Source organism: Psychromonas arctica, from assembly GCF_036697365.1.
Classification (GTDB): Bacteria; Pseudomonadota; Gammaproteobacteria; order Enterobacterales; family Psychromonadaceae; genus Psychromonas; species Psychromonas arctica_A.
Genome location: NZ_JBAHZA010000016.1, coordinates 1 through 57,671, shown reverse-complemented (window position 1 = coordinate 57,671; position 57,671 = coordinate 1). Strand labels below are relative to the sequence as shown.

The following is a 57,671-nucleotide window of genomic DNA, read 5'->3' as shown; positions in this document are numbered from 1 at the left end:
AAACGCGATAAGGCTAACTGGGTCAATGCCTTGAACATCACGAACGTCAACTTTGTATAAGTTACGCGCTGCTAAGAATAGATTTTCATCTAATTCTTCAGTGATGATTAACACATCTTTAAGATCCAGGTCTTTTAATTTAGCTGCAAGCTCTTTAGTTTTAGGAGCCTCAACAGTAAATTTCTCGACAACGATTAGACGATCCTGACGAACTAACTCAGAAAGAATACTTCTTACTGCACCACGGTACATTTTTTTGTTAACTTTCTGGCTATGGTCCTGTGGACGAGCTGCGAAAGTTACACCACCACCAACCCAAATTGGGCTGCGGATTGTACCTGCACGTGCGCGGCCAGTACCCTTTTGACGCCATGGCTTCTTACCACCACCGCGAACTTCACTACGGGTTTTCTGAGCGCGAGTACCTTGACGAGCACCAGCTGCATATGCAACGACTACCTGATGTACAAGGGCTTCGTTGTATTCACGTCCAAAGGTAGTGTCAGAAACTTCAAGAGCACTTTGTGCATCTTTCAATACCAATTCCATTACTAACTCCTCGGCTATGCTTTAACAGCAGGTTTGATGAATACGTTGCCATTTTTCGCACCAGCTACTGCACCTTTAACGAGCAGTAAGTTGCGTTCAATGTCTACGCGTACAACTTCAAGGTTTTGAGTCGTAACACGCTCAGCACCCATGTGACCAGCCATTTTCTTGCCTTTAAATACGCGTCCAGGTGTTTGACATTGGCCAATTGAACCTGGAGCACGGTGGCTTATAGAGTTACCGTGAGTCGCATCTTGCATAGAGAAGTTCCAACGCTTAACGCCGCCTTGGAAGCCTTTACCTTTAGATTGACCAGTAACATCTACTTTATTAATTTCGTTGAATAGCTCAACGCTTAGCTCAGCACCGACTTTGATATCTGCACCTTCGTTGTCATCAAGAGTAAACTCCCAAAGACCACGGCCAGCTTCAACACCTGCTTTCGCAAAGTGACCAGCTTCTGGCTTGTTTACACGGCTTGCTTTTTTAGAGCCAGCTGTTACTTGAATAGCTTGGTAGCCATCAGTATCAAGTGTTTTCACTTGAGTAACACGATTTGGTGAACATTCAAGAACTGTAACTGGGATAGAAACACCATCTTCAGTAAAGATGCGAGTCATACCAACTTTACGACCTACTAGACCGATTGTCATTACGATAACTCCTTTCTAACCCAAGCTGATTTGAACATCAACGCCAGCAGCTAAATCTAGCTTCATTAGTGCGTCAACAGTCTTTTCAGTTGGTTCTACGATATCAATCAAGCGCTTGTGAGTACGAATCTCATACTGATCACGTGCATCTTTGTTTACATGCGGTGATGTTAGTACTGTGAAACGCTCTTTACGAGTAGGTAGTGGAATAGGACCACGTACCTGAGCACCTGTGCGCTTTGCAGTTTCAACGATCTCCGCCGTTGATTGATCGATCAACTTGTGATCAAAAGCTTTAAGGCGGATACGGATTCTTTGGTTCTGCATGGACCAAAACTCCTAGTTAAAAATACAACATACAAATATACACCTGACAACCTATCCTAGATAGATCTCAAGTGTATATTCAAACTAGTAGCTCCCCAATCGGGAGACATTTTTCGATAACCAATATTATAATCTGGCTATGGGCTTAAAAAAACCCACCTGCCTTATTGGCAAGTGGGCGTATATTACACTATCTACACACTATGGCAAGTACTTCTTGTTGTTTTGTGTAAAAAACATGCAAAAGGATCCGCTTGTTACTTTTCTGTAATAGATCCCCTTGTAACTAGACTGAGAGCCTGTTTTTTATGTTACATTTTACAATTAACTATCATTTTTTAATCGATTAGGATCTCTTGTGTCAGTTCACCTACATTTATTTCAACACCTTAAGCAATTAGCTGAACACACATATCATAGACAATTATTTAGCTTACAAGGCAGCCAAGCTTGGTGTTTCGCCCAAATAATGCAAATCCTTCAGCAGCAACCAAATCAATATAGTTGGTGCGGTGAAGCCCCCTCTTCTATCACTGCAACTCCCTATGCTCAGTTATTAGGCCAGGATATCAATTTACTAGTCCTTAATATGCACACAGGTTTTGATGCAAATATGTTCTCAGCGGCAGAAGGATCAGTTCGAGGTGGTGGCGTCATTATTCTACTTATACCGGATAATTCAGTAAACCAAGATAACTTCTTAATCTATATAAAAGCGGCACTCAAAGTCCATTCATTCCCTTGCATAAAAGAAAATGATGATAATGCCTTTTCAATGAGCACCTCTGCACTAACTAGTACTGTTAGCCGAAATCAATTACTTTTAAATGAGCAACAACAAGCAATTGACAGTATCATCAAGACTCAAACCGGGCATAGGCGCAGACCTTTAGTGCTAACTGCGAATAGAGGACGTGGTAAATCAGCTGCACTTGGTATCGCAGCAGCGACACTTATCAATCAAGGTATTAAACAGATTATTGTGAGTGCACCTAGTAAACAAGCTGTCGTTACCTTATATAAACATGCAAATGCAACACTTCTACTAGCCACTGATATTAGCCGGTTACAATTCGTTGCTCCCGATACGTTACACAAAGAACAACCCAAATGCGATTTACTGATTATTGATGAAGCAGCAGCAATACCACTTAAGTTATTACTCTCATTTGCACAGTGTTACTCAAGAGTCGTTTTCTCTAGTACGCAATTTGGCTATGAAGGCTCTGGACGAGGTTTTGCTTTGCGCTTCCAACAACAGCTTAAAAGCATCGCGCCAGAGTATCGTAAGCAGCATTTGCAACAGGCAATCAGATGGGCAAATAATGATCCTGTCGAAGCCTTTACATTATCAACCTTATGTTTAGCAGAGCAACAAAATAACATAGTACAGCCTGCAAACGATAAACCTGAAATCAGCTTAATCAGTCAAACACAGTTATTACAGTCTCCAACATTGATTAAACAGATATTCTCATTATTGGTGAGCGCACATTATCAAACTAAACCCTCTGATTTAACTGCGCTATTAAATGATCAAGATCTATCAATAATTCTTATGCAGCAAGAACAACAAGTATTAGCTGTTGCCCTGGTCAATCACGAAGGTGGATTTACTGAAAGTATCAGTGAACTGATATACCAAGGTCAACGTCGCCCTAAAGGTAACCTTGTTGCACAATCGCTCACATTCCATAGCGGTTTCCCAGAAGCTGCAACGCATCGTTATGCAAGAATACAACGCATTGCTGTACAACCCCATCTACAAGGTCAAACCCTAGGAAGTCAATTAATCGACTGGGTGGTTGATTGGGCAAAACAGCAACAATTTGATCACCTTTGTGCCAGTTTTGCAGCTAACGAAAGACTTTTACCATTTTGGTTACAACAAAACCTACAAGTATTACGCATTGGTAGTAAACGCGATAAAAGCAGTGGACAACACTCTTTCATGGTCAATTTACCGCTTAGTGAATTAGGTAAGACATTGCACCAAGCGATCCAAACCGCCTTTATGCAACAACTAAAAGTCCAATTCAGTAGGCAGTTACAGGTGCTAGAGCCAACACTCATCCAAATATTGTGGCCGCAACTTATTATAGATAATCCGGCACATACCCTGTTCGATGCATTATCTGCTTATATATATGCCAATCGAAGCTATGAAAATGTAGAATACCTACTTATTGAACTGCTCTATCATTGTTCATTAACAAAATTAACCCAACAACAACAAAATGTTGCAATTGCAAAAATCATTCAAAACCATAGTTGGAAAACAATAGTTGAAGAATATGGGTTCACTGGACAAAAACAAGCACAAGCATTTATAAAAGAGTGTATCTGCGATTTACTTACTCACAACCAAGAGACAACACATACTAATGAGACTTGATAAATTTATCTGTGAATCAACAGAACTAACACGTAGCGAAGCTAAAAATGTTATCCGTAAAGGCATGATCAATAATCAAGCAGGTACACTACGCAGCGGCGCTTACAAAGTGACAGCCGATGATATCATCGAAATGAAAGGACAAGTGCTCAAGGTTCGTGGCTTTCGTTACCTAATGTTGAACAAACCACCAGGCTATATTAGCTCAAATGTTGATGAGCAGATGCCTAGCTTACTAAACTTAATTGAAATTGAGAAAAAGCAAAACGTATTTATTGCCGGCAGATTGGATGCGGATACTACAGGGTTAGTCTTAATCACTGATGATGGCCAATGGTCACACCAAGTGACTAGCCCACGTAAAAAATGTGAAAAGCGTTACCGTGTTCACTTACAAGAGTCTGTTGATCAAAGTACAGTTAAGCAATTTGCTGAAGGTATACAGCTAAAAAGCGAGCCGCAACCTTGCTTACCAGCTAAACTTGAATTAATCACTGAAACAGAAGTTTTATTAACGATTAGTGAAGGTAAATACCATCAAGTAAAACGTATGTTCGCAGCAGTAGGTAATCTAGTGACAAAATTGCATCGAGAGCAGATTGGTAATGTACAACTAGATGCAGACTTGGCACTTGGAGAATCACGCTTTTTAACGGAGCAAGAGATCAATGGATTCAAATAAGTCATTTAATGAAAAGTGTTACTCTTTATTAATGCAAATACCGCGTGGTAAAGTGGTGACCTACGCGGACATTGCACACCAGCTTGGTGGCAAAGCTTATCAAGCAGTTGGTAATGCAATGGCGAGCAATCCAACACCGATTGTTGTACCTTGCCATCGAGTTGTTAATAGTAATGGAGCAATAGGAAAATTTGCACTGGGCACAGCAAAGAAAATAGCGCTGCTTAAAGAGGAAGGTATCTTAATAAATGAAGATAAAGACCATGCAAAAATCGTTAACCTAAATAAACAACGACATACTTTCTAACAGCATTTAAAGTACCAATCAGACAAGGCGGATTTAATGGCCGCCCTTCGCAGCCCTACAAAGGTGAATATTGCTAAACAGCACTTTCTTCCAGCAAAGTTTCTAAACAATGGTCAGTGATACCGTAATAATTTTTAATATCTGAAATCTGCTTTAATAATTTCTGTTGTTCTTTCTCATTATGTTGCGATTTCTTCACCGCCAAAATCATCTTATTCTTATTGGTATGCTCTAAACTAATAAATTCAAAAACCTTAGTGGTATATCCATTCGCTTCTAATAATAAAGCACGCAATGAATCCGTTACCATTTCCGCTTGTTGACCTAAATGAACGCCATATTGCAACATTGGTTGAAATAATTCCGGGCTATGTATCTGTGGACGAATCTGTTTATGACAACAAGGAGAACACATAATAATGCTGGCATTAGCTCTAATGCCATAGTGAATCGCATAGTCCGTAGCCACGTCACAGGCATGAAGAGCAATCATCACATCAGTCTGTTTAGGTGCATGGGTTTTAACATCACCACATACAAAATCTAAACCTTGATGATCTAAATTCTGTGCTGCTTCATTACATAAGTCAGCTAATGCTTGTCGTAACTCGACACCAGTGACTTGTGCATCATTGTTTAGGGTATGGCGAAGGTAATCGTGAATTGCAAAAGTTAAGTAACCTTTACCAGAACCAAAATCAACCACATTCAAAGGTGTACTTTTATCATGAGGCGACACCTCTAACGCTTGACTGAATATTTCAATAAATTTATTAATCTGCTTCCACTTATTCGACATAGCAGGAATTAGCTTGCTCTGTTTATCAGTTACTTTAAGTGCAGTTAAAAAAGGACGCTGAATATCTACAAAGCGATTCTTTTGTCTATTATGTGTTGCAGCTACAGCTTGACCTTGTTTTGCTTTATGCTGCGATATTTTAAGCTTACCTTTTTTACTAAACTCAATTTGTACTTCTAGATTTGATAATGTCAGATAAGCGCTTTTAAAGTCTTCGCCGATTAATTGCTTAATCTCAGTCAAAGCAGCCGAGTACGAGTGGTTTTTAGTAATGTGATTAGTTTGATGCTCATACACAAAACTTAATACTGATTCATTCTGCAATGTAATTGGTCGAATATTAATACGGTTTAAGCTTTTGTCTGCCCCTCTATATTTACTTAATAGCAACTTCACCATCTGATTATCATTGAGGCTTTGTGATAGTAAATGGTAAAAATCTTCAAGGGTATTAAGTAAAACAGATGACATAGTAATTTCCAAACAATCTAAAAGGCATAATTGCTGTAGTTTAACAGTTAACTTTATCCAGTAACTAGCAATGTTTACTGCAATGTAAAAACAATACTTCAGAAGTAAATCAACATCCGATCACTTAACTACAACTGAACTTTTTGTGAATGATAATTGATATCAAAATTATTTTAGTTGATAATACGTATCGTTACGCTAATAATTTATTCTTGGAGTGTTTTTTTATGTATCGTTATCTCTGTGCAGCACTGTTATCAGTAGCGATCCATTTCCTTATTTTCGCACCTTTACTCGATCAACCAGCAATGGCAATCCCACTTTCTCAACAAACACAAAGTGTCAGTATTAGCTTTACTAAACCAGCCAAAGTTGAACCTAAGAAAGTTGAGCCGCCAACACCTGTTGTTGAAGCAAAAGAAGTCGTTCAACCAACACCTAAACCTGTAGCAGCGAAGCCAGTTAAACCGACTGAGAAAAAACGCATCGTTAAACAAAGAACTAAGCCTAAAGAGATCAAGAAAGAAACTCCTAAGCCAGTACAAAAAGTAGTTAAAAAGAAAGCAACACCTAAAAAAGAGCCGAAAAAAATCGTAGAGCCACCAAAGGAAGTCGTTAAATCAACACCTGCTCCTCCGGCTCCAGTAATCAAAGATAAAATTGAGATCACCAAAGAAAAATCAGCTCAAAAAAGTAATGAGTTACAAAGCAAACCGCAATTAGTGCAAAAAAGTCGCTTTTTAAGTACACCTAGACCACCTAAATACCCACGCATGGCAAAACGTAGAGGGATAGAAGGTACTGTTACCTACGAAGTTTGGTTAGATGAAAAGGGTAAACAGACTAAATTGTTATTAAAGGACTCATCGGGTGCAAAGGTACTTGATGTTGCCGCTTTAAAAGCCATCAAAAATTGGGAGTTTTCTCCTCATATTGTTAACGGTAAGCGTATTGCGCACCGTATTTATATTCCTATTAGCTTCCAACTGGATTAATCATGACCTTATTTACTCTATTACAAGAACAACTAGGCTTAATGACTTGGCCTCTTATCATTTGCTCAGTACTTACTTTAATGATCATTAGTGAACGACTGTTAAAGTTAATTAGCTCAGGCTCTCTAAGTAAAAAAGAGATTATTAAAATATTAGAGCACCATGATCCTAAACAAACAGAAAAACTGCAATCGTTAAGCATTCGCCTAAAAACAGAAAAAAACCTAGCAAAACGCGGTATGTCGATGTTGTTTGCTCACCAACACTTTAGTCAGCAGTTACGTGAAGACACTGCAAGCATCTGGGTACAAGATAAACGTCAAGAGTTGCGTAGTGGTTTAAAAATGTTGGCGCTAATCGGAATGATTAGCCCTCTTCTAGGTTTACTTGGTACAGTACTGGGTTTAATCGAAATGTTTAAAGCAATTGCCCTCACAACAGGTTCAGTAACTCCTAACGATCTAGCTGATGGTTTAGGTATTGCAATGCGTACCACTGCTGCTGGTTTACTAGTTGCACTACCTGCAATTTGTGGTGCACAACTATTAGGTTTATGGGCAGATAAAGTAACTTATCGCTTAGAGTTTACACTTAATTTTTGTAATTTATGGTTACAGGGTGTGGACTTTCCGGATCAAAAGCGTGCACCAAAAGTTAAAGCGACTGCTCAGGAAGTACAATCGTGATACGCAGCCAACCAAAAAATGAATCTGAATCTGTACAGGTAGATTTAACACCATTATTAGATATTATTTTCATCGTAATGGTGTTTTTAATGCTCTCTGCGAATATCAAATTACAATCGCTAGAAGTTGACTTACCAACCACAGATACAAGTGCGATGCAGGTTGTAGATAACAAAGCGGTTACTATTAACATCTTAGCTGCTGAGCCTCGATGGGCAATCGATGGGGAAACTTTACCGGATTGGACTGCTTTTCAAGAGCAGCTAATAAAAATGGTACAGGAAAAACCTGACACCGAGTGGATCATCGCCGCAGATAAAACATCCGATGTTCAATACATGGTTAAATTGCTAGGCTTTTTACAACAACATAATATCCAAGCAACACAACTCTTAATTGAAGAAGAAAAGTAACAAACCAAAGCCTATTAATTAACTTAATTAATAGGCTTTCTTATCCTATCTACCTTATCTCTTATTCAGATAAATCTGCGCTTCCTAACAAACTTTTTAAAAAGTCATACAAATACTAACCTTTTCATTACATTGTCGTTATCATGTGTCCAACAACTCACTTTCAATAACCTGATTAAAGAGACTGAATATGACTAAAACATTAAGCAAAGAAGCTTGTATTGCAGCTGCACAAGAATTATTAGCAAGACGTAAAACCAACATAAAAGGCGATCTACTTGCAGAGGCGATTCGTCCAACCAACTTAGATGATGCATTAGCGGTTCAATTCGCTACTGTCAAAGAAAGCGGGAAAGAAATTGGTGGGTGGAAGTGTTTAGTACCTCTTAATCCAGAACAGATGGTCGTTGCCCCAGTATTAGAAGGTACCGTACAACAAGGTGGAACTTGCCTCGTTGAATCAACTGAACCAGGTAAAACGCTGATCGAACCAGAAATTGCATTTGTATTGGGTCAAGACTTACCAGCTCGAGATATCGCTTACTCAGAAAGTGAAATTGATGATGCGATAGCATCGTGTCATATGGCTTTAGAGTTGATGCAACGTCGCTACCTGCCTGATGATAACCGTGTTTTCTTTGATAATTTAGCCGATTGTTTATTCAACCAAGGCATTTTTGTTGGTCCAGAAATCACCAAAGAGCAAGCGTACCAAGCAGGTACTATTGATATCACTTTTGAAACAACTGACGAAAATGGTGAAACTACAACCACTGAATATGAAGGTAAGCACCCTAACCTTTCTGCACACAAACCAGTTTACTGGTTAATCAATTTTATGCGCGAACGTGGCGTTAGCTTTAAGAAAGGTCAAGCAATTATTACTGGCTCTTACGCTGGTGCCATTGAAGTACCAATCAACACAATGGACATTAATTACAAAGGCTTAGGAGAATATAAAGTCACCTTTAAGCCTGTGTAACAGAGTCGCTTTGAGCATAACGTTATCAATAACGTTATGCTTTAATTGGCGTTTTAACTGCTTTCTTAAAAGAAAACCCAGTTACTAACACCGTCCCAGCAACGACTAATAACGCACCTAATAATGTATTGAGACCAATCTGCTCACCTAGAAATAACGACCCCCACAAAATACCAAACAAAGGCACTAAAAAGGTAACTGATAAAGCAGAAGCAGGCCCATCGTCTTTAACTAATCTAAAATATAATAAATAAGCTAAACCTGTACACACCACACCTAGAGTTAATACAGATAAACTAATCGGTAGAGTAATTGGTTCACGTATTGGGATTAAAGGTAAAAGAGGCAATACTACAATGACCGCAGCCCACATGCTGCCATGCGCATTTTCAAAAGGTGCAACAACTGGTGCAACCTTAGTATAATTAGCCGAAAACCCATACATCATTGCTGCAGCCAAACAGGCTAAAATAGCCCATACCCCTTGCCCTCCCAATGTTAGCGCCTGATGCCCAACCAATACTGTAACGCCTGATACTCCTAATAATAACCCCATACCCGCTTTTAATTTAATCCTTTCTTTCTGCCAAATGCTTGCAATCACAGCCCCGAATAAAGGCGCAGTAGAATTAAGAATTGCTAATGTCGACGCGTTTAATGTTTGTGCCGCATAAGCGAACATTAAAAAAGGAAAGGCCGTATTAAACGCCCCAATAATAAAGAAGTGTTTAATATTAGACATAAAAGCGAGTGTTCTACGCAGATAACAGCTGATCAATAGCAAACATAATGCAGCCGCTAATACCCTACCTTCAATTAAATATGCAGCACCTAAACTATTTGCTGTTAAACGCATAAATATAAATGAACCGCCCCAAATTGAAGCTAACAGAACTAACCGTAAAACACTTGCCAATGACATGTTTGATCCTTGAATTATATTGAAATCTAAGAGAGTATGAGTAATATAAAAAACAAAGGGGAAACTAATGCTAATTTTTTACATTATTTGTAGTGTCGTTGTTTTTGGACTCTCTAGCTTTTTATTTCACCGTAATCGTTTAGCAATTTATCGTCGTCGAATTATTCGAGATCTTAGTGATAGCTCAAAGCAAAAGCCCTACGTTTTAACCACTCCGCAAGAGCAGAAAATTAAACAATGCTTTTTAAATGGGGTTACTCGTGAAGAATGCGTTAGCTTATTAATAAATGAACATTAGCCAAAATAGTTAAACACTGCCTTCACTTTCTACCACTAAAATTCTTGCTTCACCAATAGGGCAAGCAACATGCTCAGTGCCGATACTTGCATAAAATATATCACCACTTTCTAATAACACCGACTGCTCGATACCTTGTTGTTTATAATGCATCTCAACAACCCCATCAAGCACAGCAAAAACCTCCTGTCCGTCATTAATATGCCACTTATAAGCTTGATCAGTCCAGTGAAGGCGTGTAGTAATACCATTCATATTAGCAATATCTTTTGCGCCCCAAGCGCGATCTGCGGTGAACTGTTTACTTCTGATAATATCCATTTATCAACCTTTTTAAGAGTCGTTAATCCTGATCTCGTTTATCTTCTAACTTACCTGGTATCACATGTTTATCATCTTCATCGGTTTTCACCCACTCAGCTTCAACATCGATAATATCTTTATCACGATTTGTACGTTTAATCGTAGCTAAACCAACCAATAAAAAGCCGTTAGCAAACGTACCAATAAATAAGGTTGGGAAAATCAATATTCGCGGTGCAAAAAATAACAGCAAAAGGCCAATAATGATCGTACCAAAACAGAAACCAATCCAAGTAATTCCTACTGAGATTGCGGCAGCCCAAAGCATCACGCCAATAATAATTTGTATCCAACCTTTTATCATAAAATAACCTTATTATAGCGATTAAAGTCGCACTTCAGACTAGAGTACACTTCATATATAAGTTAATAAAGCTCCTTAGAAGTAAGCTAGGTCCGATATATGAAAATCATAAATATTCATCAATAAAACAGGATGAAATTGATTTTACACATCATTATCTTTCAAGATACAGTTTATTATTATCACTCGTCCACTCTCTTCATATGAGGTTGCTTTGTATTTAGAACAATTCACTATGTTATTAGCCGTTTTTGAACGCGCAGCTCTCATGTTAATGGCCCTTTTTCTACTTACCAGAACAAGTTTATTTCAGAAAATTGTTATTAAGCATCAACGCAGTGCAAAAGAAACCGCTATTATGTTATTTCTCTTCGTTTCTTTCGCCGTATTTAGCACTTATACCGGTATTGATGTTTATGGTTCGGTCGTTAATGTACGTATTATTGCAGTTATCTGTGGCGGTATTTTATTTGGTCCGTGGGTTGGCATTTCAGCGGGGCTTATTTCTGGAATACATCGTTATTGGATTGATATTGACGGCCCAACATCACTTGCCTGTCTGATCACCAGCATACTTGCAGGCCTATTAGCGACGATTATCCACCAGCGTTGTGATAAAAAAGATTATGCAAAATATGGTATTGCTGCAGGCATCATATGTGAAACCTTAACCATGATATTAATTCTATTAATAAATAAAAATTCAAGCTTAGCGATTTCAATTGTGGAGCAGATATCACTCCCCATGATCACAGGTACTTTATGTATTGGTTTAATCATTACCCTAGTACAAAGTATTGATGATGAAAAAGATAAGATTGCAGCCTTACAAGCTAAACAAGCGCTTAATATTGCAAATAAAACCCTACCTCATTTTCGTAAAAATGATCGTAATTCGCTCTTCAAAGTATGTGAAATTATCAAATTAGAAACAGGTGCGGATGCAGTTGCAATTACCGATACTAAAGATGTAAAAGCTTATGTGGGCTTAGGAGAAGAAAATTTCAGTGACTCATATCGTCAAATAAGTGATATGACCAAACAAGCTGTTAATTTAGGCAAACAGATTATTAACAATAATCTGAATGTGCACCAATTTCATTCACTCTTGATCATTCCATTATGGGAAAATGGCCAAGTCACGGGCACCTTAAAGATATTCTATTGCGAACCACACCAAATTCGTCATGCCTTGCGGGAAATGGCTATCGGCTTATCGCATTTAATTTCGACACAAATTGAAGTATCCAATATAGAACAACTTAAAACGATGGCTAGTAAAGCTGAGTTTTCAGCGCTGCAGAATAAAATAAATCCGCATTTTTTGTTTAATGCATTAAACGCAATTTCAACTTTAGTCCGTATTAAGCCCGATCAAGCTCGACAGCTGATTGCTAACCTAGCCAGCTTTCTCCGATTCAACTTAGAAAAAGGAGATGAATTGATTGATATACAAGAAGAAATTCAGCAAGTACAAGACTATGTCGCCATTGAAACCGCGCGCTTTGGAAATAAACTAACGGTTAAGTTTGATATTGACCCGGTACATATCAAAGTCCCCTCTCTACTCATTCAACCTTTAGTGGAAAATGCGATTCAACACGGGATTGTGCCATCAAGATCGCCAGGCACAGTAACAATATCAGTTAAGCAACAAGACGAAAAAATAAAGATAACTGTCGAAGATACGGGTGTAGGTATTGCACCTGACGTAATAGAGCGGATCTACCAAGGCTCACTAGGTAGCCAGCATATTGGTATGGCTAACGTACATCAGCGAGTTGAATTACTGTATGGGACAGGAATAAGTATACAACGCCAAAAAATAGGAACAGCTGTCTCATTTTATGCAATCGGTACACAGGAGAAAGCATGTTAAAAGCAATCATAGTAGAAGATGAGTACCTGGCTCGTGAAGAGCTCAGTTATCTTATTAAAACCTATAGCAGTATTGAAATAGTAGAGTCTTTTGATGATGGTTTAGCGGCCTTTACTTATTTACAAAGCAATACCGTAGATATCGTCTTTCTTGATATTAATATCCCTTCTATTAATGGCATGTTATTAGCTCGCAACATCCACCAATTTGCAAAACGACCGCATATCGTATTTACAACCGCTTATAAGGAACATGCATTAGAAGCATTCGATCTAGAAGCCTTTGACTACCTATTAAAACCTATTGATGAAAAACGTGTTCAACGCTTATTAATGAAACTAGAAACTCATGCAGAAGCGCTTGAGCCAATAGAACAAACTCAACCTCAAGTAACCACAATTAACCTGTATCATGAGAACCGCATACGCGTAATGCCGATCGATGACATTATTTATGCTGAAGCCAATGAAAAAGTCACTGAAGTCTATACGGCTGAAGGTGTTTATATAGCACCTTACAATATTACTGAATTAGTCAATAAACTGCCGTCACAACAGTTTTTCCGTTGTCATCGTTCATACTGCGTTAACCTAAAAAGCATTGAAGAAATCATTCCATGGGTTAATAGCACTTACCTACTAAAACTTCATGCGCTTTCTAACAAGATATCCGTCAGTAGAGGCCACATAAAAGAATTTCGAAAAATGATGCAGTTGTAATTCATGCCTAAATAATGCAATTCATGCCCCATGAATTGCATCTGATTTTTTACTTCCCCGCACATATTGTAATGTTTTTTATTAGTTGTATTTTGAACTTATATGAAGCGATTAGATCGCATTCAACCCAATTTATTTTATTAAATTTTTGGAGTTCATCATGAAGACTATTACATCAAATCAGAAAAAGTGGCTCACTTTAATTGGGACGGTTATGGCGCAATTTGCCCTTGGTTCCGTTTATACATGGAGCCTATTTAACTCACCGCTTGCCAATAAAATTAATGAGCCGATCAGCCAGGTTGCATTCTCTTTTGGTATTTTAAGTTTAGCCCTTGCTTTTGCTTCTTCTATCTCAGGTAAACTACAAGAACGCTTTGGTGTCAGAAATGTCACCATTGCTGCCGGTGTGTTATTAGGTGCGAGTCTATTCTTAGTGTCACACTCCTCTAACTTACTAATGCTTTATATCTGTGCAGGTCTATTGGTAGGTTTTGCAGATGGTACAGGTTATCTTATGACATTATCAAACTGTGTAAAATTCTTCCCAAAAAATAAAGGTCTTGCATCTGCTTGTGCGATTGGTGCTTACGGCCTAGGTAGCCTCGGCTTCAAATATATCAATATGTATTTATTAACTCACTTTAGTTTAGAACAAGCATTTGCAGCGTGGGGCATCATTGCAATGATGATGGTTATTTGTGGAGGTCTACTAATGACTGATGCACCTAAACAAACTGTTGTTAATAACCCATCTAACAATAACCGACCAAGAAAAGTCAAATCAGGCGAATTCACGTTATCGCAAACGATCAGAACCTCTCAATTTTGGATGTTAGCAACAGTCTTTCTATCAATATGTATGAGTGGCTTATATGTTATTGGTGTGGCCAAAGATATTGGTGAAAACTACATTCACCTTTCAGTTGCTTCAGCTGCTACCTCAGTCGCTGTAATTGCAGTTGCCAACCTAAGTGGTCGATTAGTTTTGGGCGTATTATCAGACAAAATAGAACGTATGAAAGTGATCTCTTTTGCAGTCTTGGTGAGCTTTATAGGTGTTGCGGCTATAGTGTTTGCTGTGCCTACGAGTAATATCTTTTATTTTGCTGTTGCTTGTATCGCATTTAGCTTTGGCGGCACTATTACTGTATTCCCATCATTAATTAGTGACTTCTTTGGCTTAAATAATCTAACTAAAAATTATGGTGTTATTTATCTGGGGTTTGGTATCGGTAGTATTATGGGGTCAATTGTAGCATCTGTATTTGGTGGCTTTACCCCGACATTCTATATGATCATGGGCTTTTTAATCGTGTCATTAATTTTAACATTAATCATTAAACACCCAAGCTACAAACCATCATCAATCACTAATCAACGACTAGCAATACAGTAGCTAATAGAGATAAATCACTTATAAAAACACGGATTGTTATTATAAAGAACAAGCCGTGTTTTCATTTTATATAAGCAGTTAATTAAAAAGCAGCTTCGATAGTGCCTTTGTAAGTTTTCTCTAAGAATTGACGTGTTGCTTCGGATTGAAAGATTTCAACAAACTTTTTATAAGTTTCGTTATCTTTATCTTGTACACGTGCAGCAATATTCATTACTGCAAACTCAGCATCTTTAGCTTCTAAGTAAATACCTTGTTCTTTTGGGCTTAACCCTGCAGACATTACGTAATTCATAGTAATAACTGATGCGTCAACATCATCTAGCGTACGTGGTAATTGTGCCGCTTCTACTTCTACAAACTCAACGTTTTTAGGGTTATCAACAACATCATAAACCGTTGTTTTTGCATCAGCGCCTTCTTTTAAGGTGATAACTCCGGCATCGGCTAATAACAATAATGCGCGACCACCGTTTGTTGGATCATTAGGTATAGAGATACGAGCATTATCTGGTAAATCAGTCACTGATTTATATTTATTAGAGTAAATCCCCATTCGCATCAAAATAGAATGACCGATAGAAGTGATTTTCTGTTCACTGTTACTATTAAAGTTATTTAAAAATGGTAAATGCTGATAACTATTTAAGTCTAGGCTACCATCGGCTAATGCAGCATTAGGAGTGATATAATCAGAAAAAATAACCACTTCTACTTGCAAACCTTGCTTTGCAGCTTCTTCAGCAACGGCTTCTACTACTTCCGCATGCGGCCCTACTGTTGCCCCCACTTTAATGACTTCGCTTTTTTCTGTTTCACCGCACGCTGTTAATCCAAAGATTAACGGTAAGACATAAAGTAACTTTACTAATTTGTTGTTAAACATATTTCACTCCCTTAAAATCAAATAGCCGTATAGACATCTAAACAGAATAATACAGAGAAGCATTAAATCTACAAGTAGAATTTTAAGAATAAATTATCAGTTGCTAATGACATAAATGCATAACCGAAACGGTAATACATAAACTAGTTTGATAGATGATAATAACAAGAAAAACAAAGAAGGTTTAATCAGGGAGTAACATTGGCAGATAACTAGATCATAGTTATCTGCCTTATAAGTCCTAGCAAGCGGCTAGAACTAGTCACTTGCGTTATAAGCATTAGCAAGTAACCAAAGTAGATACTTGCTTTATAAACCGTAGCAAGCAGCTAGAACTAGTCACTTGCGTTATAAGCATTAGCAAGTAACCAAAATAGATACTTGCTTTATAAACCGTAGCAAGCGCCTAAAACTAGTCACTTGCTTTATAAATTTAGCAAGTCGCTAACACTAGCCACTTGCTTTATAAATTTAGCAAGCCGCTAACACTAGCCACTTGCTTTATAAACGTTAGTAGGTACCCGATAGTCACCTGCTATGTAAATTCTAACTATGGGTTGCTCTTTCGCCCCAAATCTCTTGTAAACGTTGATCTCTGCCGCAATTCCAACGGTAAGCTTTATAACGAATTGGATTATTTTTATAAAAATCTTGATGGTAACTTTCATTGCCTTTAATAGGGTAAAAAGTACTTGCATCAAGAACTGGAGTAACCACCTGTTGATCGGTAAATTCATCCACAACAACTTGCTTAGACTTTTCCGCTAACTGCCGCTCTTGTTCATTGGCAACGAAAATAGCGCTTAAATAGCTATGGCCTTTATCGCAAAACTGCCCTCTTGCGTCGAACGGATCAATATTCACCCAATAATGGTCCAAAATTTGTTGATAACTCACTTGCTCTGGGTCATAAGTGATCTCTACCGCTTCATAATGACCTTGATGATTTCCATTATAAGTAGGATTTTCTATTGTCCCGCCAGTGAAACCAGATACAACATCAGTAACACCCGGTAGTTTTTCGAAATCAGATTCCATACACCAAAAACAACCACCAGCTAATACGGCTTTGTCAGCATTGGCTAGAGGAGTAAAACCAAGTATCGATGTTGACACTATCAACCCAATTAGTTTTTTCATAAATATCTCACGTTATAATCATCATTCTCATAACAAGACCCATCAACTCCAAAAAAAATTTCAGGCATCATTAAATTAATTATAAAAAATATTACGTAATAAGGTTATTTAAAGATCAACGACAAAATATATTAATTATCAAAAAGATAGTAATAAATAGTGCATTGAAACTTGAATGGGAGGAGGAACGGTTTATACTCAAAGAGATATATATTGATGAATGATTAATGATCACCTTAAACCGTCAATAACGTACCCTAAATAAAACCAATGATAACAATCAATTAGAATTACAATACGCATGGATAAAGAAGCAAATAATGACAATAAATAAACAACTCACTATTTTAATGCTTCTTATTACTCTTTTTTCTACTATTGTAGCTCTTAGTACTTTAAAGGTCTCAGAAGTATCACGATTTCACCAACTCAATAGTCTGCACTTTAACTATGTTTTAGAACTTAATGAACTGATTAGTAAAAGTAAAAGTGGTATTCCAGATACAACGATACTCAAAGAAGTTGTTCACAATATCAAAGCTCAACCAACAACTTGTGTGGCAATACCAGGAAAGTTAGACCTTTTGCTAATGGAATTAACCAACACCCAAAGCATTGTAACAATATGTAAAAATGACATAGATGTAGCCGATGAACTATTAAAAAACATCGTGTTATTCGAAGAGCGTATAATCAACAAAAATACTATCAAAAAACACCTAAGTGACAGTTACACTCAATTTAGAATTAACTCTGTTGAGTTTATAAAGCCCGTTGATAAACTTACTTCGTTTATTACAACAACCTCGCAAACAGCAGTTATCACACTCTCCATCGCTTTTTTCTTAGTTGCATTCGCCATTGCAAAAGCAATTTTAAAAATAGTAAAAAGAATGCAAAAAACCAGTAATGAACTAATGGTTAGTGAAGAGCGAAACCGTTTACAAGCAAATAGAGATGCACTCACTAAACTACCGAATCGAAATGCATTAGATCTAAAAATAAATCAATACATTGCTTTAGCTGGTCAAAAAAGATTAGCTGTTTTCTTTATTGACCTTGATCGTTTCAAAGATATCAATGATACCCGTGGTCATGCTCAGGGTGACAAGTTACTCATCACAATCAGCGACCGTTTATCAGAAGCAATGCAAGTTCATGACTCTGTGTTCCGGTTTGGAGGCGATGAGTTTGTTGCTCTCAGTCACTTCACCAATGCTGAAGACATAAAGCGCGTAGCAGAATCCTTAGTACAAGCTATCTCAAAGCCCGTCTTTTTGGGAAATACAGAATTATACGTCACTGGAAGTGTAGGTATTTCAATCTACCCAACAAATGCGAACACCGCAGAGAACTTAATAAAGTATGCAGATACTGCGATGTATGAAGCCAAAAAAGAAGGAAAGAACCAATACCTCTTTTATAAAAATAGCTTTAGCCAAAAACACACTCGTCGACTATCCCATGAATCAAAATTACGCTACGCACTAGATAAAGGCCAGTTACAAGTCATGTATCAACCTGTTGTTGACTTAAATACTTTTGCCACAGAGGGAACAGAAGCACTATTACGCTGGCAACTAGACCAAGAAACAGTGGTTTCACCAGAAGTTTTTGTACCTATAGCAGAATATTCAGGACAAATGGTAGAAATAGGTGAATGGGTATTAAGAATTGCCTGTAAGCAAAATAAAGCTTGGCGTGATAGTGGCGCTAAAAACCTACATGTAGCAGTTAATGTCTCGCCTTATCAGTTATTTGACCCTAACTTTTCTAAGCTTGTACAAAATGTAATCACTGAATTTGAAATCCCACATCATTGCCTGGATCTTGAAATAACAGAAAGTATGATCATCACTGAAAATGAAAACTTCTTAAAAACACTAAATGAGCTGTCTGAAATGGGCGTAAGGTTATTAATGGATGACTTTGGTACAGGTTATTCATGCCTTAGTAACTTAAGAAACCTACCCTTTGATATCCTAAAAATAGATAAGAGCTTCGTTACCAACTATGACACCATTGCCTCTACTATTATTGCCATGGGCAAACAACTGGATATGAAAATTGTCGCTGAAGGTGTAGAAACCTCTGAGTCACTAGAGATCCTACGTCGTCAACAATGTGATTTTGCACAAGGCTACTTATTTCAGGCGCCTTCAATTGCCAAAGATATTGATATTTTTAAAAAATATAGTCAGTAAAAGTACTGTAGCCCATCACATAAAATTAACGACAGTATTTACCTGATATACCAAAGTTAACAAGATTCAAAACTGACCAATTGACAATAATCAACAAAACAAAATAAAGTCAAAATAACATAATGACAGCAATACATTATGTAGGTAGGCTACGCTTATTCAAAATAAAGGTAGCTTAAAATATGATTAAAAAATTATTGTTTATAATATTAATTGGGCTAGCAGCAAAACAAATTTATCAACAATACAATGTGCCAGTTATCACTAATGCGGATATTGAAGCGCTAAATAGCACTGAAAAATTAAGTGACTTTAAAAACTATCAACAATATTCATGTGACGGGCGTCAGTATTGTAGTGAAATGCATTCATGTGAAGAAGCAACGTACTTTATTAAGCACTGCCCAAATACTAAAATGGACGGTAACCATGATGGAGTTCCCTGTGAGCGCCAATGGTGTAATTGAGTATTAACCATTATTTTTTAGGATGAAAAATACAAAGTAGCGAGTAAACATATGAAAGATGTTAAAGGATTTTTAAGCTCAATACTTGATTCAATAACAGACCATATAACAGTTATTGATAACACAGGAGCCATTCAATATGTCAATAAAAGTTGGACTGCATTTGCTACACGCAATGGCTGCTTAATTACAGAAAACTGGAAAAACATCAATTATATTGAAGCCTGTGATAACGCAAGTGATATTGATGGTGATTTTGGCCCAAAAGTGGCACAAGGTATTAGGAGCGTGATTGATAAAAGTCATGACAGCTTTTATTTCGAATACCCCTGCCATAGCCCGCAACAAAACCGATGGTTTATGATGCGTGTAACTCCCCTTTCATTCGAACAAGATAATTACTTTGTTATTTCCCATCACAACATTACAGAACGCAAACTTGCTGAAGAAAAAGTAAGGAATTTAGCCAGAATTGACGGCCTTACTAATATTGCCAATCGTCGCTATTTTGATGAGTTCTTAAATGCAGAGTGGCGAAGATGCCTCAGACTAGAGTTGCCAATTAGCCTGGCTATTATCGACTTAGATCATTTTAAGTTACTCAACGATACATATGGCCATCAACACGGTGACCAATGCTTAATACAGATAGCTCAACTGTTGAAGCAATTTGTTAATCGTTCTAGCGATATCTGTGCCCGTTATGGAGGCGAAGAGTTTGCCATTGTATTAGGTAATACTTCACTTACTGATGCACAAACACTGCTAGGCAGCTTACTAGAAGAGATAGCTCATCTGGATATCACAAATCCAAACTCCCCTATTCAATCATACTTAACCGCTAGTATTGGATTAGCCACCATACAGCCTAACTTTGAAGAGCAAGAGAAATTATTGATCTATCAAGCAGATAAGATGCTCTATAAAGCTAAAGCAAATGGTCGGGATCGATTAGAAAGTTAGACTTTTAAGTCTAATCACTTATATAGATATTGAGTATGACCAACCTCACTCAAGAAAAGTCTTCCTTTTAAATAGTAATCTGTTTACTCACTAATCGTAAAAGATGTTTAACCGCCTTAGATAACACTTGGTTTTTGCGCACAACATAACCCAGACTAGTACAAGGGAAATCGAGAAGAGTCACCACCTCCGCTTTTAAATGCTCTCTATTATAAATAGAAAAGTCAGGCACAATAGCCGTACCAAAGCCTGCTTCAGCCCAATCTATTTGTGCATCTACACTACCCACTTCCATTACCCGAAAACCAGGTAAGTTTAAAGTAGGTAAGGCAAGATCAATCAAATCACGAGTTCTTGTATCATGGCCAAGTAAGATTAAAGTAGGCAGCTCCTTGCTGTCTTTTTGTACCACCTCACCTTGTACTAAAGACAGTTGATGACCGACCGCACACCAATGTACGGCTTTTAACTCACTAAAATGTAAGGGTAAACTCTCTTTTTGAGCAATCACAAAGCCTAACTCAGCATCTGCACTTTTCACTAATGATGAAGCTTGTGAAGAAGTAGTATTAAATAAAGCAAGATCGATATTTGGATACTCTTGTTTAAATAATTGAAAAGGTTCAATCAGCAAAGCTCTAGAAATAATGTCACTAGCAGCAATGGTCAATGTTCCTTGGTGAAGCTCATTCAAAGCATTAATATCTGCTTGGCAAACCTTCAATTCCTGCAAGGTTTTTTGACTGCTTTTCAATAAACGCTGTCCAGCTTGTGTTAACCGAAATGGGCTGCGTTCTATCAACTTAGTGCGAGTCACTTTCTCTAACTGTTTTAAATGCAAACTAACATTAGGTTGTGTCATATGTAGCGCGATAGCCGATTTACCAAAGTGTTGTAACTCCGCTAAAGTTACAAAGGTTTTTAACCAATTAATATCAAGCATAAGATCACGTCCTCATTCAACTTAACACACAACAAATCATATGAATTACTTATTAAAGTAATAACTATTATTAATTTATCATATTAACATTGATTATGTAGCATACCCTTTTCATCATTCAAGGGGTAAAGCATGACATCAATAGTGGTTGTAGGCGCAAACTGGGGCGACGAAGGTAAAGGTCGTATCGTTGACTTTTTAGCAGAAGATGCAAGCGCAAGTATTCGTTTCCAAGGCGGCAATAACGCTGGCCATACAGTAGTAAATGACTTCGGCACCTTCAAATTACACCAATTACCAAGTGGTATCTTTAACCCTGACTGCTTAGCGGTACTTGGCCCAGGAATGGTGATCAGCCCTTCTGCATTAACTGAAGAAATCAATGAAGTTAAACAAGCAAATATTGATGTAAAGCTATCTATCTCAGACCGTGCAACGCTATGTTTACCGTTACACGCTTTAGAAGACACGCTAGAAGAGCAACGTCTTGGTGATGCAGCCTACGGTTCAACAAGACAAGGTATCGCACCAGCTTACGGTGACCGCGTGATGAAAAAAGGCATTCTAGTGGGTTGGTTAAAACAACCTGAAGTACTACAACAACGTATTCAATTCCTACTAGACTGGAAACTACCTCAATTAAAAGCGCTGTACCCTGATCATGAGTTTAATCAAACAGCAGAAGAGATGACTAACTGGCTATTAGAAGTGACTGCGCCTTGGCGTCAATTCATTTGCAACGTCACAGAGCCACTAAAAGCGTTACAAAAAGAAAAGGCTAACCTAGTATTTGAAGCGCAACTAGGTGCGGGCAGAGACTTAGTCTACGGTGAATACCCTTGGACAACATCATCGAATGTGACGGCCGCTTATGCGGGTATCGGTAGCGGTTTACCTGCCCTATACCCTGAACGTGTTGTTGCTGTCGCAAAATCATTCAGCTCATCAGTAGGTACAGGCACATTAGTAACAGCCATGGAGCATCAAGATAACTTCCGTGAAAGTGCTAATGAATACGGTGCAGTAACAGGTCGCCCACGTGATATGGGATTCTTTGATGCAGTAGCAACACGTAACGGTGTTGAGTTACAAGCAGCCACTGAAATTGCTTTAACTAAAATCGACTGTTTATCAGGGATGGCAGACTTAAAAATCTGTGTTGCCTACGAAGGACAGCATCCAGAAAACCCAATTTGGCCACAAACAGCATCATTAACGCCTGTTTATGAACAAATGCAAAGCTGGAGTGAAGATATCAGCGGTTGCCGCACCTTTGAAAGCTTACCGACCGCAGCACAAAACTACGTAACTCGCATTGAAGAACTAATGGGCGTACCGGTAAGCATGGTCTCTGTCGGCCCAGAGCGCGAGCAAATGATCATTCGATAATCGTTTTGTTATCGTTCCCACGGCCCTCCGTGGGAATACATATGCTTTATCTCTGCGACCTATTCTGGCCAATCGACATTCCCACGCGTAGCATGAAGACAGGTTAATGGCTTTCAATAAAATAACCAACTTTCAGCGGTTTTTTAATGCTTGAATACTATTAAACATATAAACACTGAAAATGCTCAATTTGCTTACATTTCACCAAAATGTATTATTAAATGTATAATATACAATGCTAAAAAATATTAATTAGCTTTGGATTTTGTTTATTAGTACGCATATAAAGATTCATTTAAACTGAACTAAAACAGCGAATTAGGTTTCGTTTCGCCACATATTACAATCCGCAATGTTAGTCCGTTTAACACGGTGTTATATTTTTTCAATGAAAGGATGCGTTTGTGCGTTTAAATTGGGTAATACTTGTTTGCTGTATTCAGTTTATTCTTGGAGGGCTATTTTCCGGAATAACTGCTTTTATGTTGTGGATGCTAGGAGGGGATGAACCGAGAAGTGCTGACTTACCAGTTTTAGACTGGGCGGTTTATAGTGCCCTATCTGTTCCTTTATTATCATTGTTAGGAATATTGATCACGATTGTAATTTATAACAAACATCCTAATAACTACATTTATTGGTTTGCTTTATTTCCATTAATACCATTTTTTATTTTTAGTGCTATCTTCTGGTTATATTTCCCATGAACCGATAGTTAGATATTATATGTGAGGACGTTTAACAGAAAGATATCAGAAGAGAATTTTTTGGCATTATTACAAACCTAGGTGATCACCCATGTGGCTTGCACTAGATAAGATGTATATAACAATTTTGATGAAGTTAATAGTGACGACAACTGATCACATAAAAAGTAGTTTAACTCGACAATGATATTAGGTTTAAGGAGTATTTTGGTGGAGAATGTAAGTAATCAAAGCTTTTTATGTCGTGCATGGAATGGTGATATTAAGCTTTGGCAAGCTGTTTGTTTAAGTTTTATCGGAATAATCTGTGTGTTTATTTTATCTTTTATTCTCGTGGCTGCGGTACTCTCATTAAAAGCTAATGGTTATATTAATTTCAATATTATTCCATTAAACAACTTAATTACTATTTCACTTATAATCCTATTTAATGTTTTCACTATTCGCTCTGTGTGGTTGTGTGCCTCATCTCCTAAACTTAAAATTAAACATGCAATAGCTCGTCTTTGGGCTATGTTATTAGGCGTTTATGTTATCGTAGCCTTATATAATCTTGGTATAAATTAAAGAGAACCAAAAAAAGTCTATAAAAAACAAATTAAAAATCATTTAACGTTAACTTAATGAACTCTACGATTCGCTATATGAACTAAAAAATGAAACTATGAATTATAAAAAAATCAGTGCTTTTTTGTTAATGATTGTTATTTTATTAACCACTATATCTTTAATGCTAGCCTACAAATCTATTAGTTTTGCATTCCAAACTCCTGTGAGTTATCAACTAGAGAATATTATATCAATCAGCAGAAGCCCTAAATGGAAGTATGGGAAAGGGTTTTATGTGGCAGTTATTACGTTAAAAAAAGAAGGTACTATTTTTAAAGTGAACTGCAAAGTACATATAGGGAATGAAAATCACTTTGAATCAATTGCACTAGGGAACGTAAGCTCTAAAGAAGAAGCATACTCTCTCTGGGGAAAAATTAGGTGGACAGATACATCTTTAATTATTGGCTCTGACAAGCAATCCCAAGTAACAGTAGAACGAAGTGAAATTGAGAGTCATCGATAAAACCTTAAAGAGACCCTGTAAATAATTCTGGGTAACTGCGGTTTTTAAATATAGTCTTTAAGATAGTCTTCGAACATTATCATAGAACGATTCAATCTTGTTTTATTCATCTATTTTAGCACTACTTTTAACAGCCAATAAAAAATAATAAAAATCAATTCTTTTGCTAAATGATTTCAATGGAAATGACATCATTATTGGTTATTTTGGCTACTAGCACTTTCGGTGCATTGATTAACGACTCATCACTAACTAATTATCAAATAAGACTTAAATATTTAATGATTTAATCCAAAAACATAATTCTGTCATTACTTGGGAAACAAAAAGTAAGGTGATTCAAAATGTGGCGAGAATTTTTTCACTCCCACATATAATTTACATATAAAAATAGTCAAAACAAAATTGTTTTAGTGATATCCCAATGCTAGTATGTACATTTTTTAAATGAGCGTAGGAATACCTCACTTTATCTATTTCAAATAGAGATGTTATGAAATTTAAAACTATTATTTCTTTTTTTATATCCACTTTTTTATTAGCAAGCTGTTCGCATATTGGAGATCCTAAAGCTGTTACATTAACCCTTGCGGATGTTCAATTTGATAAAGAAACGGGTACGATTCTTGATTACACTCCCAAGTATAAAGACATCATTATACCGGATAATTTTGAAGGAGCTCCTGTAACAACTATTGCTCCCAAAGCTTTTTATAAAAATGGCTTAACGAGTGTTGTCATTCCTAATACTGTCACGTTAATTGATAAGAGTGCTTTTGACTCAAATTTTTTAACAAATCTCGTTATCCCTTCATCTGTGATTACTATCGGGTTTTCTTCATTTTCCAACAACCCATTAGAGTCAGTTGAACTTTCAGATTCAATTACTACGATAGGGGTTGCTGCATTTAGTGGTAATCATTTCACTAGTGTTATTATTCCAAATTCAGTGAAAGAAATTAAAAGATATGCATTTGCTTCAGGTACTATAACAAATGTTATTATCCCTGATTCGGTAACTGTTATTGGTGAAGGTGCTTTTTCTGGGGCATCTATGCATAGTGTTTTCCTACCCGATCCCACAGTTGATAAATGGGCATTTGATCACTCCGTGATTACTTATGGTCCTGGTGTGGAATTATCGTTGAAGGATGTCGAGTTCAATAAAAAACAAGGGAAGATTTTAAGTTATAAAGCAGAGTATACCGATATTGTTATACCGGATAATTTTGAAGGGACTCCTATTACATCGATCGGTGAGTCTGCATTTCGTGGGAAAAATCTAACTACAGTTGTTATTCCTAATTCAGTGACGACTATTAATGAGTACGCTTTTGCTGAAAATACATTAGTAAAGGCAACTATCCCTAATTCTGTCAGTATTATTGGTAACTCAGCATTTAAGAATAATGCTTTAACCAGTATTCTTCTTCCTAACACGTTAACTAATCTTGAAAGTTACGTGTTTGCTAACAATGCTTTAACAAGCATTACTATCCCAGCTTCTGTAACTAGAGTTGGGGAATCAGCATTTTTTAAGAATCCATTAACGGATTTAACAATACCGTCCGGTTCTGCGATTGTTATTGGTAAATCTGCATTTGAAATAAATGCCTTAACAAATCTAACCATTCCTGACTCTGTCATTTCTATCGGTGAAGATGCATTTAGGGGTAATAAATTAACTCGTGTTGTTATTCCTGAATCAGTCTTATTGTTCGGGAAATATACATTTCAAAACCTTTCTCATGAACCTATAGAAATAATAAGAGATTAATTATTTTTATACTTTAACCTTCTTCAATTCCTCTTTCTTTATTTTTGGTCACCTATGACTTAAACATTGTAGGTGACTAAATGAATAGCGAAGAATTGGGTAATAAATTTTTCACTATTCATTTAATTAACAGGTCTGTTATGAACTTAAAAAGTATTGCTTTATCTTTATTAATTATGTTTATGTTGTTTGGTTGTGTCAGTTTTCAATCAGATAACACTGAAGGTGTTATGTTGACATTGGATGATGTTTATTTTGATAAAGAGACAGGCACGATCGTCGAATATAATGATGTTTACGAGAATATTATTATTCCGAATAGTTTAGATGGTGTTGCTGTGACAGCAATTGGAGATCGTGTATTTAATCGCGCGGGTTTGGCGAGTGTTATTTTGCCCAACACCATTAAAACTATTGGATATGAAGCTTTTTCTGACAATCTGTTAACAACAATTATTATACCTGATTCGGTAGAGTCGATAGGATATAAAGCTTTTTTCAGTAATGCGCTAACACATGCTGTGATTCCTGATTCAATAACCAAAATTGAACGTGGTGTATTTTCTGAAAACACCTTAAAAAATATAACTATACCTGATTCTGTTATCAGTATAGGAGATGAAGCATTTGCTTCTAATGCATTAATGAAGCTTAATATTCCAGATTCAGTTAAAACAATTGGGAGATTAGCTTTTTTCAAAAATGCATTAGTCAATGTTGAAATTCCAGATTCAGTTTCGGAAATCAAAGCGGGAGCATTTTCTCATAATGCACTAGCGAGTGTTCTTATTTCTGATTCAGTGACTAAAATAGGAGAACAAGCTTTTTATCAGAATCATTTAGAGAGCTTAAAAATTCCTAATTCTGTGACTATGATAGGGGCAAATGCATTCACGAATAATAATTTAACTAAAGTTACTCTTTCAAATTCATTAACTACAATTGAAAATGCAGTATTTTCTGGAAATGCGATAACAAGCGTTATCATTCCCAATTCAGTAATTAAGATTGGAGATCAAGCATTTTTAGAGAACGAATTAACAAGCCTAATCATTCCCAATTCTGTTATTAGTATTGGAGACGCTGCATTCGCTAAAAATGCATTAAAAAAAGTTATCATTCCTGAATCAGTAACGACTATTGGACCTCAAGCTTTTTTCGAAAATGCATTAACAAGTGTTGTTATTCCAAACTCAATTAGCAATATTGAATCTGATTTATTTTATAGCAACTCATTAACTAGCATCACCATTCCTGACTCAGTAACAACGATAAGTGATGGCGCATTTGCATTTAATGCAATAACTAAAGCTAATATTCCTAATTCAGTCAAAACTATAGGCGATAGCGCATTTGCATATAATCAGTTAACCCAGGTAACTATTCCAAACTCAATTACAAAAATTCCAGATGGTTTATTTTATAAAAATAACTTAACTCAAGTTACCCTTCCTAATAACATTACTAAGATCGGCGAAAATGCATTTAGTTATAACACATTAGCAAAAATTACTATTCCAAATTCAGTTACTTCTATTGGAATACAAGCATTCGCTTACAACAACTTAACAACAGTTGTTATTCCATATTTAGTGAGTGATATTGCTGATTCTACCTTTCGAAATAATAATTTAGTTACTGTGAGTATTCCTGATGCAGTAAAAAATATAGGTCAAGCAGCATTTTTTTCTAATAACCTGATAAGTGTAAATATACCTGATTCAGTTGAAAAAATTGGTAATAATGCATTTTCTAATAATGAATTAACTAGTGTTATCATTCCAAATTCAGTTACTTCGCTTGGTTATGGGGCCTTTTCTTACAATACATTAAGTAATATTGTTATTTCTAGTTCGTTAAAAGCAATAGAAGACAGTGTATTTAAAAAGAATATGTTATCGCAGGTTTCAATCCCTAATTCTGTTATTAAAATTGAAGGAAATGCTTTTTCTAATAATTTATTAACGAGTATTAATATCCCCTCATCAGTAACTGAAATTGGTTATTATGCATTTTCTGAAAATGCATTAACGAGTATTAATATTCCCACTTCTGTAACCTATATTGGAGCTTCAGCATTTGCTAAAAATGCATTAACAAGCGTAATCATTCCTAAATCATTGTCTGAAGTTAATTGGTCAGTTTTTTCCGATAATCAGTTAACCAACGTAATAATTCCAAGCTCTATAACAAGTATTGGTAAAAACGCATTTTCTGATAATGCGTTAACGACTGTTGATATTCCAGATTCTGTTATTAGCATTGGGGAACTCGCTTTTTCAAATAATAAATTAACAAGTATTAATATCCCGAATTCAGTTACTAGCATTGGTGTACAAGCATTTAAGAATAATGCTTTAAGTAAACTTATTATTCCTAACTCGGTGGTAGAGATTAAGAAGGAGGCATTTTTTAATAATTCTTTACGTAGTATTAATATTCCGAGTTCTGTAAGTGTCATAGGAAAAAATGCATTTGATGCTGACGTAAAAAATACGAACTTAGATGGCAGTAAGGTTGTAACATTAACGCTTGATGATGTTGATTTTAATAAAGATACTGGCACCATTACAAATTATACTTCTCATTATAAAAAAATTATTATCCCTGATAACTTTGATGGTATTTCAGTTACAAGTATTGATGATTCAGCATTTCAGGAAATAGGTTTAACCAATGTTGTTATTCCTAATTCGGTGACCACTATCGGTGAATTAGCATTCAGTAATAACAGCTTAACAAACATAATAATCCCGTCTTCTGTGAAAACTATTAATAGAGGGGCATTTGATAATAATGAGTTAACGAAAATAACTATTCCTAATTCTGTTATTACTATTGGTGATTTCGCATTCTCTAATAATATGCTGGTTAATCTTGTTATTCCTAATTCCGTGAAAACGATTGGTAAATATGCATTTGCGGCTAATACGCTTACAGATGTCATTATTTCTAACTCCATAGCTCATATTAAGAAGCATGCCTTTTCTTCTAATGCCTTAGTTAGTGTAAATATACCAAATTCAGTGACAACTATTGGTGCGAATGCTTTTTCTAAAAACATGCTAACAAATTTAAATCTACCTGATTCAATAATGACGATAGAATATGGTGCCTTTGAAAATAATAAATTATCGAGTGTTACGATTCCTAACTCAATAATGACTATCAATGAAAATGTATTTAAAGATAATGAATTAACAAATGTTATTCTTCCTCATTATGTAAAAGATATTAAAAATAATGCATTTTTTAATAATAATTTAACTCATATTGATATTCCAGAAACACTTAAATCTATTGGTGATCAGGCATTTGCTGGGAACGATTTGACAAATCTTAATATTCCCGACTCAGTCTCTACAATAGGTGAGTTAGCTTTTGCACATAATAAAATAACTCACGTTGAGTTACCGGACTCAATGCTTTCAATTGGTAATGCTGCATTTTTTGATAATTTGATAAATATGATCACTATTCCTAAGTCAATTGACTTGGCTGAGACTGATTTAATTGGGGCTAAACTAACGTTAAAAGATGTAATTTTTGATAAAAGTACTGGAACGATTACATCGTACAAAGCCACATATCAAAATATAATGATACCGGATAACTTTGATGGAGTGCCGGTAACTAAAATAGGTAAATTGGCATTTATTCGCAGTGGTTTAAAAAATGTTGCTATTGCGAACTCTGTTAACAGTATTGAAAATGGCGCGTTTATTGAAAATAACAGACCTAGTATTATTTTTTATGAATCATTAAAAGATATTCATAAAAATGCTTTTGATATAGCATCTAACATTTACACTTATGACTAAGCAAATGAAATTAAGAGCTCAATATGTATTTTTTAAACTTATTGAATTCTTTTACATTTTAAATTATTAACTCACTTTATATCGATTTAATAAATTGCTGTATTAAATCGGACAAAACAAAAAACCGACTTTCGTCGGTTTTTTTAATTCACTTTATAAAGGTTTATCCTTTAAAATTTACTCAACCGTAACAGCCTTGGCTAGGTTACGTGGTTGGTCTACGTCAGTGCCTTTGATTAACGCAATGTGGTATGACAACAACTGCATTGGTACGGTGTGGAAAATCGGCGCAATGATTGGGTCAACATGTGGTAGTGAAATAATTTTCATTCCGTCACACGCTTCAAAACCAGAATTTTCATCGGCAAATACGTAGAGTAAACCGCCACGTGCACGTACTTCTTCAACGTTAGATTTTAGTTTCTCTAATAAGTCGTTATTCGGTGCAACCACGACGACTGGCATATCTGCATCAACAAGTGCCAATGGACCATGTTTTAACTCACCTGCTGCATAAGCTTCTGCGTGAATATAAGAGATCTCTTTTAGTTTTAACGCCGCTTCCATAGCAATCGGGTAGTATTCTCCACGCCCTAGGAATAATGTATGGTGTTTATCAGCAAAGTCAGACGCTAAAGCTTCTATCTCTTTATCAAATGCTAGCGCTTTTTCAACTTGTGTAGGCAATGAATGTAAAGCGCGTACGATATCCGCTTCTTTTTGAGCATCGACTGTGCCCTGCTCTTTACCAATGGCCGTGACTAAAATAAGCATCGCCGCCAATTGCGTAGTAAAGGCTTTAGTTGATGCTACGCCTATCTCAGTGCCTGCTCGCGTCATAAAGGCTAGGTCTGACTCACGTACTAGTGAAGAACCAGAGACATTACAAATAGACATTGCTGACATGTAACCTTTCTCTTTTGCCAAACGTAATGCGGCTAAGGTATCTGCGGTTTCACCCGATTGAGAAAGTGTTAATAGTAAGCTGTTTGGACGAACAACAAAGTCACGGTATCGGAATTCTGATGCGATTTCGACATCACAACTAACGCCAGCAACAGACTCAAACCAGTAACGTGCAGCCATACCTGAATTGTATGATGTACCACAAGCGATAATTTGCACATGCTGTACTTTTGCTAGTATTTCTTTTGCACCATTGCCAATACTTTCAACAACAATGCTGTCATCATTAATACGACCTTCTAATGCACTAATTAGCGCGCTTGGCTGTTCAAAAATTTCTTTTTGCATGAAGTGACGATATTTACCTTTACTACCAGCATCGTGTTCAACGTTAGATTCAACCATTTCACGTTCAATGGCATTACCTTTTAAATCAAAGATAGACACTTCACGACGGGTAATTTCTGCTACATCACCTTCTTCAAGATAAGTGAAACGGCGTGTCACATTTAATAGTGCTAACTGATCAGATGCTAGGAAGTTTTCACCGATACCGTGTCCAATAACTAATGGGCTACCTGAGCGAGCAACGACTAAACGCGATGGGTCACGACTATCTAGCGCAACCATGCCATAAGCCCCTTCTAATTGCGGAACGGTCTTTTGTACCGCTTCACGAAGTGATGATGAGCTTCTTAGTTCCCACTCCACTAAATGTGCAATCACTTCTGTATCAGTTTGAGAGTTGAAGATGTAACCACGTTCTTGTAATAGTGTGCGCAGCGGTTCATGATTTTCAATAATACCGTTATGTACAATAGAAATATTCGCAGAAACATGAGGATGTGCATTCGCTTCTGAAGGTTCGCCGTGTGTTGCCCAACGAGTATGTGCAATACCAGTACCGCCCATAGCCTGCATTTCATCAACTGCATCAGCTAATGCTTGTACTTTACCTAAACGGCGTACACGAGTTAGTTTACCTTCGCTATCAACAACGGCAACACCCGCAGAGTCGTAACCACGATACTCTAATTTTTTTAGACCTTCGATTAAGATTTCAGATACTTCTCTTTGCGCAATTGCACCAACGATACCGCACATATACTTCCCCAGATGATTAGTTAAAAATTAATTAACGCATACTTTAGTGTATTTATTATAAAAGATCATCATAAAAACAGCTAAAACATGCAAATAAAAAAGAAAACACAAACAAATATGCGTAAAAACAAAAATAACCAGTAAAAAAGCGCAAGATTATGCGTGTATGCTTGTTATTGATATCGCTTAAACATCGCTATTTTTACACTTATCTATTCACTTCTATAAAATTACTGTTTAAAGTTACAGTTCATTTATTCTCAGTTGGAATTCTCATGCTCAATCATCCACTCACCAAAGCTTTATCTCTTGTTTGGAAATTATTAACAGTGTTGATTTTGCCTATTATTATGGCGATTTATGTAGAGATAATAGATGCCTATTATGGCCCTTTTGTTTTTTCTGATTTAGACCAAGGTAAGAATGTACATAAGTGGGGTATTATCGGTATTTATCTGACATTTTTACTGTGCTGGAATAGACTTAACCCTCATGTGATCAGTGCTTTGAAAAAAATGGAATACTAGTATGTCTGTAGCGTTATTGACCGACAATAGTTTTGCAGTATTAGCTATATTAAGCATTATTTTTGTCGTATTACTGTTATTGGTATTCAATAGACTAACAAATGTTAAAAACCAACTGGCAGAACAACATCTCACCTTAAAGCTCACCGAACAGCACTTAGCACACCAAGAGCAGCAAAACCAAATACTAGAAGATAAAGCCCGAGATTTATCACTACATAATGAAAGTTTGCAGATGCAAGCAAACAAGCTGACAACGCGATTAAGAGAATCGGACATCCGCTTACAAGCTGGAGAACAACGTTTACGTGATCAACAAGCCACTGAAGCAAAGCTAAGCCAACAATTTGAAGTGTTATCGCAACGTATTTTTAATGATAAATCGACGCAATTTAAGCAATTAAATGAGCAATCAATTAAACAGCTACTGGATCCATTAAGTTCACAATTGGAAGGCTTTAAAAAACAAGTCAGTGACTGTTATATCAATGAAAGTAAAGAACGTTTTAATTTAAAACGTGAAATTGACCAACTCGCAAACTTGAATAGCTTAATGCACCAGGAAACACAGAATCTAACAAATGCCTTGAAAGGCGATAACAAGCAGCAAGGTAATTGGGGAGAAGTAGTTTTACAACGTATCTTGGAAAACTCCGGTCTCCGTGAAGGGCATGAATACCAAACTCAGGTCAATTTAAAAGACAGTAAAGGACAACGTTTTTTACCTGATGTCATTGTTAACTTGCCGCAAAGTCGCAATATCATTATCGACTCGAAAGTGTCTTTAGTGGCTTATGAGCGTTACTTTAATAGCCAAGATGTAGGTGAGCAGAAACAAGCAATTGATGCGCATTGTTTATCAATCAGACAGCATATTAAAGGCTTGGGGAAAAAAGATTACCAAGACTTAATTGGTGCGAATACTTTGGACTATGTGTTGCTGTTTGTCGCCGTTGAGCCTGCTTTTATTGTGGCTTTGGAGCACGATCCGAGTCTAGTGCAACTTGCCTTAGATAATAATATTCTATTGGCTAGCCCAAGTAACTTAATGATTGCTCTGCGCACTATCGAAAACCTATGGCGCTTTGAACGCCAAGAGAAGAATGGCCAATTAATCGCACAACAAGCAAGTAAGCTTTACGATAAATTACGTCTATTCAGCGATAACTTTTTAGAAGTTGGTTCTCAGCTTGATAAAGCCCAGAAAACCTATCAAAGTGCTTTAAAACAACTCAGTGATGGTCGTGGTAATGTGATTCAGCAAGCAGAACAGTTAAAAGGACTTGGAGTGCCCATTAAGCGCCCTATTGCGGATAAATTAACAGCTGAAAATAATCAATTAAGTGATACTACACATCATGCTGATAATGATAGCAACTCACTCTCTTAACAGGGTCTTAATTGTCTCTTCAAACCATTGATAACGCATAGGTAACTGACGATAACGTTTCTGCGTCAAATATAAAGAGTCTTGAATAACGTACTGTAATGGTAATACCTGTAATGATGCTTGCTCAGGGAATTGTTCAACGGTACTTTTAGCTAATACAGTGAAACCAACGCCTTTTGCTACCGGTAGTAGAATCTGTTGCAGTTGATTAACATAACCTTTAATCGCCAAACTGTTTGGACCTTTATAATCGGCTTTAAAATTAGCCGATAATACTTTTTCAGCGAAATGTAGCCCATCAGGATGGTTAATAAAACCGATTTTATTCAAATCATCAAAACGACATGTATCGCCAAGATCCACACTTGCTGGCAATACAAGCTGTAACTCTTCAACACCCACTAAGGTTTGCTTAAGTTGCTCGTGTGAACTTTCAATCGTCACAATGCCTAAATCCACTTTATTACTTAGTAAGTCAGCAATAATATTTTTATTCGGTGCAGCTTCAACAAATACGCTCAATTCAGGATAAATAGTCTGTTGGTGAACAAAGTGAGGGTACAACTGGTTAGCTAATGCCCCAGAACAGGCTATTGAGCAAATTCCCTTGGTCATTTCATCATGGTTAATTTGCTCATTTAACTGCGCTTCTAAGTCGCGCATAGCCAATGCTGTTTGGTAGAGTTTTTCACCCGCCAAGGTTAATTCAAATTGTTTTCCATAACGCTCTAGCAGCAAGGTATTAAAATGTTTCTCTAGCTTTTTGATATGTTGTGTCACACCGGGTTGCGTCATAAATAGACGCTCTGCAGTTTGAGTGAAATGACGAGTTTCCGCTAAAGTTATAAATGTATTTAAATGCTTTTGATTAATCATCATTTACCTTTGTTGCTAGTGCTGGGTCTAATAGAGATTTAACGACGCCAAAAGTGCCTTGTTAGCATCACCGCAACCGTCAATATTTCTAGGCGTCCCATTAACATTCCAATTGATAACACCCACTTCGACGCATCTGGAAAACCAGCAAAATTCCCTGACGGACCAATCGCAGGTACTAAGCCAGGACCAACATTTGATACTGCTGTTATAGAAGCAGTAAGCGAGATCATCGCCTCTGAACCAAATGCAGTTAACAATAATGTAGATACTGCAATCGTTGCCATATAGGCAAGAATAAAAGCCACTAAAGAACGTAAAATTTCATCGCTAACTTTACGGTTATTATATTTTTGTGGAAATAAGGCATGAGGATGCATTAACAACATAAGTTGTCGTTGTAATAAACTAAAAGCAATTTGGAAACGGAAAATTTTAATACCGCCAGATGTTGAACCTGAGCATGCTCCTGAAAATAATAGCCCAGCAAACACCACAATACTAAAGTCACCCCAAGTTAAAAAGTCATCTAAACCAAAGCCTGTTGTCGTTATGACAGAGACCACATTAAACATGCTTAGGCGCAATGCATCGAGCCAGGAAAATTGATCCGAATTGACTAAGTAAATAGTCAAACTTAATGTACAAGCGATAATTAACTTCGCGAAGCCTTGAATTTGTGCATCTTGCCACAACGGTGTTAAAGACTTTTGTTGCATGGTTCGAATCATTAATAGGAATGGAATACCGCCTAGAAACATGAAAATAATCGCATTCCAATGTGCGAAGTTAGAGAAATGCCCCATAGAACTATCTGATGTTGAATACCCACCGGTAGAAATAGTGGTCATGGCATGATTAACCGCATCAAAATTTTCCATACCGGCAAAGCGGTAGCCAATATAACAAGCGATGGTTAGGGTGATATAAACCAGCAAAATATCTAAGGCAACTTGTCGTGTTTTCGCCGAAGATTTATCAGACCAATCAGACGACTCGGTTTGGAATAAGCGCATACCACCAACATTTAAGAAGGGTAAAATAGCCACGCCCATAACGATAAAACCAACACCGCCTAACCACTGTAGAATTGATCGCCACAACAGAATGCTATGATGCATGTTATCTAAACCATGTAATACCGTACTGCCCGTGGTAGTAATGCCAGACATGGTTTCAAAGAAAGCGTCGCTATAACTAATATGCTCTATAAATACAAAAGGTAATGCTGCGAATAAACTGGCTAGAATCCATACCCCTGTCGTTAACAGGAACATTTCCCTGACACCTAAATGAGAACGTTGCTTTTCGCCACCAAGGTATAAAAAAACAATCGAAGCGAGGTGGGTAATGATGATTGATAATAAAAACTCCATCCCACCAAAAGTACCGGTGTAGAAAGCTAATATCATCGGAAAATACATAAACACTGCCATTTTTGACAGCACAAGCCCAGTAATAAAAAACAGTGGACGGTAAGTCATTGTTTACTGCTTACAAGAAGAACGGACTAGGTTGAAATAGTTTTTCGATATCACTAATGTACTTCTTATTCACTAGGAATAGGATCACGTGATCATCGGTTTCTATTACTGTATCGTCATGCGCAATCAATACTTGCTCCTCACGCACTATTGCTCCCACACTGGTTCCTTTTGGTAGTTTTAATTGTGAAATTTCTTTCCCTACAACTTTTGAAGTCATGTTATCGCCACGTGCAACGATCTCAATAGCTTCAGCTAACCCTTCACGTAATGAATAAACATGTTTTAAATCGGCTTTACGTACATGGGTTAACAGCGCGGATAACGTCGCTTGTTGTGGGGAAATAGCAATATCTAAGATGTTACCTTGGATCAAGTCAACATAAGCAGTACGTTGAATCAAAACCATGGCTTTACGTGCGCCTAAACGCTTGGCTAACATTGCAGACATGATATTCGCTTCATCATCATTGGTAACGGTAATAAACAAATCTGTTTGATCAATATGCTCTTCTAATAATAAATCTTGATCCGATGAGTCCCCACAGAAAACGATAGTATTAGATAAAGTTTCAGATAAATGCTCTGCACGTCGGAAGTTTTTCTCAATCAATTTAACTGAGTTTTCTTTTTCTAAGCGTTTCGCAAGGCTTTCACCGATATAGCCGCCACCCACGATCATAATACGTTTATAAGGATGCTCTAATTTCTGCATCTCCCCCATGATCGCACGTATATTGGGGCTCGCTGTGATAAAGAATACTTCATCATCGGCTTCAATAATCGTGGTCCCCTGTGGACGAATCGCTTTACCACGTCTAAAGATCGCTGCAACACGCGCTTCGATATTCGGCATATGCTCTTTTAATGCTGAAATAGCATTACCCACCAGCGAACCACCGTAGTAAGCACGAATAGCCACTAAACCAACTTTACCATTAGCAAAGTTAGCTACCTGTAATGCACCAGGATATTCAATGAGTTGAGCAATGTAATCACTTACTAACTTCTCAGGCGCTATAATATGGTCAATTGGGAAAGCATCTTTATTAAATAATTCTTGTTCATGCATCACGACTGTTTGCGAGCGAATACGCGCTATTTTTTTAGGGACGTTAAATAAAGTAAAGGCAATCTGACAGGCAACCATGTTGATTTCATCACTGTTCGTCACAGCGATCAACATATCAGCATCTACTGCTCCAGCATTACCTAACGTAGTAGGACACGAAGCGCTACCTTGTATTACACGCAAATCGAAACGGTCTTGCAACTCTTGTAAGGCTTCATGGTTTTCATCAACCACTGTGATATCGTTATTTTCGCCAACTAAATTTTCAGCTAAAGAAGCGCCTACTTGTCCTGCACCTAAAATAATAATTTTCATTTCGTCTCACTAGTTATCGATAGACTATTGTCGTTGATATCGTTTTATAACGCTTTTTGTAGTTTCGCGTAATAGAAACCATCCATTTTTTGCTCATTTGGCAAAATTTGACGCTGACAAACCGTGTCACTAATCTTGCTAGATAAAGGAATCAATGAGGCATCGCTGGTGGACGCTAAAAAACGCTCGACTTGCAGATCATTTTCATCGGGCAAAATCGAACATGTTGCATATAACAATACACCACCCGGTTTTAATTTCTTCCATAATGCTTGCAAGATATCTTGTTGTAATGACACTAACTCATTGATATCACTATCACGTCGTAACCAGCGGATGTCTGGATGACGACGGATAACACCTGTAGCACTACAAGGTGCATCACATAATATACGGTCAAATTGTTCACCTGACCACCATTCGTCTGGCTTCGAAGCATCACCATGAATCACAGTCGCCTGCAGATTTAAACGATCAAGATTTTCCTGCACTCGCAGTAAACGTTTTTCATCAAAATCAACTGCAACCATCTGTTTAAGCTCAGGCTGTAACTCTAATGTATGTACTGTTTTACCACCAGGTGCTGAACATGCATCTAAGATCAGTTCGTTTGGTTGTGCTTCTAAATAATGTGCCGCTAACTGTGCAGCACCATCTTGCACAGATACCCAGCCCTGTTCAAAACCAGGTAATTGATAAACATCGCAAGCACTTTCTAAACAAAGCGCATTGTCATTATTATCAGTACCTTCTGCTTGCTTATCTTGCTCTGTTAATAACGCAAGGTATTGCTCACGATCATTAAAACGCGCATTAACACGTAACCACATCGGTGCTTGTTGGTTATTTTCAGTCATTATCTCAGCGGCTTTTTCTTCGCCATAGGCAGCCTGTAGACGCTTAACTAACCAACTTGGGTGACAGTATAATAAAGCGGGTTGTTGATCTGCTTGCTCAATCAAAGCTTCTTGTTCACGTAAAAAACTTCTTAATACGCCATTAATCATCCCTTTTAAGGCAGGTTTCTTTAAGGCTTTTGCGCCGTTTACTGTTTCACCGACGGCCGCATGGCTTGGGATACGGGTGTACAGTAGTTGATACATGCCCACTAAGATTAAAAAGTGTAAATCACGTTGTTTACCCGTTAATGGTTTTTTCATTAATGAGCGACAGAAAAAGTCTAAGCGAGGCAAGGTACGTAATACGCCGTAACAGAGCATTTGCACTAGGGCTTTATCTTTAGGAGTGAGTTCTTGCTGTATGGCTGGCAATGCTTGTGATAACGATTGCCCCTTTTCTACCACTTGATTTAATACTTTAGCGGCAATCGCACGTACGTTCATTGTTATTAACCTTGTTCTAGTAAGTTGCTTGATGTGCTAAACAGATCATGGCGAGAGTTTAAAACATCTGCCACAGGCATCGCTTTTTTACCTGCTAACTGAATAATTTCTAAATTGATAACGCCTTTGCCAGTCGCTACTTGAATGCCTTGTTTATCAACTTTTAAGACTGCGCCAGCTTGCGCAGTTGTTTCAGTATCCACCAGTTTAGCTTGATGTACCTTGATGACTTGTCCTGCCCACTGGAAATGGCTGATAGGCCAAGGATTGAAAGCACGAATACAACGGTCAATGAATTGTGCGTCATCTTGCCAGTTGATTTGAGCTTCTGCTTTGCTTAACTTTTTAGCATAGGTCGCTGCATCTTCGTCTTGCTTTTCTGCAACCAGTTCACCAGCTTGTAACTGTTTAATAGTATCAATCAATACTGATGGAGCTTGTTCTGCGACTTTGGCATATAAAGAAGCACTGGTTTCATGAGAATCAATTGGACAGCTGACTTTTTTCAACATATCGCCAGTATCAAGACCTTCATCCATCTGCATGATAGTCACGCCTGTTTCTTTATCGCCAGCCCAAATAGCACGTTGAAAAGGTGCTGCACCTCGCCATCTTGGTAATAATGAACCATGTACGTTTAAACAGCCTAAACGAGGCGTAGTTAAAACACTGGTTGGTAAAATTAAACCGTAAGCAACAACAATCATCAAATCTGCATTTAATGATGCTAATTGCTCAACGCTTTCTGCTTGTTTAAAGTTTTCTGGTTGATAAACCGCAATATCATTTGCTACAGCGACTTCTTTAACAGCGCTAGCTGTGAGCTTTTTACCACGCCCTGCTGGACGGTCAGGCTGACTATAGACACCGACTACGTCAAAATCAGCATCGATCAATGCTTGTAAATGGTTAGCAGCAAAATCGGGAGTGCCTGCAAAAATGATCTTTAGTTTTTCCACAAAATAACCTTAAACTGTTGAATGAATAATTATGAGAATTTTTTCTGCTGACGTTTTAACTTTTCTAATTTTGCTTTAACGCGCTTTTGTTTGAATGGTGATAGATAATCGATGAATAATTTACCTTTTAAGTGGTCTAATTCATGTTGAATACATACCGCAAATAAACCATCTGCTTTAACCACTTGTTTTTCACCGTCTAAATCTTGGTATTCTAAAGTAACAAATTCAGCACGTTGCACTTCAGCATTCGTTTCTGGCACTGATAAACAGCCTTCTTCAGAAATTTCAACGCCATCACTTTCTAAAATCGTTGGATTGATCAATACTAACGGTTGATTGCGTTCAGCAGATACATCAATGACCACTATACGTTGATGTACATTTACTTGCGTTGCAGCAAGACCAACACCATCTTCGTCATACATGGTTTCAATCATATCTGCAGCGAATTGCTTGATTTCAGGGGTGATCTCTTCGACAGGTTTCGCAACCGTTCTTAAACGATCATCTGGAAAATGTAATACTTCGAGTAAAGCCATGGTATTATCGCTCTCATTATTAATGTTAAAAAGTTAATTCTAGTCATTTCCTATTATAAAAAACAGTTTTATTAATCACAGGGCAAGGATTGTTATGAAATTAAAACTTATTGCATCGCTCCTCATTGGTGCGGTGTTGTCAATGGCAGCTCTTGCTGACACACTGAAACTAAGAGCCGACCACCCAGAAACATACATAGTGAAAAAAGGAGATACACTATGGGACATTTCAGCACTATTTTTAAATAGTCCTTGGTTATGGCCTCGCCTATGGGAAAATAATAGTCAAATTGCAAACCCGCACCTTATCTACCCTGGTGATGTATTAAACCTTATTTGGGTTGATGGTGAACCACGACTAACCCGTAAACGCCTGAAAAAGCTTTCTCCAACGCCACGCATTGAAGAAAAAGACCAAGCTATCGCTATTATTCCATTAAATAGATTGTCAGCCTTCTTAACCAAAGACCATGTCATCGCACCTGAATTAGTAGAAGGCTCACCTAAAGTATTGGGTGATGCAGTAGGTTCTCCACGTTTCTTTGAAGGGGATATTTTTTACGGCGAAGGCCAATATGACTCAAATAAATTGTATGGAATCTACCGTTTAGGCGAGAACTTCAAGGGGGAATATAGCGAAAACCTAGGGTCTGAACTACTATTTATCGGTCAAGCACAAGTATCGCAAAGCCCTAATGTTGATAAAACAGATAAAGTAACGCCACTTAGCCTAATTAGAAGCTCAAGAGAAGCGCGCCAAGGTGACTTAATTTTACCGATTCCAGAGTATGAAACATTACCCGCTTACTTTATCCCTAAGCCTGTAAGCAAATCATTAAAAGGTCGTATTTTATCCTCATTAAATGGTCCATCAGCGATTGGTAAATGGGATGTTGTAGTAATTGATAAAGGGGCGCGAGATTACGTAGAGATCGGTTCAATGTTCTCAATTTTACGTTCTGGGCAAGCTATTCTAGTAAACGATGACGTTATTTACCAAGAAGATGGTGATGCCTTTGACCAAATCGGCGATCCTGATTTAACCCTGCCAGCAGAGCGTGTAGGTGAATTAATGGTATTTAAAGTCTATGAAAAACTCAGTATTGCGATTTTAATGCGCGGTACTGATGTTATAGGTTCAACATATAAAATTGAAGGGTTAGCATTTTAAGCCTTTTAATTAAGGTAGGTTACTATTCAAAACTCTTTATTTGACAATGATATAACCAATAATCCTCTGTATTACTGGATAGCACTTGATGCTATTCCAGCAATACAGAAACGTAAAATTTTTTCATTACTTTCCCATTATTCTATCCAATCTCTTTTTCAACTCAATGCAACACAGTTAGCTAAGCTTAAGTTAAATGAGGCACAAATTAATGCCTTTTTACATCCTAACCAAGCACATATTGAACAATGTTTATCTTGGCACCAACCTACACTTAATAAATATATTATTAGTTATGGAGACCCTGAATACCCTGCGCTATTAAAACAGATCAGCAGCGCCCCTTTACTGTTATTTTTAAAAGGTAACATCACGCTACTTAATGCTTCGCAAATTGCTATTGTAGGTAGTAGAAGCTGTACCCCTTATGGACAAGAAAAAGCCTACGACCTAGCTCAACAGCTATCTAGCATTGGTATAACAGTTACCAGTGGCCTAGCTATTGGCGTTGATGGTATGGCACATAAGGGCGCCTTGAAAGGATCAGGAACAACTGTTGCTGTATTAGGGACTGGTTTAAACAATATCTACCCTAAACGACACTTTGAGTTGGCCCAACAAATCAGTGAACAAGGTTTACTGGTATCGGAGTTTTGGCCAGATACCCCGGCTTATCCAAGTAACTTTCCTCGACGTAATCGAATTATTTCAGGGTTAAGCATAGGAACACTCGTTATTGAAGCCTCGATAAAAAGTGGCTCATTAATCACAGCTCGTTATGCAAATGAACAAAATAGAGAAGTATTTGCACTGCCCGGCTCCATTGATAACCCACAAGCTTGCGGTTGTTTAAAATTAATTCAGCAAGGGGCAAAATTAATCTTAGATTGTAATGACATTATTAATGAATTCCCGGCTTTACAGTTACCTCAAGTAACAGTAGAAAAGGCAACAGCTTCAACGAGCAAACAGTCACCTTTATTAGCTTTAATCGATTATAATCTAACCAGCTTTGAGACGTTGCTGGCACGAAGTGGATTAGATGTAGTGAGCTTACAAAATCAGTTAATAGAATTAGAGATAAATGGTACAATTACCGTCCAACCGCAAGGTTACACTAAGTTAAAAGGCTAGCTATGTTCGAAATTATCATGTATCTCTTTGAAAGTTATATCCAAGTTGACCAAACCATGGAGCTTGATACGCAAGAGGTGACCGATGAGTTAATGCAAGAAGGCTTTCAAAAGTCTGATATAACCAAAGCATTAGCTTGGTTGGATAACCTTGCTAACATGCATAATCAAGAGCCTCAAAGTCGTGCTACTGCTGAAAAGAAAACCTCTCATCGTATTTATAATAAACAAGAGCAGCGCCAAATTTCTCTGACTTGTCGTAATTATATTAATTACCTAGAAGAAGCTAAAATCCTCACCACTCATACCCGAGAAATGGTAATTGATTGCATCATGGCATTAGATAGCGGTGAATTAATTCTTGAAGATGTTAAATGGCTGATCTTAATGGTGCTATTTAATGATCCAGTTAGCGATGATGCATTCCTACAATTAGAATCAATGGTCATGGACTTTGAAGAGGGGCTGATTCATTAAATGAGCAGCCTAACCACACACCATAAAAAAGTCACAGAGCCATGTCCTAAGTGTGGTTCAGCATTACATATCAGAAATGGAAAACAGGGTCCTTTCATAGGTTGCAGCGCCTATCCTGAATGTGATTACTTACGTCCGCTGCATGAAAAAAGCGATATTAAAAAAGTATTAACAGGTACGAGTTGTCCTTTATGCGAACATGAATTGGTTTTAAAACAAGGTCGATTTGGTCTATTCATTGGATGTAGTGACTATCCAAATTGCGAGCATACAGCGCAATTATCAGAACAAACTGCACAACCTGAAAAAAACGAAGCTGACATTGCTTGTCCAAGCTGCAAAAAAGGTCATTTAGTTGCCCGTCAATCACGTTTTGGTAAAACCTTTTATGCTTGTGATAATTACCCTGATTGCAAATATGCGGTGAATGACAAACCAGTTAATGAGTTCTGCCCTGAATGTAAGTGGCCAATATTAGTTGAACGAAAAACCGCGACTGCCACACGCATGCTTTGCCCTAAAAAAGGGTGTGGTTACCGCAGTAAACCTATTTAACTTCAATAAGTCACCTGAACAGCTAGCTATATTGCATAACTAATGTTTCTAACTTTATATAATGTTTCACTTTCGTTAATTAGCATGGAGGTTATATAATTATTGGCTGTTTTATATTAAAACCGCTGAAGCCAGTAATAAGTAGGACTGTTCATGACAATTAGTAAAGACCAACTATCTCAAGCACTTTCAGCTTTAACATCAGAGGGCGTGATTGCTTATCCAACGGAATCAGTATTCGGATTGGGTTGTGATCCAGACAGTGACATTGCCATTCAAAAAATTCTCGATTTAAAGCAACGCCCTGCACATAAGGGACTGATTTTAATTGCGGCTAATATTAAGCAATTAGGGAACTATGCAGACTTTTCTTCATTAAATGCAGAGCAAATGGACAAAATTAAGGCTACTTGGCCAGGCCCATTCACTTGGGTTGTTCCTGTGCAGAATTCACTTTCTAAGCTAGTAAGCGGTGATTTTGACAGCATTGCAGTACGTGTCACTCAACATCCTGTTGTACAAGCTATCTGTAACGAATTTGGCAAACCGATAATCTCCACCAGCGCCAATTTGTCTGGCGAGGAATCCTGTATTACTGGTGAGCAAGTTGAGCAGATGTTTGTTAATCATCCCTTGCTTGATTATGTCGTTAATCAACCTGTAACTGGCTTAGACAACCCTTCACAAATTCATGATGCAGTGACGGGTAAGCGTTTACGTTAAGCCATTCCAACAAGTATCATCTAATGAATCAAAACCTTTACTATAAAATGTGGAGGTTTTTACTATTTCCCCTTCAAAATCCCCCTTCTAATTGACAGGTCGAACTTTGCATCTTGTAGGCTAACGGGTATATAATCGCGCGCATTGTAAATAATTCCCTATTACAGGAGTATGTATGAAAGTTGGTATTATTATGGGCTCTAAGTCTGACTGGCCGACCATGGAACACGCGGCAAATATGTTAGATTCTTTTGGTGTTGAATACGAAACACGTGTGGTTTCTGCACACCGTACTCCACAACTACTAGCTGATTACGCTTCTAGTGCTGCTGAACGTGGGATTAAAGTTATTATCGCCGGTGCTGGTGGTGCCGCGCACTTACCAGGGATGGCAGCAGCTTTTACTAGCTTACCTGTTTTAGGTGTTCCTGTTCAGTCGAAAGCACTGAAAGGCGTCGACTCTTTATTATCTATTTGCCAAATGCCTAAGGGCGTTGCCGTAGGTACACTCGCTATCGGTGAAGCAGGTGCAGCCAATGCTGGGTTATTAGCAACACAAATTCTTGCATGCCAACAACCAGAGTTACTTGCTAAAGTTGATGAGTTCCGTCAAAAGCAAACAGATACAGTTTTAGCTAATCCAGATCCAGCGGTTTAATATGAATATTCTAGTTTTAGGTGCAGGGCAACTTGCACGCATGATGAGTTTAGAAGCAGCGCCGTTAAATCTAAATGTGCGCGCCTATGACGTAGGTTCAAAGCAAGTTATTCATCCACTGACGTTACAGTCATTTGACCAGTCTCTTGAACAAGCAATCGCATTAGTTGATGTGATCACCTGTGAGTTTGAACATATTCCTGATGATGTACTGGCTTTATGCCATGACAGTGGAAAGTTTTACCCAGGTAAAGCAGCAATCAAAGCTGGCGGCGACCGTAGCATTGAAAAAGCACTGCTGGATAAAACTGGTGTACCTTCTGCACCGTATAAATTGATCACTGAAAAGCAACACCTAGTCGATTCTGTCTCGCTGTTAGGTTTACCATTAGTGATTAAAACCTGCCAAGCGGGTTATGATGGCAAAGGCCAATGGCGCTTAAAGTCAGTTGATCAATTAGATGCAATTTGGTCAGAAATGGCTGAGTTTATTGCTGCAGGAACAGAGACCTTCCCGCACAGTATCATCGCAGAAAAAATGATCCCTTTTAACCGTGAAGTATCGGTTATTGGTGCTCGTGATAAAGCGGGTAATATTGCGATCTACCCTGTTACTGAAAACCAGCATACAGATGGAGTATTAACGCTATCATTAGCTATTGAGATTGAACTTAACATTCAACAGCAAGCGATTGATGCATTTAATAAACTATCTGCAGAGATGGATTACGTTGGCGTATTAGCTATCGAATTCTTTGATGTTGATGGTAAGTTAATGGTTAATGAGATCGCCCCACGTGTACATAACTCTGGTCATTGGACTCAACAAGGTACAGCTTGTAGCCAGTTTGAGAACCACATGCGTGCCGTTGCTAGTTTGCCATTAGGTGATACTAAGCTGCAAAAAGTCAGCGCTATGATCAATGTATTAGGCCAAGCAGATATCAGCAAGCAAGTGCTTAGCATCACTGATGTTAAAAGCCATTGGTATGGAAAAGCACAACGTGCAGGCCGTAAAATGGGACATATCAATGTGTCAGCAGAATCTAATGCTGCATTAGGAGATAAGCTACTACAATTAGCTGAAATTCTGCCAGAGCAAGATTATCCTGGTGTAAAAGAAACTGCACAGCGTTTATTAGAAAGTTAATATAAAAGAATGTAGTAATATGAGCCGAGTTTATAACTCGGCTTTTTTATGCCTATTAAAGTGTTAGTGCTACGATTTTTAATGGATGATTATCATCAAAAGAAGGAAAATCAGTATGGCAGTCTAGCCACTCTACTGCTGTCACTTCTCTACCCTGCTTTTCAACACAACGCACTAGGCTTTTAAACCACACTTCTTTATCTACCTTAGCGACATTGTTACAACAAACAATCGTGCCACCAGGTTTAGTGGTTAATAGCGCAGGTTTAAATAGGCTTTGGTAGTCATTCACCAGATCGACCGTGCCAAATGCACTTTTAGCAAAACGTGGAGGATCTAAAAATACTAAATCAAACTGTGATGCAGACATTTTAGGGTAGCTCGGTAGTTTTTTATTATTTCGGCTCGTCACCTTAAGTCCTGCTAACTGACGCAAAGCAGGAAAGGCATCACTTTGGATAAATTGACAAACTGACTCTACATCATTGAGTTGCGCATTTTTACGTCCTGCGGCTAACGCAAAAGAAGAGAAATCTACATTCACAACTCGCTTTGCACCGCCCACAGCCGCTGCAATGCCGATTCCACATGTGTAAGAGAACAGGTTTAACACACTCTTTTTATGGCTGTGTTTTTTCATAAACTCACGACCAATACGCATATCTAAAAACAACAGTGGATCTTGCCCTTCGTGACGCAATTTACTAGTAAATAACACACCATTTTCAGACATTACTTGATCGCTTTGTGCAAAAACTTCAGTACTTTCATCTAATTCATTAATAATACGAGAGTTTTTGTTTGATCTATCATTATAAACCAAAGGTAGATCAGCAACATTTAACAATACCGCTTTAATCTCTGCTAACTGCTCTTCTGTTAAGGTTTCATGAAAGGTTTGAATTAACCATGCATCACCATAACGATCTATATTAAGGCCATTGACCCCTTCTACAGTGCCATGAAACACACGAAAACAATCTGTTTTAGGTAGTTCCTCTTTGGAAAGATTATTAAAAAGAATTTCGCGCTTCGCTAAGGCAGCGGTTAATAAAGCAGTTATTGGCATAATCAAAAACTCAGTAAAGGGAGACAGCTATTCAGCAAAATATGTATGCCAGATAATGAAAGGCTATATTAACAATATAGTAAGCGTTAACAAAACAAACAGTGATTTTTAATACAAGAATTTAATAATAGAAAACTAATATTAATTACCCCACTTAGATACCCTGTATAAACCAGACATGTTAAATTAAGCTCAGACTAAACTTATTAAAATTGGAGCTCACATGGATCAGTACGCTGTTTTTGGCAACCCTATTAAACATAGTAAATCGCCTTTTATTCATACTTTATTTGCTAATCAAACACAGCAACAAATGACCTACGGCATTGTTGAAGCACCTGTTGATGGATTTACTGCTTCCGTACAAGCCTTTTTTAATAGTGATGCAAAGGGTTGTAACATTACAGCACCTTTTAAAGAGGAAGCCTTTCAATTTGCACAATCTTTAACGGATCGCGCTCGGTTAGCTGGTGCAGTGAATACTTTAAAGAAAACCGATGATGGTTTAATTATTGGTGATAACACTGACGGTGCAGGTTTAGTCTTAGATTTAAAAAACAATCATGTTGATCTCACAGGTGCACGCATCTTGTTATTAGGCGCTGGTGGAGCAGCTCGCGGTGTATGTGGCTCTCTTTTAGCTGAAAGCCCTGCGCAGTTAACGATCGCTAACCGAACCTTTGAAAAAGCTGAGACATTAGTCTCCATCTTCAAGGAACTAGGCAATATAAACGCAAGCGAGTTTAACGACTTATCAGGCCCCTTTGACCTTATCATTAACTCAACTTCTGCAGGCTTACATGGTAGTTTACCAGCCATTTCTAGCAGCTTAATTACTCCTGAAACTGCAATCTATGACATGACTTATAATGCACAAGTCACTGCATTTAATGCTTGGGCAAAAGACAACGGAGCACGACTCACTATTGATGGATTAGGTATGTTAGTCGGACAAGCTGCAGAAAGCTTTGCTATTTGGCGCGGTGTAAAACCAGGTGCAAAACAAGTTTTAAATGAATTACGCCATAATTTAGCCGGTTAACTTAATATGAATCAAAGTATTCTATTTTCTGATAACGAATACTATAACCATGATTTGCAACAAGTCGAGTTTCACGCTCAATGCCAAGGACGCTTAATTCATTGCATGATTTCCTGGGAAGCATTAAATGCACTTGAACAACCAAATACTCCACCAGCCAGTGCTAATAAGGAAGGTGCATTAGTGCTGTTTGAAGCGGCACGGTTTGATATTGAGGATCTCGCTGAAGCATTGATTAATCAGCAAGCTTTTAATGATGATGGGAGTATAGAGCTCAACCATTGTTAACCATCAAATAAAGGGGTTTAATTATGCAAAATCACCGTATTAACGAGATATTAGAGTTAATAAAACCATATTGGTTAAAACATCAAGATCTAGATTTATTAACACTGTTAAAGCAGATTGCCACTGAATCAGGTTTTGATGGAGCAATCGATACATTAACCGATGAAGTAATTATTTATCACTTAAAAATGGATCAAACTGAAAAAAATGAAATGATTCCAGGTATAGCAAAAGATTGCGAAGACGATTTTCAAAGTGCATTATTAAAGGCAAGAGGTTTACTATAATACCAAGTACATTAAATAATTATTCATTTAATGTACTTGAGGCAATCGCTAAACAAGGAGATCGCAATGTTAGAGAACTACCAAAAGATGGATGTTAATATGCTATTAAGTATTGTTAATATGAAATTGAGAAATGAACAAAAAACATTAGATGATTTATGTTCAACTTACGAAATGGATAAGCCTATGTTGAAGGCAAGGCTAGCAAGTGCAGGTTTTATCTATGACTTAAGTAATCACCAATTTAAGCAGAGCATCTATTAACACACTATAAATGCCCTGCTCTTGTTTATATACACTAGATTATCAACATTGGTTCCGAAGACGACATGGATAACCTAACCATGCCCCCTTAGCCACATGCTTCTTCTCATGTTTAATCGTTTTCTTAGTTAATTTTTTTACCTTTAAACTGCTGTAACTAAACACGCCAATAAACAGTGCTGCCAACAGCATAATGATAGTTGGTGCTGGTGCACTATCAATAAAGAAGCTTAGGTAGATACCCAATACTGCACAGCTACATGACACACCTACACTGATCACTAACATCTTGTAAAAGTTACGAGTTAATAAAAAAGCAATCGCACCAGGAGTGATCAACATAGCAATTACTAGAATCATTCCCACCGATTTTAACGCAAATACAATGGTAATCGACAACACAGATAACAATGCATAATGTAAAAACCTAACAGACAACCCTATTGCCTGTGCGTGTTGCCTATCAAATACATATAATAATAAGTTTTTGCCTTGTACAAATAAGAAGGTACAAACTACTAAACTCACGATAGCCACTTCTAAAATACCACTCCAACTGCTGCCTAATAAATCGCCGTATAATATTTGGTCAAGGTGAACATCTGTCTCTATTTTACTAATTAATAACAAACCTAAGGCAAACATAGCTGAGAAGACAATCCCCATCACTGTGTCTTCTTTCAGACGGCTATGCTCTTTAATGTAACCAGTAAACACAGCACACCCGATACCTGCAACAAAAGCACCAACAGCAAAAGGAATAGCCAACACGTAAGCGATCACAATGCCGGGCAAAACAGAGTGAGAGATAGCATCTCCCATCAATGACCACCCTTTTAAAACTAAAAAGCAAGACAGTATTGCAGTCGGTACTGCTAAAATAAGTACCATCACAAACGCTTGTTGCATGAAATCAAAAATAAACGGAGAAGTTAAATTTTCAAATAGTGCTGTCATGTAATTCTCCTTGTTTAACAGTTAGTGCGCGTTGCTTTTTTCTATTACTGATCAAGCCATACTTAGGCGAGAAAAAGAAAGCAGATAAAAAGATAAAGGTTTGCAATAAAACAATAATGCCGCCAGTCGCCCCATTGATGAAGTAACTGAGATATGCACCAATTAAAGAGCTAAGCGTACCGATGCTAATACTAATAAAAATCACGTTGCTAAATTTATCACTGAGCAAATAAGCCGTAGCACCTGGGATCACAACCATCGCAATCACTAGAAAAGCCCCTACTGTTTGCAGCGCAGCTACTGTTGATGCACTTAATAAGGTGAAAAAGATAATTTTTAAAGCATTCGCATTCAAACCAATACTTCTTGCATGCTGTTCATCAAAAAACAACACCATAAAATCACGCCATTTCACTGTTAATACAGCTAGGGTCACCAGGCTAATAATCACTAACTGCAAAGTATCATAAGGTGTAATGGCCAAAATATTACCCATCACTATCGTTTGAATATTCACAGACGTTGGACTCAAAGAGACCATGAATAAACCCAAACCAAAAAACGAAGTAAAAATAATACCGATAATGGCGTCTTCTTTTAATCTAGAGGCTTGGTTTAGAAACAACATCACAGTTGCCGCTAAACCACCTGAAAAAAACGCCCCTACTGCAAATGGCAGCCCCAACATGTAAGCACCCGCAACTCCAGGAACAATAGAGTGTGATAAAGCATCACCAATTAACGACCAGCCTTTAAGCATTAAGTACACAGATAAAAAAGCACAAACCCCACCTACCAGTGCACTCACTAAAATAGCATTAACCATGTAATCGTAACTAAAGGGTTCTAATAAATACTCCAACATGTCGCCTCCTATAGCTGATTAAGCACGGTATTAGTATGTTGCTCTCCATATAGAACAACTGGACGCTCATCATCGCTGATCACGGTAACTTGACGTTTATCATCATCGGTATGCAATAAATCGCCACTTAACACAAAGTGACGTAATGCGCCGCCGAAGGCTTTTTGTATATTATCTGGTGTAAATACCTTCCCCGTTTGTCCTTCATCCAACACAGTACGGTTAATAAAGACTGTTCTATCGCAGAATTCAGGAATACTGCCTAAGTTATGCGTAGAGACTAAAATCACTTTACCCTCTTCCCGCAATACTTTTAGTAACTGCATAATGTGTTCTTCAGTTTTAACATCTACACCAGTAAAAGGTTCATCGAGTAAAATAACCTGACTCTCTTGTGCTAACGCACGAGCTAAAAAGATACGCTTTTTCTGACCACCCGATAATTCGCCAATTTGACGGTGACGGTAATCTTGCATATTCACACGACGTAACGCTTGATCAACCATTTCACGGTCTTTGGCTGAACTCATACGCAACATATTCATATGCCCGTAACGCCCCATCATCACCACATCTTCAACTAAGATAGGGAAATCCCAATCGATCTCTTCTGACTGCGGTACGTAAGCAACAATATTGCTTTTTAACGCCTGTTTAACTGATAAGCCCAAAATGTTCACTGAACCCGTTTTTAAGCTGACTAATCCCATAATCGATTTGAAAATAGTTGATTTACCACTACCGTTAATACCTACTAATGCAGTGATAGAACCCTTAGGCAAAGAGAAACTAGCATTATGAATAGCGGTAAAGCCATTTCGGTAAGTCACTGTTATATCATTTATTTTTATTTCGTTTGCCGTTGTTTGTTTATTTCGCATCTTGATTTACCCCCGCTGCTATTCGACTTAATGTCGTCGTTAACAGATCAATATAAGTAGGGACTGGGCCATCTTTATTACTCAATGAATCAACATAAAGAACGCCCGCGTAAAGTGCCCCTGTTTCTCTAGCGACTTGTTGTGCAGGTTTAGCTGAAACCGTGCTTTCACTAAATACGGCATTGATATTGTTTAAACGTACCGTATCTATGACCGCCTTAACTTGTTGTGGCGTGCCTTGAGCATCTGAGTTCATTGGCCATAGATATAACTCTTTCAAACCATAATCTCGTGCTAAGTAACTAAATGCTCCTTCGCTAGTCACTAACCAACGTTGTTGCTCTGGTACTGCTGCAATGTGGGCTTTGAAAGGGGCAACAGCAGCAATAATTTGCTCACTATATTGCTTAGCGTTAGTGTTGTAAGTTGCAGCATGCTTTGGATCATGTTCAACTAATGCTGCTCTGATATTCTCAACATAAATCAATGCATTAGGGGCAGACATCCAAGCATGTGGATTGGGTTTACCTGAATAAGCACCTTGCGTAATACCCATTGGTTCAATACCATCTGAAACAATTACTTTTGGCACATTTTTTAAGTTATTAAAAAATTTATCGAACCATAACTCTAAGTTTAATCCGTTATACAGGATCATATCTGCGCCCTGCGCTCGACGTAAATCACCCGGAGTGGCTTGATAGTTATGAATTTCAGCATTCGCTTTAGTAATTGACTCCACAATGGCCGCATCACCAGCAACATTCCTTGCCATATCAGCGATAACAGTAAAAGTCGTCACTACTTTAAATTTGTCATTCGAGGCTGCATAGCCTGCTTGGGCCTGAAAAATAAGTATCAACACCATCAATAAAGTTCTTAACATACACCCAGCCTACCCAATTCGTTTAATAAGTAATTTAAAGATAGCAGTACATTTACAGTATCGCAAATGATATTCATTATCGTTTTGATAGGTGTTTCAGATTGATTGTTTTTGTATAAAAAAATACACTGGTTTATCTATTAATAACAAATGGATTCTAAATGAAAAAAACAGCGTTAATTTTATTAGGTGGTGTGTTACTTGCTGGTTGCCAAACAACCAACACAGAAACAACTGATAGCAGTTCAACAGGCACGACAAGCACAGTTGCTAGTTTAACCAATAACCTACTAGAAACTAATTTCCCAAGTTTAACTTGTGCTGAAATCAAACAAACGTTTGTAGACTATGAAGCAAAAATGACCAGCATAGAAAGTGGATCTAGCTTACTGACAACAGCAGGTATTAGCACTGCAACAGCGACTGAAAAAATGCAAACAAGCTACGACACAGCGAAAGAGATAGCAACTCCAGTAATGACTGCAAAAGGTTGTACTGAAACACTATAAAATCTATACCTCAATAAAGTACTCATGACTCGAGTACTTTATTTCTTTAAAAAACACTAAACTTACCTTCTGCTCCCCTCAAAACTACTAATAAATTATTTAAGCCAAGCTATATCAATCACTCATGAATTTGTTATCTTATGCAGACCGTATTAACATTTTACGTATAGAAGAATAAATATTTTACAGGGGCGCGCTAATACATTGGCAGCGCCTTTTTTATTGGAGAAATATAATGTCAAATACAAGCCAAACCTATCAAAAACTAACCCCTGAATGCCAATTAGATGCACTTGCAAGTATTGGTATTTACCCTGAGACAGGCTTGTTAGCACTCAACTCTTATGAAAATAGAGTTTTCTCTTTCACCGATGAACATCAACAACGTTATGTAGTGAAGTTTTACCGTCCAGAGCGCTGGACTGAGCATCAACTACTAGAAGATCATACATTTTCTAAAAAACTCAGTGAAGCGGGAATCAAATTATCAGCACCTTTAGAAGTTGATGGTAAAACATTACATAGTTTCGCTGGTTATTTTTTTGCTTTATTTGAAAACCTATCTGCACGTTCACTTGCTGTCGATGACGTAGATAGCTTGTATGATGTAGGCATAGCGTTAGGTAAATTGCATAAAGTAGGAGCTCAACATCAATTTTCTGAACGTCCAACGTTATCTATCGATAGCACTATTAAAACCTCCATTGATACGTTGAAAGGCTGTCAGTTTATACCTAAAAGTATTCAATCAGACGTCTTTCAAACGTTACAAGATTTGCACTATAAAATAACCACAAAAAAGCTACCGAAGTTAACAATGATCGCAATACACGGTGATGCGCATGCCAGTAATATTTTACTAAAAGAAGGGCAACCATATTGGGTTGATTTCGATGATTGTAAAATGGGACCGGCTGTACAAGATGTATGGATGTTATTAAATGGCGATCGAAATGAACAATTGTTACAAATCTCTATGATTCTAGAAGGTTATCAAGAAGAATATGAGTTTGAGACGGAACAATTAGCCTATATTGAGGTCCTACGTACGCTGCGCATGATCAATTATGCAGCATGGATTAATAATCGTTGGGAAGATCCTGCGTTTTCACGTAACTTTCCATGGTTTATAACAGAACAATATTGGAAAGAGTGGTTACAATCGCTACAACAACAGTTAGTATTATTAGATGAAGCACCTATTATGCTTCAGCCACACTATTAATTTTTACATCATAAAGTCACAACAAAGATAATAAAGGATCACACAATGAAAAAGGTTTTTGCTCTATTAATCGGTTTGTTTTTACTGCCGTTAAGTGTTCAAGCTGCAGATTTTAAAGAAGGCACTCACTATGACGTTATTAAACAAACAGCAACTGAGAAGCCTGAAGTATTAGAGTTTTTCTCTTTCTATTGCCCACATTGCTTCAAGTTTGAACCGTTAATGAAAAATCTTGAACAAGAGTTACCTGCTGATGTAACAGTTAAAAAGAGCCATGTTAACTTCTTAGGTGGAGCAATGGCTGATGAAGTTACTAAAGCTTATGCTGCTGCTGATTTATTAGATGTAAAAGAAGAAGTAACAAGCATTATCTTTGATCAAATACATGTACAACGTAAAGCAATCAATAATGAACAAGATATCCTTGATATCTTTGCTAAAGCTGGTATTTCAGAAAAAGAAGCAAAAGGCGCCTTAGCTAGCTTCCCAGTAAATGGTATGGCTGCACAAATGAAGCGTAATACAGAAACATTTAAAGTACGTGGTGTACCTACATTAATTGTTAATGGTAAGTACAAAGTTAATACAGGTTCAGTTAAAAGCACTAAAGAATTCACTGAGTTAGTGACTTTTTTAACTAAAAAAACTGACTAAACCGTTGTTTTAAAACAATCAATTTAAAATAAAAAGCCACATTAGTGGCTTTTTTCATTTTTATGGCATAATAGCGGCGTCCAAAAGGGGAGATGACCGTTGAAAACCATGTTTAATAATTCAGCACAAATGAAAAGTGCTATTAAAGAACTACACAACCACAAAGAGTCTACTAAGGCACAAATTGTTGCTATTAGTGGGATTGAAGGTAGTGGCAAACGTGAACTAACCGAAAAAATTGCAGCTGCATTGCGATTAGATGGACTGAACGTTGCAGTTATTCATACTGATGACTGGGAAGCGAGTAAAGACGTTCGCTTCAATATCATGAACAGCCCAGAAGAATATTACCTGAATGCATACCGCTTTGATGAGATGTTTGAAGAGCTGATTCTTCCTCTCAAACTATTTGGTAGTATCAAAACGTCAGTCAATCTTGATGATGCAGAATCACCTCGTACCGTCGATTATCACTTTACTGATATTGATATCATCCTGATCGAAGGGGTATATCTATTACAAGAAGCTTATCTAGACTTATATGATTACAGCTGTTGGGTAAAAAGTAATTTTGAAACCGCACGTAAACGATTACATGAACAAGTTAATATCGAAGAGTCACAAGAAGCCTTAGTTAATCTGTTCGAGCTATTAATTAAGCCTGCCGGCCAATATCACCTGTATGCGGATGATCCAATTGGTAACAGCAGATCAATTTATCTAGAAGAAGCTCAACTCGCCGATGAATAGCCATTCAGCGTTTGACCCAGAAAACCGCCATAGCGCTTATATACAGTTTGAGCGCGATGAATGGTCTGACTTACGTGACAATGTAAAACTAACGTTGTCTGAAGACGATATAAAGCAATTACAGGGGATAAATGAATCCCTGTCTATGCAAGAAGTCATTGATATCTATCTACCTTTATCTCGCCTACTTAACTTATACGTTGAGGCTCGACAATATCGCCATACGGTTCGTGATAAGTTCCTTAATTCACATAATGAAAAAGTCCCTTACATTATTGGGATTGCAGGCAGTGTAGCTGTTGGTAAAAGTACTTCTGCACGTATTCTGCAAGCTTTATTATCACGTTGGCCAGAACACCCAAAAGTGGCTTTAGTAACAACAGATGGCTTTTTACGCCCCAATAAAGAGTTAGTAGCGCGTAATTTAATGCATAAGAAAGGGTTTCCTGAAAGCTTTGATATTAAAGCCTTAATCGACTTTGTTTCAGCAATAAAGTCAGGGCAAGAGAAAGTCACCGCACCAGTTTATTCTCACTTAACTTATGACATTATGACAAATAAATCGTTGCAAGTTGAACAACCTGATATCGTCATTTTAGAAGGGTTGAATGTACTACAAACAGCGGCATCAACGGAAGCTGATCAATCACATCGAACTTTTGTTTCTGACTTTGTCGACTTCTCTATTTTTGTTGATGCTGAAACTGACTTATTAAAGACCTGGTATATACAACGCTTCTTGAAGTTTCGAGAGGGTGCTTTCACTGATCCTAATGCTTATTTCCATAGCTACTCAAAAATGAGCAAACGGGAAGCAGTAGCGATTGCATCGAAAATTTGGGATGAGATCAATGGTGTAAATTTAGAAGAAAATATTCGCCCAACTCGTGATAGAGCTAATTTGATACTTAAAAAGTCGACCAATCATCAGGTCAGCCAAGTACAATTGCGAAAATAGTTGTAATGGTACCAATCACGACAATAAAAAAGGCGCTAATAGCGCCTTTTATGTAACAGTGACCCGTCCTAAATAAGGTTGACACTTTTCTACCAATTAATCGGAGAGTGTTATGAAATCAACAACTAGACGTACT

Annotated in this window: 60 protein-coding genes (1 of these 60 running past the window's edge); 38 read left to right on the top strand and 22 right to left on the bottom strand. The window is 37.5% G+C overall.

Annotated features, from left to right (window positions below):
* The 3 genes in view from rplD to rpsJ are tightly spaced (at most 15 nt apart) and all read right to left on the bottom strand, a layout consistent with a single transcriptional unit that may run on beyond the window.
* On the bottom strand, positions 1-549 hold the 5' portion of the coding sequence (rplD, locus tag V5290_RS15030; RefSeq protein WP_028869307.1) for a 50S ribosomal protein L4. Its footprint begins 57 nt before the window's first position; the window shows 549 of its 606 coding nt (coding positions 1-549); it begins with the start codon at positions 547-549; its stop codon lies beyond the left edge, outside the window.
* A gap of 14 nt (positions 550-563) precedes the next feature.
* A complete protein-coding gene (gene rplC, locus V5290_RS15025; protein ID WP_113819674.1) occupies positions 564-1,202 on the bottom strand; it encodes a 50S ribosomal protein L3 in 639 nt (212 codons plus the stop codon).
* Positions 1,203-1,217: 15 nt separating this feature from the next.
* Positions 1,218-1,529 carry a 30S ribosomal protein S10 gene (rpsJ, locus tag V5290_RS15020; protein WP_025563085.1) on the bottom strand — a complete coding sequence of 104 codons (312 nt, stop codon included), beginning with the start codon at positions 1,527-1,529 and terminating at the stop codon, positions 1,218-1,220.
* A 358-nt stretch (positions 1,530-1,887) separates the two neighbouring features.
* Between rpsJ and V5290_RS15015 the strand changes: the two genes are divergently transcribed.
* Genes V5290_RS15015 through V5290_RS15005 form a run of 3 tightly spaced genes read left to right on the top strand, consistent with a single transcriptional unit; the run spans position 1,888 to position 4,913 of the window.
* On the top strand, positions 1,888-3,924 hold the full coding sequence (locus tag V5290_RS15015) for a tRNA(Met) cytidine acetyltransferase TmcA (RefSeq protein ID WP_333387539.1): 2,037 nt from the start codon (positions 1,888-1,890) through the stop codon (positions 3,922-3,924).
* Positions 3,914-4,606, top strand: a complete 693-nt coding sequence (locus tag V5290_RS15010) for a pseudouridine synthase (protein WP_333387536.1) — start codon at positions 3,914-3,916, stop codon at positions 4,604-4,606. Before V5290_RS15015 ends, V5290_RS15010 begins: the two co-directional genes overlap by 11 nt.
* The gene (locus V5290_RS15005) at positions 4,593-4,913 is read left to right on the top strand and encodes an MGMT family protein (RefSeq protein ID WP_333387534.1); all 321 of its coding nucleotides are present in this window, start codon (positions 4,593-4,595) and stop codon (positions 4,911-4,913) included. Before V5290_RS15010 ends, V5290_RS15005 begins: the two co-directional genes overlap by 14 nt.
* Before the next feature lie 73 nt (positions 4,914-4,986).
* Here the strand turns inward: V5290_RS15005 and V5290_RS15000 are convergent, their stop codons facing one another.
* A complete protein-coding gene (locus V5290_RS15000) occupies positions 4,987-6,183 on the bottom strand; it encodes an SAM-dependent methyltransferase (protein WP_333387531.1) in 1,197 nt (398 codons plus the stop codon).
* A gap of 227 nt (positions 6,184-6,410) precedes the next feature.
* Here V5290_RS15000 and V5290_RS14995 point away from each other — a divergent pair, with 227 nt between their 5' ends.
* From V5290_RS14995 to V5290_RS14980, 4 genes are all read left to right on the top strand, one after another.
* Positions 6,411-7,178 (top strand): energy transducer TonB, encoded by a 768-nt coding sequence (locus V5290_RS14995; protein ID WP_333387528.1) that lies wholly within the window; start codon positions 6,411-6,413, stop codon positions 7,176-7,178.
* Between the two features lie 2 nt (positions 7,179-7,180).
* Positions 7,181-7,864, top strand: a complete 684-nt coding sequence (locus tag V5290_RS14990) for a MotA/TolQ/ExbB proton channel family protein (protein WP_333387525.1) — start codon at positions 7,181-7,183, stop codon at positions 7,862-7,864.
* Complete coding sequence (locus tag V5290_RS14985) at positions 7,861-8,277, top strand: biopolymer transporter ExbD (protein WP_333387522.1); 417 nt, start codon at positions 7,861-7,863, stop codon at positions 8,275-8,277. Before V5290_RS14990 ends, V5290_RS14985 begins: the two co-directional genes overlap by 4 nt.
* 190 nt (positions 8,278-8,467) lie before the next feature.
* A complete protein-coding gene (locus V5290_RS14980; RefSeq protein ID WP_333387518.1) occupies positions 8,468-9,259 on the top strand; it encodes a fumarylacetoacetate hydrolase family protein in 792 nt (263 codons plus the stop codon).
* 34 nt (positions 9,260-9,293) lie between these two features.
* Here V5290_RS14980 and V5290_RS14975 read toward each other — a convergent pair whose 3' ends face one another.
* Complete coding sequence (locus V5290_RS14975; RefSeq protein WP_333387515.1) at positions 9,294-10,181, bottom strand: DMT family transporter; 888 nt, start codon at positions 10,179-10,181, stop codon at positions 9,294-9,296.
* A 67-nt stretch (positions 10,182-10,248) separates the two neighbouring features.
* Here V5290_RS14975 and V5290_RS14970 point away from each other — a divergent pair, with 67 nt between their 5' ends.
* Positions 10,249-10,479: a hypothetical protein gene (locus V5290_RS14970; protein ID WP_333387512.1), complete on the top strand. Its 231-nt coding sequence runs from the start codon at positions 10,249-10,251 to the stop codon at positions 10,477-10,479.
* A 9-nt stretch (positions 10,480-10,488) separates the two neighbouring features.
* Here V5290_RS14970 and V5290_RS14965 read toward each other — a convergent pair whose 3' ends face one another.
* Positions 10,489-10,800, bottom strand: a complete 312-nt coding sequence (locus tag V5290_RS14965; protein WP_333387509.1) for a cupin — start codon at positions 10,798-10,800, stop codon at positions 10,489-10,491.
* Positions 10,801-10,822: 22 nt separating this feature from the next.
* On the bottom strand, positions 10,823-11,146 hold the full coding sequence (locus V5290_RS14960) for a hypothetical protein (RefSeq protein WP_333387506.1): 324 nt from the start codon (positions 11,144-11,146) through the stop codon (positions 10,823-10,825).
* A 214-nt stretch (positions 11,147-11,360) separates the two neighbouring features.
* Here V5290_RS14960 and V5290_RS14955 point away from each other — a divergent pair, with 214 nt between their 5' ends.
* The 3 genes from V5290_RS14955 to V5290_RS14945 all read left to right on the top strand — a co-directional run bounded on the left by V5290_RS14955 (position 11,361) and on the right by V5290_RS14945 (position 15,143).
* Positions 11,361-13,025: a LytS/YhcK type 5TM receptor domain-containing protein gene (locus V5290_RS14955; protein ID WP_333387504.1), complete on the top strand. Its 1,665-nt coding sequence runs from the start codon at positions 11,361-11,363 to the stop codon at positions 13,023-13,025.
* A complete protein-coding gene (locus V5290_RS14950; RefSeq protein WP_333387501.1) occupies positions 13,019-13,744 on the top strand; it encodes a LytTR family DNA-binding domain-containing protein in 726 nt (241 codons plus the stop codon). The genes V5290_RS14955 and V5290_RS14950 overlap by 7 nt, the downstream gene beginning before the upstream one ends.
* A gap of 160 nt (positions 13,745-13,904) precedes the next feature.
* Positions 13,905-15,143, top strand: coding sequence for an L-lactate MFS transporter (locus V5290_RS14945; protein WP_333387498.1), 1,239 nt, complete (start codon positions 13,905-13,907; stop codon positions 15,141-15,143).
* Between the two features lie 82 nt (positions 15,144-15,225).
* Here V5290_RS14945 and V5290_RS14940 read toward each other — a convergent pair whose 3' ends face one another.
* Positions 15,226-16,029 carry a MetQ/NlpA family ABC transporter substrate-binding protein gene (locus tag V5290_RS14940; protein ID WP_333387495.1) on the bottom strand — a complete coding sequence of 268 codons (804 nt, stop codon included), beginning with the start codon at positions 16,027-16,029 and terminating at the stop codon, positions 15,226-15,228.
* A 546-nt stretch (positions 16,030-16,575) separates the two neighbouring features.
* Positions 16,576-17,169: a peptide-methionine (S)-S-oxide reductase MsrA gene (gene msrA / locus V5290_RS14935; protein ID WP_333387493.1), complete on the bottom strand. Its 594-nt coding sequence runs from the start codon at positions 17,167-17,169 to the stop codon at positions 16,576-16,578.
* Positions 17,170-17,489: 320 nt separating this feature from the next.
* Between msrA and V5290_RS14930 the strand changes: the two genes are divergently transcribed.
* The 3 genes from V5290_RS14930 (at position 17,490) to V5290_RS14920 (ending at position 20,803) form a co-directional block, all read left to right on the top strand.
* A complete protein-coding gene (locus tag V5290_RS14930) occupies positions 17,490-19,373 on the top strand; it encodes a putative bifunctional diguanylate cyclase/phosphodiesterase (RefSeq protein ID WP_333387490.1) in 1,884 nt (627 codons plus the stop codon).
* Positions 19,374-19,555: 182 nt separating this feature from the next.
* Complete coding sequence (locus V5290_RS14925; RefSeq protein ID WP_333387487.1) at positions 19,556-19,840, top strand: excalibur calcium-binding domain-containing protein; 285 nt, start codon at positions 19,556-19,558, stop codon at positions 19,838-19,840.
* 51 nt (positions 19,841-19,891) lie between these two features.
* Positions 19,892-20,803, top strand: coding sequence for a sensor domain-containing diguanylate cyclase (locus V5290_RS14920; protein ID WP_333387484.1), 912 nt, complete (start codon positions 19,892-19,894; stop codon positions 20,801-20,803).
* Between the two features lie 67 nt (positions 20,804-20,870).
* Here V5290_RS14920 and V5290_RS14915 read toward each other — a convergent pair whose 3' ends face one another.
* The gene (locus tag V5290_RS14915) at positions 20,871-21,746 is read right to left on the bottom strand and encodes a LysR family transcriptional regulator (protein WP_333387482.1); all 876 of its coding nucleotides are present in this window, start codon (positions 21,744-21,746) and stop codon (positions 20,871-20,873) included.
* A 132-nt stretch (positions 21,747-21,878) separates the two neighbouring features.
* On the opposite strand from V5290_RS14915, the gene V5290_RS14910 reads away from it, so the two are divergent.
* From V5290_RS14910 to V5290_RS14885, 6 genes are all read left to right on the top strand, one after another.
* A complete protein-coding gene (locus V5290_RS14910) occupies positions 21,879-23,135 on the top strand; it encodes an adenylosuccinate synthase (RefSeq protein ID WP_333387479.1) in 1,257 nt (418 codons plus the stop codon).
* A 404-nt stretch (positions 23,136-23,539) separates the two neighbouring features.
* The gene (locus V5290_RS14905; RefSeq protein ID WP_333387476.1) at positions 23,540-23,842 is read left to right on the top strand and encodes a hypothetical protein; all 303 of its coding nucleotides are present in this window, start codon (positions 23,540-23,542) and stop codon (positions 23,840-23,842) included.
* A gap of 207 nt (positions 23,843-24,049) precedes the next feature.
* The gene (locus V5290_RS14900; protein WP_333387473.1) at positions 24,050-24,409 is read left to right on the top strand and encodes a hypothetical protein; all 360 of its coding nucleotides are present in this window, start codon (positions 24,050-24,052) and stop codon (positions 24,407-24,409) included.
* Positions 24,410-24,506: 97 nt separating this feature from the next.
* On the top strand, positions 24,507-24,917 hold the full coding sequence (locus V5290_RS14895) for a hypothetical protein (protein WP_333387471.1): 411 nt from the start codon (positions 24,507-24,509) through the stop codon (positions 24,915-24,917).
* 493 nt (positions 24,918-25,410) lie between these two features.
* Positions 25,411-26,694 carry a leucine-rich repeat domain-containing protein gene (locus V5290_RS14890; protein ID WP_333387468.1) on the top strand — a complete coding sequence of 428 codons (1,284 nt, stop codon included), beginning with the start codon at positions 25,411-25,413 and terminating at the stop codon, positions 26,692-26,694.
* Between the two features lie 80 nt (positions 26,695-26,774).
* A complete protein-coding gene (locus tag V5290_RS14885) occupies positions 26,775-30,515 on the top strand; it encodes a leucine-rich repeat domain-containing protein (protein WP_333387465.1) in 3,741 nt (1,246 codons plus the stop codon).
* Positions 30,516-30,692: 177 nt separating this feature from the next.
* Here V5290_RS14885 and glmS read toward each other — a convergent pair whose 3' ends face one another.
* Positions 30,693-32,525 carry a glutamine--fructose-6-phosphate transaminase (isomerizing) gene (gene glmS / locus V5290_RS14880; RefSeq protein WP_333387462.1) on the bottom strand — a complete coding sequence of 611 codons (1,833 nt, stop codon included), beginning with the start codon at positions 32,523-32,525 and terminating at the stop codon, positions 30,693-30,695.
* Between the two features lie 275 nt (positions 32,526-32,800).
* On the opposite strand from glmS, the gene V5290_RS14875 reads away from it, so the two are divergent.
* Entirely contained in the window at positions 32,801-33,052 is a 252-nt protein-coding gene (locus V5290_RS14875; protein WP_333387459.1) for a hypothetical protein, read from the top strand.
* A gap of 1 nt (position 33,053) precedes the next feature.
* A complete protein-coding gene (gene rmuC / locus V5290_RS14870; protein ID WP_333387455.1) occupies positions 33,054-34,442 on the top strand; it encodes a DNA recombination protein RmuC in 1,389 nt (462 codons plus the stop codon).
* Here rmuC and V5290_RS14865 read toward each other — a convergent pair.
* Genes V5290_RS14865 through def form a run of 6 tightly spaced genes read right to left on the bottom strand, consistent with a single transcriptional unit; the run spans position 34,431 to position 41,033 of the window.
* Complete coding sequence (locus V5290_RS14865; protein WP_333387452.1) at positions 34,431-35,318, bottom strand: LysR family transcriptional regulator; 888 nt, start codon at positions 35,316-35,318, stop codon at positions 34,431-34,433. The two genes, rmuC and V5290_RS14865, sit on opposite strands and share 12 nt — an antisense overlap.
* A 38-nt stretch (positions 35,319-35,356) precedes the next feature.
* Positions 35,357-36,802 carry a TrkH family potassium uptake protein gene (locus tag V5290_RS14860; RefSeq protein WP_333387449.1) on the bottom strand — a complete coding sequence of 482 codons (1,446 nt, stop codon included), beginning with the start codon at positions 36,800-36,802 and terminating at the stop codon, positions 35,357-35,359.
* A 10-nt stretch (positions 36,803-36,812) separates the two neighbouring features.
* Complete coding sequence (gene trkA / locus V5290_RS14855; protein ID WP_290041304.1) at positions 36,813-38,189, bottom strand: Trk system potassium transporter TrkA; 1,377 nt, start codon at positions 38,187-38,189, stop codon at positions 36,813-36,815.
* Between the two features lie 44 nt (positions 38,190-38,233).
* Complete coding sequence (gene rsmB, locus V5290_RS14850) at positions 38,234-39,532, bottom strand: 16S rRNA (cytosine(967)-C(5))-methyltransferase RsmB (protein WP_333387444.1); 1,299 nt, start codon at positions 39,530-39,532, stop codon at positions 38,234-38,236.
* Positions 39,533-39,537: 5 nt separating this feature from the next.
* Positions 39,538-40,491, bottom strand: coding sequence for a methionyl-tRNA formyltransferase (fmt, locus tag V5290_RS14845; RefSeq protein WP_333387441.1), 954 nt, complete (start codon positions 40,489-40,491; stop codon positions 39,538-39,540).
* A 29-nt stretch (positions 40,492-40,520) separates the two neighbouring features.
* On the bottom strand, positions 40,521-41,033 hold the full coding sequence (gene def / locus V5290_RS14840; RefSeq protein WP_333387438.1) for a peptide deformylase: 513 nt from the start codon (positions 41,031-41,033) through the stop codon (positions 40,521-40,523).
* A 94-nt stretch (positions 41,034-41,127) separates the two neighbouring features.
* On the opposite strand from def, the gene V5290_RS14835 reads away from it, so the two are divergent.
* From V5290_RS14835 to V5290_RS14805, 7 genes are all read left to right on the top strand, one after another.
* Entirely contained in the window at positions 41,128-42,204 is a 1,077-nt protein-coding gene (locus V5290_RS14835) for a LysM domain-containing protein (RefSeq protein ID WP_333387435.1), read from the top strand.
* 24 nt (positions 42,205-42,228) lie between these two features.
* The gene (dprA, locus tag V5290_RS14830) at positions 42,229-43,338 is read left to right on the top strand and encodes a DNA-processing protein DprA (protein ID WP_333387589.1); all 1,110 of its coding nucleotides are present in this window, start codon (positions 42,229-42,231) and stop codon (positions 43,336-43,338) included.
* Between the two features lie 2 nt (positions 43,339-43,340).
* A complete protein-coding gene (locus V5290_RS14825) occupies positions 43,341-43,814 on the top strand; it encodes a DUF494 domain-containing protein (RefSeq protein WP_113819644.1) in 474 nt (157 codons plus the stop codon).
* A complete protein-coding gene (locus tag V5290_RS14820) occupies positions 43,815-44,369 on the top strand; it encodes a DNA topoisomerase family protein (protein ID WP_333387430.1) in 555 nt (184 codons plus the stop codon). It begins immediately after the preceding gene.
* Between the two features lie 153 nt (positions 44,370-44,522).
* Positions 44,523-45,092: an L-threonylcarbamoyladenylate synthase gene (locus tag V5290_RS14815; RefSeq protein WP_333387428.1), complete on the top strand. Its 570-nt coding sequence runs from the start codon at positions 44,523-44,525 to the stop codon at positions 45,090-45,092.
* Positions 45,093-45,267: 175 nt separating this feature from the next.
* Entirely contained in the window at positions 45,268-45,750 is a 483-nt protein-coding gene (gene purE / locus V5290_RS14810) for a 5-(carboxyamino)imidazole ribonucleotide mutase (protein WP_113819642.1), read from the top strand.
* A 1-nt stretch (position 45,751) separates the two neighbouring features.
* Complete coding sequence (locus V5290_RS14805) at positions 45,752-46,900, top strand: 5-(carboxyamino)imidazole ribonucleotide synthase (protein ID WP_333387423.1); 1,149 nt, start codon at positions 45,752-45,754, stop codon at positions 46,898-46,900.
* A gap of 55 nt (positions 46,901-46,955) precedes the next feature.
* On the opposite strand, the gene V5290_RS14800 is transcribed toward V5290_RS14805, so the two are convergent.
* Complete coding sequence (locus tag V5290_RS14800) at positions 46,956-47,969, bottom strand: class I SAM-dependent rRNA methyltransferase (protein WP_333387420.1); 1,014 nt, start codon at positions 47,967-47,969, stop codon at positions 46,956-46,958.
* Positions 47,970-48,192: 223 nt separating this feature from the next.
* On the opposite strand from V5290_RS14800, the gene aroE reads away from it, so the two are divergent.
* The 4 genes from aroE to V5290_RS14780 all read left to right on the top strand — a co-directional run bounded on the left by aroE (position 48,193) and on the right by V5290_RS14780 (position 49,850).
* Positions 48,193-49,011: a shikimate dehydrogenase gene (gene aroE / locus V5290_RS14795; RefSeq protein ID WP_333387416.1), complete on the top strand. Its 819-nt coding sequence runs from the start codon at positions 48,193-48,195 to the stop codon at positions 49,009-49,011.
* 6 nt (positions 49,012-49,017) lie between these two features.
* Positions 49,018-49,299 (top strand): DUF1488 domain-containing protein, encoded by a 282-nt coding sequence (locus V5290_RS14790; RefSeq protein ID WP_333387413.1) that lies wholly within the window; start codon positions 49,018-49,020, stop codon positions 49,297-49,299.
* Positions 49,300-49,322: 23 nt separating this feature from the next.
* Positions 49,323-49,586 carry a YihD family protein gene (locus V5290_RS14785; RefSeq protein WP_333387410.1) on the top strand — a complete coding sequence of 88 codons (264 nt, stop codon included), beginning with the start codon at positions 49,323-49,325 and terminating at the stop codon, positions 49,584-49,586.
* A 66-nt stretch (positions 49,587-49,652) separates the two neighbouring features.
* Positions 49,653-49,850, top strand: a complete 198-nt coding sequence (locus V5290_RS14780; RefSeq protein WP_333387408.1) for a DUF4250 domain-containing protein — start codon at positions 49,653-49,655, stop codon at positions 49,848-49,850.
* Positions 49,851-49,892: 42 nt separating this feature from the next.
* Here the strand turns inward: V5290_RS14780 and V5290_RS14775 are convergent, their stop codons facing one another.
* Genes V5290_RS14775 through V5290_RS14760 form a run of 4 tightly spaced genes read right to left on the bottom strand, consistent with a single transcriptional unit; the run spans position 49,893 to position 53,439 of the window.
* Positions 49,893-50,807 carry a metal ABC transporter permease gene (locus tag V5290_RS14775; protein WP_333387406.1) on the bottom strand — a complete coding sequence of 305 codons (915 nt, stop codon included), beginning with the start codon at positions 50,805-50,807 and terminating at the stop codon, positions 49,893-49,895.
* The gene (locus tag V5290_RS14770; protein ID WP_333387404.1) at positions 50,791-51,672 is read right to left on the bottom strand and encodes a metal ABC transporter permease; all 882 of its coding nucleotides are present in this window, start codon (positions 51,670-51,672) and stop codon (positions 50,791-50,793) included. The genes V5290_RS14775 and V5290_RS14770 overlap by 17 nt, the downstream gene beginning before the upstream one ends.
* An 8-nt stretch (positions 51,673-51,680) precedes the next feature.
* Complete coding sequence (locus tag V5290_RS14765) at positions 51,681-52,553, bottom strand: manganese/iron ABC transporter ATP-binding protein (protein ID WP_333387401.1); 873 nt, start codon at positions 52,551-52,553, stop codon at positions 51,681-51,683.
* Positions 52,543-53,439: a metal ABC transporter substrate-binding protein gene (locus tag V5290_RS14760; RefSeq protein WP_333387398.1), complete on the bottom strand. Its 897-nt coding sequence runs from the start codon at positions 53,437-53,439 to the stop codon at positions 52,543-52,545. Before V5290_RS14760 ends, V5290_RS14765 begins: the two co-directional genes overlap by 11 nt.
* A gap of 161 nt (positions 53,440-53,600) precedes the next feature.
* Between V5290_RS14760 and V5290_RS14755 the strand changes: the two genes are divergently transcribed.
* The 5 genes from V5290_RS14755 to coaA all read left to right on the top strand — a co-directional run bounded on the left by V5290_RS14755 (position 53,601) and on the right by coaA (position 57,535).
* Positions 53,601-53,948 carry a hypothetical protein gene (locus tag V5290_RS14755; RefSeq protein ID WP_333387395.1) on the top strand — a complete coding sequence of 116 codons (348 nt, stop codon included), beginning with the start codon at positions 53,601-53,603 and terminating at the stop codon, positions 53,946-53,948.
* Between the two features lie 235 nt (positions 53,949-54,183).
* Positions 54,184-55,173, top strand: coding sequence for a serine/threonine protein kinase (locus V5290_RS14750; protein WP_333387392.1), 990 nt, complete (start codon positions 54,184-54,186; stop codon positions 55,171-55,173).
* Between the two features lie 45 nt (positions 55,174-55,218).
* The gene (locus V5290_RS14745) at positions 55,219-55,827 is read left to right on the top strand and encodes a thiol:disulfide interchange protein DsbA/DsbL (protein WP_333387389.1); all 609 of its coding nucleotides are present in this window, start codon (positions 55,219-55,221) and stop codon (positions 55,825-55,827) included.
* 108 nt (positions 55,828-55,935) lie between these two features.
* Positions 55,936-56,577, top strand: a complete 642-nt coding sequence (locus V5290_RS14740) for a uridine kinase (protein WP_333387586.1) — start codon at positions 55,936-55,938, stop codon at positions 56,575-56,577.
* Entirely contained in the window at positions 56,570-57,535 is a 966-nt protein-coding gene (gene coaA, locus V5290_RS14735; protein WP_333387386.1) for a type I pantothenate kinase, read from the top strand. Before V5290_RS14740 ends, coaA begins: the two co-directional genes overlap by 8 nt.
* Positions 57,536-57,671 lie beyond the last annotated feature (136 nt).

Excerpts from the sequence above, each read along its gene's own strand:
- V5290_RS15000 (WP_333387531.1), bottom strand. The coding sequence starts at position 6,183 with ATGTCATCTGTTTTACTTAATACCCTTGAAGATTTTTACCATTTACTA.
- V5290_RS14920 (WP_333387484.1), top strand. The coding sequence starts at position 19,892 with ATGAAAGATGTTAAAGGATTTTTAAGCTCAATACTTGATTCAATAACA.
- V5290_RS14865 (WP_333387452.1), bottom strand. The coding sequence starts at position 35,318 with ATGATTAATCAAAAGCATTTAAATACATTTATAACTTTAGCGGAAACT.
- aroE (WP_333387416.1), top strand. The coding sequence starts at position 48,193 with ATGGATCAGTACGCTGTTTTTGGCAACCCTATTAAACATAGTAAATCG.
- V5290_RS14740 (WP_333387586.1), top strand. The coding sequence starts at position 55,936 with ATGTTTAATAATTCAGCACAAATGAAAAGTGCTATTAAAGAACTACAC.
- V5290_RS14805 (WP_333387423.1), top strand. The coding sequence starts at position 45,752 with ATGAATATTCTAGTTTTAGGTGCAGGGCAACTTGCACGCATGATGAGT.
- V5290_RS14815 (WP_333387428.1), top strand. The coding sequence starts at position 44,523 with ATGACAATTAGTAAAGACCAACTATCTCAAGCACTTTCAGCTTTAACA.
- coaA (WP_333387386.1), top strand. The coding sequence starts at position 56,570 with ATGAATAGCCATTCAGCGTTTGACCCAGAAAACCGCCATAGCGCTTAT.
- V5290_RS14890 (WP_333387468.1), top strand. The coding sequence starts at position 25,411 with ATGAAATTTAAAACTATTATTTCTTTTTTTATATCCACTTTTTTATTA.
- msrA (WP_333387493.1), bottom strand. The coding sequence starts at position 17,169 with ATGAAAAAACTAATTGGGTTGATAGTGTCAACATCGATACTTGGTTTT.
- V5290_RS14930 (WP_333387490.1), top strand. The coding sequence starts at position 17,490 with ATGACAATAAATAAACAACTCACTATTTTAATGCTTCTTATTACTCTT.
- V5290_RS14835 (WP_333387435.1), top strand. The coding sequence starts at position 41,128 with ATGAAATTAAAACTTATTGCATCGCTCCTCATTGGTGCGGTGTTGTCA.
- V5290_RS14950 (WP_333387501.1), top strand. The coding sequence starts at position 13,019 with ATGTTAAAAGCAATCATAGTAGAAGATGAGTACCTGGCTCGTGAAGAG.
- V5290_RS14915 (WP_333387482.1), bottom strand. The coding sequence starts at position 21,746 with ATGCTTGATATTAATTGGTTAAAAACCTTTGTAACTTTAGCGGAGTTA.
- trkA (WP_290041304.1), bottom strand. The coding sequence starts at position 38,189 with ATGAAAATTATTATTTTAGGTGCAGGACAAGTAGGCGCTTCTTTAGCT.
- V5290_RS14980 (WP_333387518.1), top strand. The coding sequence starts at position 8,468 with ATGACTAAAACATTAAGCAAAGAAGCTTGTATTGCAGCTGCACAAGAA.
- def (WP_333387438.1), bottom strand. The coding sequence starts at position 41,033 with ATGGCTTTACTCGAAGTATTACATTTTCCAGATGATCGTTTAAGAACG.
- V5290_RS14785 (WP_333387410.1), top strand. The coding sequence starts at position 49,323 with ATGCAAAATCACCGTATTAACGAGATATTAGAGTTAATAAAACCATAT.
- rplC (WP_113819674.1), bottom strand. The coding sequence starts at position 1,202 with ATGACAATCGGTCTAGTAGGTCGTAAAGTTGGTATGACTCGCATCTTT.
- V5290_RS15005 (WP_333387534.1), top strand. The coding sequence starts at position 4,593 with ATGGATTCAAATAAGTCATTTAATGAAAAGTGTTACTCTTTATTAATG.
- V5290_RS14990 (WP_333387525.1), top strand. The coding sequence starts at position 7,181 with ATGACCTTATTTACTCTATTACAAGAACAACTAGGCTTAATGACTTGG.
- V5290_RS14825 (WP_113819644.1), top strand. The coding sequence starts at position 43,341 with ATGTTCGAAATTATCATGTATCTCTTTGAAAGTTATATCCAAGTTGAC.
- V5290_RS14780 (WP_333387408.1), top strand. The coding sequence starts at position 49,653 with ATGTTAGAGAACTACCAAAAGATGGATGTTAATATGCTATTAAGTATT.
- V5290_RS14755 (WP_333387395.1), top strand. The coding sequence starts at position 53,601 with ATGAAAAAAACAGCGTTAATTTTATTAGGTGGTGTGTTACTTGCTGGT.
- glmS (WP_333387462.1), bottom strand. The coding sequence starts at position 32,525 with ATGTGCGGTATCGTTGGTGCAATTGCGCAAAGAGAAGTATCTGAAATC.
- purE (WP_113819642.1), top strand. The coding sequence starts at position 45,268 with ATGAAAGTTGGTATTATTATGGGCTCTAAGTCTGACTGGCCGACCATG.
- rmuC (WP_333387455.1), top strand. The coding sequence starts at position 33,054 with ATGTCTGTAGCGTTATTGACCGACAATAGTTTTGCAGTATTAGCTATA.
- V5290_RS15010 (WP_333387536.1), top strand. The coding sequence starts at position 3,914 with ATGAGACTTGATAAATTTATCTGTGAATCAACAGAACTAACACGTAGC.
- V5290_RS14960 (WP_333387506.1), bottom strand. The coding sequence starts at position 11,146 with ATGATAAAAGGTTGGATACAAATTATTATTGGCGTGATGCTTTGGGCT.
- V5290_RS14775 (WP_333387406.1), bottom strand. The coding sequence starts at position 50,807 with ATGACAGCACTATTTGAAAATTTAACTTCTCCGTTTATTTTTGATTTC.
- V5290_RS14750 (WP_333387392.1), top strand. The coding sequence starts at position 54,184 with ATGTCAAATACAAGCCAAACCTATCAAAAACTAACCCCTGAATGCCAA.
- V5290_RS14945 (WP_333387498.1), top strand. The coding sequence starts at position 13,905 with ATGAAGACTATTACATCAAATCAGAAAAAGTGGCTCACTTTAATTGGG.
- V5290_RS14875 (WP_333387459.1), top strand. The coding sequence starts at position 32,801 with ATGCTCAATCATCCACTCACCAAAGCTTTATCTCTTGTTTGGAAATTA.
- V5290_RS14925 (WP_333387487.1), top strand. The coding sequence starts at position 19,556 with ATGATTAAAAAATTATTGTTTATAATATTAATTGGGCTAGCAGCAAAA.
- V5290_RS14970 (WP_333387512.1), top strand. The coding sequence starts at position 10,249 with ATGCTAATTTTTTACATTATTTGTAGTGTCGTTGTTTTTGGACTCTCT.
- V5290_RS14965 (WP_333387509.1), bottom strand. The coding sequence starts at position 10,800 with ATGGATATTATCAGAAGTAAACAGTTCACCGCAGATCGCGCTTGGGGC.
- V5290_RS14910 (WP_333387479.1), top strand. The coding sequence starts at position 21,879 with ATGACATCAATAGTGGTTGTAGGCGCAAACTGGGGCGACGAAGGTAAA.
- V5290_RS14885 (WP_333387465.1), top strand. The coding sequence starts at position 26,775 with ATGAATAGCGAAGAATTGGGTAATAAATTTTTCACTATTCATTTAATT.
- V5290_RS14975 (WP_333387515.1), bottom strand. The coding sequence starts at position 10,181 with ATGTCATTGGCAAGTGTTTTACGGTTAGTTCTGTTAGCTTCAATTTGG.
- V5290_RS14895 (WP_333387471.1), top strand. The coding sequence starts at position 24,507 with ATGAATTATAAAAAAATCAGTGCTTTTTTGTTAATGATTGTTATTTTA.
- V5290_RS14940 (WP_333387495.1), bottom strand. The coding sequence starts at position 16,029 with ATGTTTAACAACAAATTAGTAAAGTTACTTTATGTCTTACCGTTAATC.
- V5290_RS14770 (WP_333387404.1), bottom strand. The coding sequence starts at position 51,672 with ATGTTGGAGTATTTATTAGAACCCTTTAGTTACGATTACATGGTTAAT.
- V5290_RS14760 (WP_333387398.1), bottom strand. The coding sequence starts at position 53,439 with ATGTTAAGAACTTTATTGATGGTGTTGATACTTATTTTTCAGGCCCAA.
- V5290_RS14765 (WP_333387401.1), bottom strand. The coding sequence starts at position 52,553 with ATGCGAAATAAACAAACAACGGCAAACGAAATAAAAATAAATGATATA.
- V5290_RS14995 (WP_333387528.1), top strand. The coding sequence starts at position 6,411 with ATGTATCGTTATCTCTGTGCAGCACTGTTATCAGTAGCGATCCATTTC.
- V5290_RS14820 (WP_333387430.1), top strand. The coding sequence starts at position 43,815 with ATGAGCAGCCTAACCACACACCATAAAAAAGTCACAGAGCCATGTCCT.
- rpsJ (WP_025563085.1), bottom strand. The coding sequence starts at position 1,529 with ATGCAGAACCAAAGAATCCGTATCCGCCTTAAAGCTTTTGATCACAAG.
- rsmB (WP_333387444.1), bottom strand. The coding sequence starts at position 39,532 with ATGAACGTACGTGCGATTGCCGCTAAAGTATTAAATCAAGTGGTAGAA.
- V5290_RS14745 (WP_333387389.1), top strand. The coding sequence starts at position 55,219 with ATGAAAAAGGTTTTTGCTCTATTAATCGGTTTGTTTTTACTGCCGTTA.
- V5290_RS14790 (WP_333387413.1), top strand. The coding sequence starts at position 49,018 with ATGAATCAAAGTATTCTATTTTCTGATAACGAATACTATAACCATGAT.
- V5290_RS14800 (WP_333387420.1), bottom strand. The coding sequence starts at position 47,969 with ATGCCAATAACTGCTTTATTAACCGCTGCCTTAGCGAAGCGCGAAATT.
- V5290_RS14860 (WP_333387449.1), bottom strand. The coding sequence starts at position 36,802 with ATGACTTACCGTCCACTGTTTTTTATTACTGGGCTTGTGCTGTCAAAA.